This window comes from Vibrio crassostreae 9ZC13 (assembly GCF_000272045.2).
GTDB classification, from domain to species: Bacteria; Pseudomonadota; Gammaproteobacteria; order Enterobacterales; family Vibrionaceae; genus Vibrio; species Vibrio crassostreae_C.
This window is the reverse complement of record NZ_AJYZ02000019.1, coordinates 1215899-1273569: the sequence shown is the minus strand read 5'-3', so window position 1 is coordinate 1273569 and position 57671 is coordinate 1215899. Positions and strand designations below refer to the sequence as shown.

Sequence of the window (57671 nt, the reverse complement as noted above, 5' to 3'; positions counted from 1 at the left end):
TTCGCGAATAAGCCCATTAACAAACAACCAATCGCGGCACCAATACAGGTAGCGACAAATACAGCCCCTGCATCCATACCTGAAGCGGCCATGATTTGTGGGTTAACGAAGATGATATAAGCCATGGTTGCGAAGGTGGTGACACCGCCGACTAACTCATTTTTTACGCTGCTTCCGTGTGCCTTAATCTTAAAGAGTTTCTCTAAAATTCCGTTGTTCGCATCTTGGTTGAGTATTTCTGTTTTACTCTCACTCATGTCTGCAAGTCCTTTTATGTTGTGATCCATTTATTGAATACAGCGAGATTTCAATATTAAGTTTTAAGGTTTTTCCTAGCCGCCATTTCTTTAGCTATCAGTTGATTAGTCATCAACTTCTAACTAATAACGTTGTTAGTATTTTTATATGAGCGTGTTTAATGAGCGCGCATCATTTTAGATGCACGCACGAATCTGTTTATTATTCGATGGTTGGGCCTAGTTCGAAGTTCTAGGACACGGGACTAACTGCCCCGATAGGTTGAGAAACTGTAAGGCGAGACGAGAAGAGGAACGTGATAATGCGCTTCTGGATCATCTAAGCCGAAACGAATAACCACGTCGTCTAGGAAAGGCACGCCATCCAGCTCTACGCCTTTACTTCTGTAGTAATCGGCTACGTAAAACACCAATTGATACTTCCCCGGTCGGAAATCATTCCCTGCCAGAATCGGTGCATCGGTTCGGCCATCGGAGTTGGTGATTACCGTCGCCAGCTTTTCTGTTGAGCCTTCGTTGACCTTATAAAGCTCTACCTTGATCTCTGCACCCGGTAAGCCGTGAGTTGTGTCTAATACGTGTGTTGTTAATCTTCCCATAGTCCTTTAATAGCGCTTTTGGCGCTCCTCTGTTCCGTGGTTTATCTGTCTATTTCGACCTTGCAAAGAATGCAACTGGTCACTTTGTTATCACTAACTATGTACGAACTGTACACAATTAGTAAAGCTAATTGTTATAAAAATGTTGGTTAATCTGTCGTTTTTCTTGACTTTATAGATCTTGATTATCGCTTTTTAATGAACTTGAATTTTGTTAACTTGTTGTTTTTAATTCAAAAAGTTGCGATTATTTAACTTGAATAACAAAATCTTTACATCGAGATAAATAATTGTATACAATAAATGTACAGGGGTAAGGTTACTCGATTTTTGGAAAGTCCATTAACTGATTTATTTTGATGAACCAGTGAAAGAGCGGCCAAGCCAACCACTTATGTTAGGAGTACTTGGATGAATAAGGATTATTCAAGAAATTTGATCGGTTACGGAGCTAACCCTCCAAACCCTCAATGGCCAGGTAATGCGCGCGTCGCGGTTTCTTTTGTATTGAACTATGAAGAGGGCGGTGAGCGTTGTTTGTTACATGGAGACGACGAGTCTGAAGCTTTTCTTTCAGAGATCCCGTCAGCACAGCCGATCAAAGGCGAACGTCACATCAGCATGGAATCCATTTATGAATATGGCAGCCGAGCGGGTGTATGGCGTGTTCTTCGCTTGTTCGATGAATATGAAATCCCACTGACCGTCTTTGCGGTCGCAATGGCGATTGAGCGTCACCCAGACGTAGCCAAAGCCATGGTCGAAGCGGGTCACGAAATTTGTAGCCACGGTTATCGCTGGATCGACTATCAATACATTGATGAGTCAGAAGAGCGCGACCACATGACTAAAGCGATTGAGATCATCCAACAAGTGACGGGTCAGCGCCCGCAAGGTTGGTACACAGGTCGAACGGGTCCAAATACGCGTCGCTTAGTCGCAGAAGAAGGCGGCTTTCTTTACGACTCAGATGCCTATGATGATGACCTGCCTTATTGGCACACCGAAACCGGTGATCCACAACTGGTGATCCCTTACACACTCGATGTAAACGATATGCGCTTTTCAACAGCGCAAGGCTTCAACTCTGGTGAGCAGTTCTTCCAGTATTTAAAAGACACTTTTGACACCCTTTATATGGAAGGCGAAACCGCACCGAAAATGATGTCGGTAGGACTGCATTGTCGTCTTATTGGTCGTCCCGGTCGTATTGCTGCATTAAGACGTTTCTTAGATTACGTAAAACAGCATGACAGCGTGTGGCTATGTCGTCGAATCGATATCGCCAACCACTGGCACCAACATCACCCATACAACGAACAACAAAATTAGAACGAACAGCAAGGAGGCTTAACGTGACTGAATTTCGATCTTGCCAACCAACAACCATGAACCGCGATACCTTTGTCGCGCACTTTGCTGATGTGTACGAACACAGCCCATGGGTTGCTGAAGCGGTTTATGACCAAGGTTTGAATGCCGAAGATGATCATATCGAGAATCTTCATCTAAAAATGGCATCAACCTTGTTAAATGCCGACCAAGGCAAACAGTTGGCTTTGATCAATGCTCACCCAGATTTAGCGGGCAGAGCAGCAGTAAACGGCGAACTCACCGAGTCGTCGACCAAAGAACAAGCGGGGGCGGGCATCGACCAGTGCAGCGCCGAAGAATTTGAAAAATTCACTTCTTACAACAACAGCTACAAAAGTCGCTTCAATTTCCCTTTTATCATGGCGGTGAAGGGAGCCAATCGTTACCAAATTCTTGAGTCGTTCGAGATGCGATTAGGAAATGATAGTGAAACTGAGTTTGCTACGGCGATTCAAGAGATCAACAAGATCGCGATGTTTCGTCTCTGGGATATGTAAGTTAACGGAGTTAACAGCTATCTCAGCCCAGTCTTAGTGCGCTAAGAGCCCGCTTTATAAGCGAATAAGCCACTGAGTTCTCATTTTATTATTACTTGATTAATTGGATAGGATTACACGGACATGACCCAAACATTTGAACAATACATAAACCTTGCAGACGAAAAACTCGGCGCAAAAGCTACCTTCGCAACAGACGATTTTTTCGCAGATAAAAGCCGTCTACTTAGCCACGCAGCGCCAGAGTGGAAAGACGACTTATATGACGACAACGGCAAGTGGATGGACGGTTGGGAAAGCAGACGTAAACGCGGCGAAGGTTACGATTACTGTGTCGTTCGCCTTGGTCTAGCTGGCACCATTGCTGGCGTTGATATTGATACCTCATTCTTCACAGGTAACTTCCCACCTTCGGCATCAATTGACGCGTGTTATTCACCACAAGGTGAGCCAACAGACTCAACAGAGTGGCAAGAAATTCTGCCTTCAATGGCACTACAAGGTGATCATCATCATCTTGAAGAAATCGAAAGTGACCAAGTATTTACGCACCTACGTTTGAACATCTACCCAGACGGCGGTGTCGCACGCTTACGTGTTTATGGCCGACCAAGCGTGGATTGGGACGCAATTGATTCTCAGCAACAAGTCGACCTAGCAGCCGTTGAACACGGTGGCCGAGCTCTCGCATGTAGTGACGAGCACTACGGCAACAAAGCCAACATCTTAGGTCCAGGCCGCGGTGAAAACATGGGGGACGGTTGGGAAACAGCGCGTCGTCGTACACCGGGTAACGACTGGGTTATCGTGGCATTAGGTCACCCAGGTAACATCGAACGTATCGTTGTGGATACGGCACACTTCAAAGGTAACTACCCAGACAGCTGCTCAATCCAAGCGGCTTACGTGAAAGGTGGCACCGACGACCAAGTGGAAACACAAAGCCTATTCTGGCGTGAACTCTTGCCTGCACAAAAGCTGCAAGCGCACGAGATTCACGAATTCATTTCTGAGGTAAACGACCTTGGTGCGATTACCCACGTACGTGCAAACATATTCCCAGATGGTGGTATCAGCCGTTTGCGTCTGTTTGGTACGAAAGCGAAATAGGTAAGGAAATGAGTATGAGTAATGGAATACGTCGTTTATCTATCGAACCGTTAACCAAGCAGGCTTTTGCAGAGTTTGGCGATGTTATCGAGTCCGATAATAGTGATTTCTTCATGATCAATAGTGGATCAACACGTCGCTACCACAAGCTAGCGACAACGGATGTGCAAGACCAAGATGGAGAAGCCATCATCAGCATCTTCCAAGCCACACCGTTGAGCTACCCACTGACCATCAAAATGTTAGAGCGTCATCCACTTGGCTCTCAGGCATTCATTCCATTACTTGGTCAACCCTATTTAATTGTTGTTGCGCCAAAAGGCGACGATCCAACATTAGCCAATAGCCGAGCTTTCTTGAGCAACGGTCGTCAAGGAGTGAACTATCACAAAGGGGTGTGGCATCACCCAGTGCTCGCCCTCACCGATCAAGACCAGTTCTTGATCGTCGATAGAGGCGGAGAAGGACATAACTGTGATGAAGTTTATTTTGAGAACGACCTAGTGGCATTGCATTTGGAAGATATGCCAACGGAAGACAACAAGGAAGAGCAACGCTTAGCTAAAGCGTTGTGATACAGGAGTTTATTATGGATCCGCATATTACAGAATGGTTGAACTTAGCAATACGCTGGGCTCACATGATTGTTGGTGTTGCATGGATAGGCGCATCATTTTACTTTGTTTGGTTAGAGAACAACCTTAACCGAGTAAACCCAAAAACTGGCCTTTCAGGCGACTTATGGGCAATTCACGGCGGTGGTATTTATCACCTAGAGAAGTACAAACTTGCGCCACCAGAGATGCCAGAGCACCTGCACTGGTTCAAATGGGAAGCCTACTTCACGTGGATCACCGGTGTGTGTCTACTGGGTGTGGTTTACTACCTTAACGCTGAAATCTACCTGATTGCACCGGGCTCTGGCCTTGATTCAACAACGGCAATCGCGATTGGTATTGGTTCATTCGTTGCTGGTTGGTTTATCTACGACTTACTGTGTGACTCGCCTTTAGGTAAAACCCCCGTGTTGCTTGGCGTTGTGCTGTTTTTGCTGCTCGTCGCTGCGACCTATGGTCTAACCCAAGTGTTCAGTGGCCGTGGTGCTTACATTCATGTGGGTGCAATCATTGGTACCATCATGGTGGGTAACGTATTCCGCGTTATCATGCCTGCACAACGTAACTTGGTGAAAGCGATTGAAGAGAAGCGCGAACCGGATCCGGCATTGCCAGCGAAAGGTCTACTGCGTTCTCGTCACAACAACTACATGACCCTGCCAGTGCTGTTCATCATGATCAGTAACCACTTCCCAAGCACTTATGGCTCGGAATACAACTGGCTGATCCTTGCTGGGCTAGCGATTTTCAGTATCTTGGTGCGCCACTACTTCAATACCCGTCACGGTAGTCAGAAGTTTGCATGGACAGTGCCAGTCGCGGCATTGGGTATGATCACGCTTGCGTTTGTGACCTCACCTTACGCGAAAAAACAGATGACTCCGGTTGTGCAAGCACCTGTGGTTCAAGAAGTGCAAGTCAGCGCGACTGAATCAGCGACAGAAGAGCTTGCTGGAAACGACACAGCGTCAACGACGACTAGTTCTCAAGCTGTACCTGCAGACCACGCAATGCAAACGGCTAGCGCAGGTGTAAGCTTTGAAACCATTAACAAAGTCATTCAAGAGCGCTGTTCTGTGTGTCATTCATCAACCCCGAGCCACGCCGCTTTTGCTGCTGCGCCAGCCGGTGTGATGTTTGATACCCCTGAAGAGATTAAAGCCAACGTCCCAAGGATTGTTGCTCAAACCGTAACAACCAAGGTGATGCCGCTCGGTAACATGACTCAAATGACCGACGAAGAACGCGCACTCATCGGCACTTGGGTAGAGCAAGGCGCTACGCTTCAATAATGATGTAAATCCTTTACCTAAGAGCATGAGTCTTAGGTGAGGCTTGGGGAGAGTTTGGTTTACGGGCACGCGCCAAACTCATCCCACCCTGTTTCCCCGGTTCCTATAACCGGGGCTTTTTGTTGTTTTTGGACAAAGGCATATTAGAAACTTTATTAGTATGCATCCTTAATAGTTTTATGAACCCACCGACGTGAGTTCGATATTTGCGTTACATGACATATTTAGTTGCATATAAATTGTTGTTGGTCATGAAATTTAGGCTGTATGTTTGGTATGTGTATGTTCTGAAAGGAAAGCTTGTTGAAATTCAAAGCTTTTGATTGCGAATATTCACAAAGAACTAGTTAGATACCCAAGTATAAATTTCATAAAAAATAAGGAAATATAGTAATGAAATCAGTTTTTTCGTTCGACTCAATGTTAACTCCTAAGTTAGTTACTGGCCTATATTGGTTGTTGTTGCTAATCGCTGTAGTTTCAGGACTAGCAACCATGTTTGGAGGATATGGAGGCGTAACATTTGAGAAGTTTATTCTTGGTGCGTTTACGATATTAGGCGGCGCTATAGGTGCGAGAATTTGGTGTGAATTGATGATAGTTATCTTCAAAATTAATGAAAACCTGCAGTCTCTAAAGGACTTAAAAGGCGAGACTGAAGCCTAGTATATTCAGATGCGTGACAGCTAACACTTCGATGTTAGCTGTCTAACATGCCGAAGCTGCAATTCACTATGTTGCGCCTGTTGGTGAGAAAGAAGACTCTGTGAATCATTGCATGTCGATAGTAAGTACTTACGTTTAAACTGATTCATTGCGTGCGCAGTCCTGTATAAGGTTCTTGATATGAATCTCTACCCATGGCATTTTTAGTCCAAATTGACTTTACTTAGGACAAAAAATGGAAGACTTGATAGTCGCGTATTTTAGGGCATTGAGCTCATTCTTTAGGTATCTGTTTCAGTCGATCTTGATTGAGTTCATTGGTTACGGAGCTGGCTGGATAGTCTGTAAAGTATTCACACTAGGGCGCTTTCCCCCATTGATTCCAACCGACAAAGAGCGAACCAGAATCTCTTATATCGGAGCTATTAGTATCGTGTTGCTTCTGTTAGCAATTGGTGTCTTCAATAGTTTGTGATTCGGAGTGAAGATATATGAAATTTTACCCTGCGGAACAATACCAAGCGGCTTGCAACGAGCTGTTTGTCCGATACGAACGTGACATCAAAAAGCTAATCCTTAATGCGAGAGTTGAGCACGTAGGCGCATCTTCTATTCCATCTGCAGTATCTAAAGGCGACTTGGATATATTCGTCGGTATTGAATCGAGTGAACTTGAGTACGCCATTGAACAACTCACAACACTCGGCTTCAATGAGAAACTCGATACCTTAAGAACGCCGGAACTGTGCATGTTGGAGTCTACATCAGGACATGACGTGGCCTTGCAAGTAGTTGCCAATGGTTCTGAGTTCGAATGTTTTCTAAGGTTTCGTGACAAGCTACGTGCGGATCCGGAATTAGTGGAGCAATACAACACCCTCAAAATGTCTTGTGAAGATTGGTCGCAAGAAGAGTACCGTGAAAAGAAGTCGGCTTTTATCGAGCATGTGTTGGCTTTGAAATAACAACAAGTTTCGATTGGATATTATTCATCCAAATCCTAACTTTTTGTGCTGTTTTTACTTTCCTCTTACACTCTTTTCAAATATCGAATTTAGTATCAAATTTCTCTTTGTTATACAGGCAAGCCTCTCATTATGAAGAACTTCTTTGATAGCGAACTCATGCTCTCTAGCTCCTTGAATTTCGTTTTGCTATCGCTTGGGCTAACGCTACTTTTTCATCTTCCTATTTGGTGTGGGTTCAACTTGAGCCGACGCAAATGGAAGCTCATGGATTATTTATGGCCGTTTCTAGCGGGTATCGGGATGCTGGGTGCAGTCTCTGAGATTCGTGCGAAAGTAGCGGGTGATTGGGTTGAAACAGAACAAACCAGAGCGGTGGCGATTTTAGAGTCGGTTCAGCAGTTTTATTTGGATAAGCTGCGAAGTGATACCTGCACAGGTCAACCATCTTTGGATAATCACGCTCAGCACCATGAAGCGTGTTTGTGGTATTTGAATACGGCGATCACGTTCAAAGACGTTGATTTCACCTTGTTACCCAACGCATCGGATTTTACAGTTCCTGCGCCTAGTGTATCGCTGGTGGAAAGTGATGCCGTGTGGGTGGATGGTATGCTGAGTCAGTATGAGATGCAGAAAAACCAATACATAAAAACCAGAGAAGCGCAGGTGAAGCAACCATTAGAAAGCCTCTTCTGGTATGTGAGTCCTTACTTAGTCTGTTTCGCTATTGCGTTGCGTTTGACGAAAGTGACCGCAGAGCTCAAATTAGATAAGTGCGTATAGTTTGAGTTCCTATACCCAGATAGAAAAGGTGAAGTAATGAATGTGAGTGAGTTTTCTCGGTTGGTGGGTTTGTCAGCCCACACGCTTCGCTACTATGAAAAAATCGGCTTGTTGAAAAATGTTCAGCGAAACAGCAGCGGGCATCGAGTCTATACATCGAAAGACGTTACCTGGATTGAGTTCGTGAAGCGCTTAAAAGACACCGCAATGCCACTGGATGAGATTTTAGAATACGCAAAGCTAAGGGAATTAGGGCCAGAATCGACTTCGCAGCGCCAAGTGTTGCTCGAACAACATCAACAGAATTTGAGGTCCCATATCGAAGAGCAGCAAAAGCATCTGGCTGCGCTAGAGCAAAAAATTAGTTTGTATCGAGATGGAAAAGTCCGTTGACTTAGAGTCGACTCTAACTTGTAAGGTGTTCCTGTGAACTATAAATACAGGAACAAACTCATGAATCAATCACGTTTCGACATTGGCTTAGAAAGACTTAATCATATCGACGGAGAAGCAGGGCAACAGGTTATTGAAAGCCTGCAAGACATCTGCCCTGATCTTGCAAAATATACTATCGAGTATCCTTTTGGTGATATCTATTCACGCCCCGGTTTGGATTTGAAATCACGAGAGATCGCGACCGTCGCTGCCCTTACCGCACTCGGTAATTGTGTCCCTCAGCTTAAGGTGCATTTGAATGCGGCACTCAATGTTGGATGCAGCGAGGAAGAGATTAAAGAAGTGATATTGCAGATGTCGGTGTATGCGGGATTCCCAGCGGCGTTAAATGGCATGTTCGCATTTAAAGAGGTGCTTGCGGAGAGAGGCACAGCTTGAGATAAATAGAAAATATAGTCTGAAAAGGGAGCGTCAACTTTGCTAAGTTGCGTTCCCTTTTTATTGATTGGCTAAGTTTTAAAGGTCGTAAACCTGAAGGTTCGCGGTTCTTTAAGATGACATAGACAGCGCGAATGACAGCAAGATAGGCAAGGTAACCACACTTAGGAAGTTGCCGAACAACACCATGGACGCGACTTTAGGCGGCTCGACATTGAACCTTTCTGCAAACAGGTAGTTCATCACGGCGGGTGGCAACATGGTGAACAGCACCATCATTTGTAGGTGCAGCGTAGGCAGCGGGATAAAGAAGTAGATGATGGTAAAGGCGATGGCGCCAGTAAACAGCGATTGAGCCGTGCACAATAAGCCTACCTTTAATCCACTTAGCCTCAAGTTGACCATTTGCGAACCCAGCGACAGCAGCATAATTGGGACAGCAGCTTGTCCAAGCAGTGAAGTGGCTTCGTAGATTGGATTCCAAACCGCAATGCCAGATAGGTTCAACGTCATCGCTAATGCGGCGGCTAAGAATATCGGCATCTTGAGGATCTGTTTGAGCGGATTACCTTCACTCAATAGCGCTAAACCGACACTAATGTGCACGCATGCCGATACCACAAACAGCAATACCGCAGGGGCTAATGCACTCTCACCAAAGGTATACGTGAATAGGGGAATCGCGAGGTTGCCACTGTTGCGGAACATATGTGGTGGCGCCCAAGCTTTGAAGTTGAGCTTAAACAGTTTACAGATCGGAATCATCAACAGTGCTGGCACTAGCACTGCCACCAAAGAGGCAGAGATCAGTGGCAGTTGCTCGGTGTCGAGGGGCATGGTGGTCAGGGATGCAAACACCAAAGCAGGAATACAAACATCCATGTTGATACGATTGATCGGTTTGAAATCGGGTTTGAGCCAACGGCCGACCGCAAAGCCAGCACTGGCTAAAGCAAAAACGGGAAACAGAATGCTGACGACCTGTTCGAACATAGAATTCCTTTCTAGATTGAGTGCTTCCATTTAGCTGAGAAACGAATGTTTTAGAGAGACGCTAAAGTGAAGTATGAAGTCGATATGTATAAACATTAACCTATCAATATAATGACTTGGCGTCACCGAAGATCGTTGTTTGTGAACGGTTAATTTATATTTCTTTGAATGAAGCACAAAAAAGACCAGTGGCATCAGCAACTGGTCTTTCAAGGCTAGATAAATCTGGACGGATTTTTAATGAACGACGGCTGTTGCTGTCTAGCGATTGTTACTCGGTTTTCAGTCTAGCTAACGAGCTTTTGATAATCTTTGAAATTCACATCGTAGGCTTTCTCGCCGTAGATGTAAGTCTCGCTGACGGTTCTGTCGTCACCCAGGCTCATCAATACAAATAGCTTCTCTTCAAGCTTGGTCGCTTGTCCCATTCTAAAGCGCATCAATTGTGTGGCGTGTAAGTCCAACACCACGAAATCGGCTTCTTTTCCTACTTCCAAGTTACCAATCTTGTCTTCTAAATGCAGCGAACGTGCGCCGCCTAGTGTTGCCAAGAACAGCGACTTAGCTGGGTGCAGCTTCTTATGCTGTAACTGCATGATCTTGTACGCTTCACTCATTGTTTGCAGGATTGAGAAGCTGGTGCCTGCGCCTACATCAGTACCCACGCCGACACGAATACCGTGATCTTCCATCTCTGGTAATCGGAACAAACCGGAGCCTAAGAACAAGTTCGAAGTTGGGCAAAAGGCGATGGCAGATTCAGTATCAGCAAGGCGCTTACATTCGCAGTCAGACAAGTGAATACCATGGGCGAATACCGAACGCTTGTGAAGGAGCCCGTAATGGTCATAGACATCTAGGTAACTGTCGCGCTCTGGGAACAGCGATTTCACCCACTCGATCTCTTTCTCGTTTTCAGAAAGGTGAGTGTGCATGTACACGTCTGGATATTCTTCTAGCAGTTTACCTACAGTGGCAAGTTGCTCTGGTGTGCTGGTTGGCGCAAAACGAGGTGTCACCGCGTAAAGTAAACGGCCGCGGTTATGCCATTTCTCAATCAGTTCCTTGGAGTCTGCGTAGCCAGATTCTGGTGTGTCGGTGAGGTAATCAGGCGCATTGCGATCCATCAATACCTTACCTGCGATCATGCGTAGGTTGCGCTTCTCAGCTTCTTCAAAGAACACGTTAACCGACTCTTTGTGCACGGTACCGAACACGAGTGCAGTGGTGGTACCGTTGCTTGCCAATTCGTCTAGGAATAGCTTCGCCACTTTGTGTGCGTAAACTGGGTTTTTAAAGCGTTTTTCTTCTGGGAAGGTGTAGTTCTCTAACCAATCTAGTAGCTGCTCACCGTAAGACGCGATCATCCCTGTTTGAGGGTAGTGGATGTGCGTATCAATAAAGCCAGAGGTGATCAGCTTGTCTTTGTATTCTTTTACTTCGAGTGTTTTAGGTTGGCGAGCTAATACCTCGTCGGCATGCCCTAGGTCGACGACATGGCCGTTCTCAACCACTAAAACACCGTCTTCAAAATAGTCGTAAGACTCATCGATACCGACATCTTTTGGGTCGGCGACGCTGTGTAAAATGCTGGCGCGATAAGCTTTGCGTTGCGTTGTCATGTTTACTTCCTTTTAATGACTTCAGCGACGTTATGGCCACTGAAGCTTTGCGACTTTTATTAGGCGATCTTCTCTTCCAATGGTGGTTCGCCTACGTCGCTTGGTTGACTGTGTTGATCGGTCAAATCCTGATTTCGATATTGTTTGGTTGGGCGCTTTTGTTCAAGTGCTTGCCCTTGATAGTGTGCGATCAGTTCACCCGCAACCGATACCGCAATTTCCGCAGGGTGTTTGCCATTCACGGTGCTAATGCCAATCGGGCAAAGCATAGTTTCTATCTGTTCCTGGCTGTAGCCACGCTGCTCTAAGCGGAAGTCGAATTTCTTACGCTTCGTAAGCGAACCAATCATGCCAAAGTAACGGCTATCTTCACGGTCAATAATCGCTTTGGTCAGGTCGAAATCGAGCTGGTGGTTGTGCGTCATCACAAGGTAATAGCTGTTCGGTGGCATGTGTTTCACTTCGCCAACCGGATCATCTGAGACAAGCTTTTTAACACCGTGTGGCAGCGTTTCAGGGAATACTTCTTCACGCTCATCAATCCAGGTCACGCGAAAGGGCAGGGTTGCGACAATGTGCAGCAGCGCTTTGGCAACATGGCCTGCGCCGAACAGCACAAGGTGGTTCTGCTGAGTGCCAATCGGTTCGAAGCTTAACGTTGCCACTCCGCCACAACATTGGCCTAAACGAGCGCCTAGGTTGAAGCGTTCCACTTTGAGCGATTTTTCGCTGGCAATCAGCATTTCGCGAGCCATTTTAGTGGCCACATGTTCAAGGTGACCACCACCAATCGTAGCGATGATTCGGTCACGAGTGACTAGCATTTTGGTGCCCGCATCGCGTGGAACGGAGCCTCTGTCTTCAAGAACCGTCACCATCACACACGGTTCGTAATTCTCTTCCAGTTTTGCCAGTTCATGAATCCAATTATCCTTAAACATACGTCCTCCTAAATCCCTTTATGCTTCCTCAGCTATTTATTACGCCTTAAGCCGTTTCTGATTGAGCATCGACCGAAGTCGGAGCCGTTTCAGTGACTTCCTGAATCGCCATCAGAATACGTTCTGGCGTTGCAGGTGTGTTGAGCTTAGGAATCGCCCCATCGACGGCTACATAGCTAATGGCGTCTTTCAGTGCGCTCCATACCGACATACCCAACATGAAAGGCGGTTCACCCACGGCTTTCGAGTTGAAGACGGTGTCTTCTGGGTTGCTGCGGTTTTCCAAAAGGTGCGTTCTGAAATCAATTGGCATATCAGCAATCGCAGGGATTTTGTAGCTTGCAGGGCCGTTGGTCATTAAGCGGCCTTGCTGGTTCCATACCAACTCTTCCGTCGTTAACCAACCGACACCTTGCACAAAGCCACCTTCGACTTGGCCGATATCAATTGCTGGGTTCAATGAAGCGCCCACATCATGCAGAATATCGACACGCAGAATCTTGTTTTCGCCGGTTAAGGTATCGATGATAACCTCTGAACAAGAGGCGCCATACGCGTAGTAGTAGAACGGGCGACCGCGTGCTTTCTCGTGATCGTAATAGATCTTCGGCGTGCGGTAGAAGCCAGTGCTCGATAGCGAGATTTGGTTAAACCAAGCCAGTTCAACAAACGAGTTGAAGGTCATGATCTCATCGCGAATCTGCACCATACCGTTCTTAAATACTACTTCTTCAGGCCACACTTTGAAGTGCGAAGAAGCAAAGTCAATCAGGCGCTGCTTAATGGTCATTGCGGCGTTTTGCGCGGCCTTACCGTTGAGGTCGGTGCCCGATGAGGCTGCGGTTGGTGATGTGTTCGGAACTTTGTCTGTGTTTGTAGCGGTGATCTGGATACGTTCGACATCGACTTGGAACTCCTGTGCAACGATTTGTGCCACTTTGATGTTCAAGCCTTGTCCCATTTCCGTACCACCGTGATTCAAATGAATACTGCCATCGGTGTAGATATGGATGAGCGCACCTGCTTGGTTCAAGAAAGTCGCAGTAAACGAGATACCGAATTTCACTGGCGTGATAGCAAGGCCTTTCTTCAAGATAGGGCTTTGCTTGTTGAACTCAGCGATGTCTTTACGACGTGCGTGATAGTCACTGCTACGCTCAAGCTGTTCGGTTATCTCAGGTAAAAAGTTGTCTTCAACGGTTTGGTAGTAATGGGTCACGTTACGGCCTTCTTCGCCGTAGTAGTTCGCCTTACGTACTTCCAAAGGATCTTTTTTCAGGTAACGCGCAATCTCGTCCATGATGTGTTCGATGGTCATCATGCCTTGCGGGCCACCAAAGCCACGGTAAGCGGTATTCGATGCCGTGTTGGTTTTGCATCGATGACCGACCACAGTTGCATCACCTAAGTAATAGGCGTTGTCTGAGTGGAACATTGCTCGGTCGACGATAGAACTTGATAAGTCTGGCGAGTAACCACAGTTACCTGCAACGGTAATGTCGGCACCTTGAATCATACCATTGTCGTCAAAACCGACCGTATATTGGTTGTAGAACGGGTGGCGTTTACCGGTTTGCTGCATGTCTTCATTGCGCAGCAAACGCATTTTGGTTGGTCGGCCTGTAAGGTGGGCAATAACCGCAGCCATACATGCTGGAGAGGCCGCTTGAGTCTCTTTACCACCGAAACCACCACCCATACGACGCATATCAATCACGACTTTGTGCATCGGCACGCCAATCACTTCCGCAACCAACTTTTGAACTTCGGTCGGGTTTTGAGTCGAGGTGTACACGATCATGCCGCCGTCTTCGGTTGGCATCACGCTACTGATTTGAGTTTCTAGGTAGAAGTGCTCTTGGCCGCCGATCTCTAGATCACCTGAGATCACATGTTTCGCTTTTGCCAGCGCGGCTTTCGAGTCACCACGTTGTTGAGTGTGGCTTTCTGTTACGAAGTGCTCTTTCTCTAGCGCTTCTTTTACATCAAGAATGGCGGGTAGCTCTTCGTATTCAATAATGGCTGCGTGTGCGGCTTTGCGTGCCGTCTCTAAATCGTTGGCTGCCACGGCAATCACAGGTTGGCCGTAGTATTCTACTTTGCCATCAGCGAGCAGTGGGTCACCCGGTAGGATGGCACCGATATCCAGTTCACCCGGTACGTCCTTGGCTTGAATGGCAATCGCCACGCCTTCGAATTCGTAACACGGAGATAGGTCTATTTTGGTGATGTTGGCGTGCGCTTGCGTGCTCAGGCGTGCGTAGACGTGCAGCTGATTTGGGAACTCTAGGCGGTCGTCAATGTATACCGCTTCGCCCGTGACTTGCTTGGCTGCACTGTCGTGTTTTACGCTTTTACCTACGCCAGTTTTTAGGTCTTGTTTTGCAATGGTAACCATCTCTTCGTGGGTCATCGCATTGCTCTTGTGAACAGAGGAATTTGATTTAGACATAAGACGTTACCCTTGTTTCGATTTGGTTGTTTTTGTTCTGCTGTTCAATGAAGTAACGACGCAACATATTGGCTGCCGACAATGAACGGTATTCTTGGCTGGCACGGAAATCAGATAGCGGCTCAAAGTCGTTATACAGTTCCTGCATCGCTAACTTAATATTAGCGTCTGTCCACGGTTTGCCTAATAACGTATTTTCACAACGCGCCGCGCGCTTAGGTGTTGCAGCCATACCACCGAAAGCGATACGAGCGTAAGAAACCTTGCCATCTTCGATTTGAATATCAAACGCACCACATACCGCAGAGATATCATCGTCTAAACGTTTAGACAGTTTGTAAGCTCGGAAGCTGTCGTTGCTTGGCTTAGGAATGATGATCTGTTCAATGAACTCACTCTCTTTTTGCGCTGTCACTTTGTAGCTGATGAAGTAATCTTCAATCGGCATGGTGCGTGACTCATCACCACAACGAAGTTTGATCTTCGCGTTCAGGGCAATCAGTAGAGGAGGGGTATCACCGATAGGTGAAGCGTTGGCAACATTGCCACCGATGGTGCCTTGGTTACGAACTTGAAGTGAAGCAAAGCGGTGCAATAGTTCCCCAAAATCTGGGTAGTGTTTTTTCAGTAGTGAGTAAGAATCGCTGATAGGTAGGTTGGCACCAATGATTAAATCGGTGTCGGTCTCTTCGCATACCTTCATGTCTTCAACAAGGTTTACGCTGATCAGTGTTTCAATCTCGCGATGGAATTGTGTCACTTCCAGTGCTAAATCCGTGCCGCCAGCAACCAGCTTCGCGTTCGGATGCGCTTGAAAAAGCTTGGCCAACTCGTCAGTGCTTTTCGGGGAAAAAGCGGTGAGGTGACCAAGGCGTAAGTTGGCCTCAGTGTCTTGAATGCTTTCTAGCTTCTTGATGGTGTTGCGTTCAAGTTCAGCAAATTGGTCGATCAAAGGTTGGTCTGTTGAAAGTGACATCGCAGCATCAACAATTGGTCGGTAGCCTGTACAACGACATAGGTTACCCGCCAGTGATTCCATGACGTCTTCTTTGCTCGCATCGGGTTTGTTCTTGCCTAGCGCAAACATCGACATGATGAAGCCCGGTGTGCAGTAACCACATTGGGAACCGTGAAAATCCACCACCGCTTTCTGTACTGGGTGCAAAGAGCGATCTCGGTTTTGTAGATCTTCTACTGTGATCAGTTGCTTTCCATGCAGCGCTGAAACGAACGTCAGGCAAGAGTTCACCGAGCGGTATTGCAGCTGTCCATCAACCACTTCACCCAGAACTACCGTACATGCACCACAGTCACCCGACCCACAACCTTCTTTTGTACCGGTTTTATTAACCTTGGTACGAAGGTAGTTGAGCACTGTCATATTTGGCGACAGATTATCTTCACGTCTTATTTCCTGATTGAGCAAAAAAGTAATCAAGAGACCTCCTTGTAAATCGACATATTTCCATGTGTATTCTTTTTGACTTCTAGGTCAATAATTATCCATCCTGACCCTGTGGTCAACTATTTATTTACAAAAATGCAACAAATAGTCTTAGTTGTGGATTGTATACAATTTTATTTTAACCGTAGTTGTCTGTTTTATAAGGGTTTGGATTGAGATTGAACAGTTTTATGGTGTGAATGAATGGATAGCTATGTATACAAGATAAAGACAAGATTTATGGCACTGTTGGGAGTGATTCTGTAGAGGCTAAGATCGTTGTTGAGGCTAGAATAGACAGTGTTTTAGATGGATGTGAGCCGATCGTCGTCTTTATTTTTAGGTGAGAGGGCATAAAAAAGAGAAGTAAACACTAAGGCTTACTTCTCTCCTGTATTGTTAATAAAAAGCTGTTAACAAAAAGTTGTTAACAGATGGTTATCAATCGTTTGTTGAATCGTCTATGACTTACTCTTAAGCAGATCTGAGAACACGACATGCAGATCACTAGAAGCTGTGCTGCTGTCTAGGTTGAGCTTCGAACGAATATGGCTTAGGTGTTCTTGCATCAACTCTACGGCTTGTTGTTCATTGCCTGACTCTATCGCATCCAGTAAGCCTGAGTGTTCGTCTAGAGAACAGTTCGAGTGGTTGCCCGTTTCGTACTGAGCGATCAGCAGTGAAGTTTGCGATACCAAGCTGCGTTGGAAAGCCAGCAGTGGCGCGTTCTCTGCCATTTCAGCCAATTTGATGTGGAACTCACCAGACAAACGTAGGCCAGAGCCGTAATCGCCTTGGTCGAAAGCACAGTTCTCTTTCGCGACTAATTTTCTGCATTCTTCTATTTGAGCTTTGGTTGCGTTTTTCACCGCCAGCTCAGTGATAGCAATTTCCATCACTTCACGTGCTTTAAAGATTTGTTTGGCTTCGTCAACCGTTGGCGCAGCAATCACGGCTCCTCGGTTAGGACGGATCACCACAACTTGTTCTAAAGAAAGACGCAGTAAGGCACGGCGGATAATGGTGCGGCTAACGCTAAAGATTTCTGCTAACGCTTCTTCGCTTAATTTGGTGGCTGGTGGCAGTCTTTGTTCTAGTATCGCGTCGAAGATATGGCAGTAAACAACATCGTCTTGAGTCTGGCCTGTTACTTTCGTTTTTACACCTTTGGAGACAGAGTTTTTGAGAACTGTCATAGAGATAAGGGCCCTTGTTTAGTCGAGTTGGGTTGGTCGAGAATAATTCATGAGTGTTACTCTATATTGTATACATTTATCTATACAATGCCACCGGATGAAAGTGCGATGCACGCTTATTTGTTAATGACTTATAACATTTAGTTTGCAGGGAACTGTGTGCAATCTTGAGCTTTAAGTCATTCGCCCTAAAACTAGACGCGATTATCGCCACAGCTGTAGGCGACGATCTGGCTTATTTCGCTCAGGGTACGACCTGATTGCTGCTGCCACTCGTTGAAAGCCTTACTTGCCGCGACTTGTGCTCGTTTGGTGTTACGACCGCTATCAATCACATCTGTGCTGCGCAGGTGCGCTTCAACGTCAGAAGATAAGATAAACGTGTCTTTTCCCATTTGGCGCAGAGTGTAGGCACCAGTGTTACCGCCTAATCGCTTGCCGTGTTTCTTCAGATAATCCCAAAGTTCAGTGATACGTTCTGATGGCCAGTCGGCAACCATTTGTGAGAAGGAATCCGCCTCACGCTTAGCATTGTGGATCATGGTGGCATTGGCAGGGATGGTCATCACCTTAGTGAGGTGGCGAATAATGCGCGGGTCTTGCGCTTTTTGTTCCCACATTTCATTCGGCAGCATCAGCATTTTTTCGATATTGAATTCAAAGAACACTTCTTCAAATTGCGGCCATTTCTTCCTCACTACATTCCATGAAATACCACACTGGAATACTTTTTCAGTAAAGGCGGCTAGCCAACGATCGTCGGTGATTTGTGATAGCTCGGCTTGTGAAAGGGGCGCACGAACAATTTTTTCGAGTTCGGCCGCTCCGCCTTTGCGGTGAGCTGCACGTTGGTAAATAGTATCGAATTTTTCTTGGGTCATGAAGGTTCCAAATTACATCTGTGTATCTTGAGTATGTAGCCAATGCTTAATGATATGGGGTCAAATCTAGTAATTAAAACGAACTAGCAGAGCTTTAATTCCATCTGATACAAGGGCCACGTTTTGCCATTGAACTCTTTGACGCTCGGCTCTTTGTCGACCACCTGAAAGCCGGCTTTGTCGTAGCAACGTTTTGCTCCGATATTCTGCTGAAATACCGCTAAGCTGATGGTGGTGACATCAGGTATTTGTTTCGCGGCGTCTAATGCACTTTCTATCATTGATTGCCCAAGCCCTTTGCCTCGTTGGTTTGGGTGAATCGCAACTCGGCAGAAACGAAGTTCACTGTCTGACATACGTTGAAACTCCATAAACCCGATCAGTTCTGAGTTATTGCCGTTCGAATTCAGTTCAGAGAGAGCACTAGACTCAGAGAAGGTATATAGCTCAACTTGAGGCTCTTGAGAGCGTTCGATGATGGAGGCGGCTTCTAACGGCCAACCAAAGGTTCGTCCGCCCCACAGTACATAGTCTTCGAGTGATGTGAACCAAGTGACGATCTCATTGGCATCGGAGGCTTTAAAGCGATTTATTTCCATATCCTTCTCTCTTCCTTATCGTGTGTCTCTTTTTCTAAGCCGCTAAACTTCCGAGCCCAATTGCTCAAGAAAACCACGCATGTAGTCGGTGCGCTTGTTGGCTTCTAACTTGGCGGATTCTGTATTCATGGTTCCAGCCAGCTTAAACAGTTTCACGTAGAAATGGTCGACGCTGTAATGCTTGTCATCCAAGTCACGATGTTCAGCGAATGGATCTTCGTGGTTATAGAGCTCTGCGTTAAAACTCTGGCCCACATACAGGCAGCGAGCAATGCCAATTGCGCCGAGAGAATCTAGGCGATCGGCATCTTGGACTATCTGAGCTTCTAAGGTTTCAGGTGTGATGTTGGCGCTGTAGCTGTGCGTGACAATGGCATGATGGATCTCATCAAGATAGGACGCGGGATAGTCGATAGATTTGAGGAAAGAGATCGCCTTGTCTGCTGCCATTTGCGAGCTTTTGGCTCTGTCTGGATGGTTCTTAGGAAAGGTGAAACAATCATGAAGGTAAGCGGCGGGTAAAACGACTTCAAGCTTAGCCTGTTCTTGAGCACACAAAGCCTTAGCGGTTTTGACGACACGCTTAATGTGGCTAATGTCGTGTGCTGCATCTTGTGTCATTTCTCGTTGTGCAAAATCAAGCAGTTGGTCTTCAAACTTTTCCTTCACGCGTCTCTTTCTCCATTATCAATATTGCTTCTCGATTTCCATCGTTTCACATCGACTGTAACAGTTTCTAGCGCGATTTTTTATCTTTTATAAAAGGAATACCCACAAAAAAAACCGACTCAGTGAGTCGGCTTAATAGAAAGGTTATTCTGTGTTGATTAAAGCGCTATTAACGGTAATCAGAGCTTATGCAGTGGCTTGTTGAAGCTGCGCCAATACATGATGCAGTGACGGGCTGATCGTGTGACCAAGCGCTTTAACTTCTTCGCAAGGCTCAACCAAATCTGGAATTTGGAAGCTGATCATGTTCGCTGCCATTGATGCACGAATACCGTTGTTTGAGTCTTCAAACGCTAGGCAGGTTTCAGGCGCAACACCTAGGCGTTCAGCCGCCAGCAAGTAAATCTCTGGGTGAGGCTTGCCGTGAGTCACTTCGCAGCCTGTGCTTAATGAAGTGAAGTAAGAATCTAGGCCAGCCAGCTCAAGCTTCTTCTTCGCGATATCAAGCTGAGTGGAGGTCGCCACCGCGATTGGAATGTCATTCGATTTTAGCCATTCAAGCAGTTCAATCACGCCATCTTTTACTGGGATTGCTTGGTTTTTAACAATTGCACTGTAGCGGGTGCGCCATTCATTATTCAGCGCTGGGTAATCTAGCCCTTCACCGTAACCGTTTCGAAAAATCTGTTCGATGGTTTTTGCGTTACAGCCAATGATGCCTAGGTAAACATCCTGCAAAAACGGAACACCTTGCGCGTGACATGCTTCTTCAAATACCTGCATACAAAGTCGCTCGGTGTCGAGCAGCAGTCCATCCATATCAAAAATAGCAGCTTGAAAATTCATATCCGTGGTTCTTTATGTGTTGTCATCGTGAGGGCGGGTATTTTGACATAGTGTCTAAGGATAGGCGAGTCAGCGTTGAGTTAGAATCGGAAGTATTGGGTGTGCAATATGCTTCTGAATGACTTGAAATCTCATTAATTCAAGCTGAAATAATATCGTTCAGTTATGAGCCTAATCTTTTATAGGTCATCGAGATCTAACAGATACAATTATGACTGTTATACATAACAAATCGAGGTCGGGTGTTTGTTTTACTATTACATTTCATAAACTTACAGGCTTGTTAGCGTGACCATAATCTTATAAAAAACAATTTGCGGTAGCCTTTAATGATAGTGTGACCAAGCAATAAGTAAATGGCTGAGCTTAGAGACAAAATATCATTAGTCCATATTTTTAGCAGGGTTGCTTATGTTGTATTTTGAGTTTCTATTTTTATTAGTCGTACTTTATATCGGGTCTCGGTATGGTGGTATTGGCTTAGGTGTTGTTTCTGGTATTGGTTTGGTTATCGAGGTGTTTGTCTTCAAGATGCCACCAACGTCTCCACCTGTCACTGTCATGTTGATCATCCTCGCTGTTGTGACTTGTGCTTCGATTTTAGAAGCGGCGGGAGGCTTGAAATACATGCTGCAAGTTGCGGAAAGGGTACTGAGAAAGAACCCGAAACGCGTCACCTTGATAGCACCGTTCGTGACTTACTCAATGACTTTCTTATTGGGTACTGGCCACGCGGTTTACTCAATCATGCCAATCATCGGCGATGTGGCATTGAAGAACGGTATTCGTCCTGAGCGTCCAATGGCAGCTGCGTCGGTGGCATCTCAGTTGGCGATTACGGCATCACCAATCTCTGCTGCTGTAGTGTATTACCTCGCACAACTTTCTGATATTCAACACTCTATTACTCTGCTTTCTATTTTGATGGTGACGGTTCCTGCAACATTGTTTGGTACGTTCTTGCTTTCTTTGTATAGCTTAAAACGCGGTAAAGAATTGAGCGACGATCCTGAATACCAAGCACGCCTAAAAGATCCTGAGTGGAAAAAGCGCATTGAAAGCACTACCGCGACCTCTTTGGATGAAGTTCTGCCAACTTCGGCTCGTAATGCGGTTTTGATTTTCCTATTGTCGATTGTGGTGATTGTTATCGTGGCGATGGTGCCTGAGATCAGAACCATCGTTGACGGCGACAAGCCAATCAAGATGTCGGTGATCATCCAAATGATGATGCTCTGCTTCGGCGGTATCATTTTGCTGGCGACTAAAACTGACCCGCGAGATGTGCCAAACGGTGTGGTATTCAAATCGGGTATGGTGGCGGCGATTGCGATCTTCGGTATCGCTTGGATGTCGGATACCTACTTCCAATACGCAATGCCTCAGTTCAAGTCTGGCATCGTGGAAATGGTGACCAACTACCCATGGACGTTCGCACTAGCGCTATTCATCGTATCGGTTGTGGTGAACTCTCAAGCCGCTACTGCGCGTATGATGCTACCTGTTGGCCTTGGCTTAGGACTAGACCCAGCCTTGTTGATCGGCTTAATGCCAGCAGTTTACGGCTACTTCTTCATCCCGAACTACCCATCAGATATCGCAACGGTTAACTTCGATGTGTCTGGCACTACCAAGATTGGTAAGTGGTACTTCAACCACTCATTCATGTCGGTTGGTTTGATCGGTGTAGTCGGCGCATGTTGCTTAGGCTACGCACTGGCACAGATTTTTATCGCTTAATTGTCGCTTAATCGACTAGCGAGATAAGAAACGAGAAACAGCGCCTATTGAGGCGCTGTTTTTGTTTCTGACGCTTGAAAAGGTATGTGAATTAAGTAAAAGGCAATTTAGATCAAAATATTAGCTAATATTATTAGTTGTAAGTGGGGTAGTGGTGATATAACGCTATTTTTGTGAGACGAAGAGGCACTAATGATTACTAACTTTGAGCAATTAGAGCAAGATATGGCATCCACTCCATCGTTTGATGGTCAGTTAGCTAAACTGGTCCACCTCAAGAACAGCAATGGAATGAGTGTATCCTTCATGGATATTGGAGCTACTTGGCTGAGTTGTTCTATGCCAGTGAATGAAGTAGCTCGAGAGGTGTTACTTCGCTCACCCAATATGGCTGAACATATGGAGCAGAGCTCTTATTTTGGTGCGATTGTTGGACGTTTTGCAAACCGTATCGCTAAAGGCCAATTCGAACTTGAAGGGAAGCGCTACCAACTCGGGGTTAATAATGGTGAAAACTCATTACATGGTGGAGTAGAGGGCTTTGATAAAAAGCGTTGGAGCATTGTTGAACAAAGTGCACAAAAGGTAGTGTTTACTCTTCATATCAAAGATGGTGATCAAGGGTATCCGGGTAATCTTGGTGTCAAAGTTACCTATTCTCTAACGGATGACAACCAAGTATCTATTTCTTATGAAGCCAATACTGATAAGACTTGCCCCGTTAACTTAACCAATCATGCTTACTTTAATTTGGCTGGTGAGGCTTCTGGTTCGAAAAGCTTGGATCATGTATTGCAGTTGAGTTCAGGCCATTATTTACCAACAGATCAAGGCTTAATACCAACGGGAGAAATAAAGGCGGTTGAGGATACGAGTTTTGATTTTTCAAACGCAAAGCTCATTGGGCGGGATTTTCTGACTGAGTCGGACCAGAAAATGGCTGGTGGTTATGATCATGCTTTTGTGTTTCAGCCTGAAGTGACCGATGGAGAGTCGGTTGCAGCGGTTCTGGTTGCACCTGCAAAAGAAGTCGTGATGAAGGTAAAAACGACGAAGCCTGCTATTCAGTTTTATTCGGGTAACTTTCTAGCAGGGACGCCTGGTAAGAGTAAAAATTATGAGTTGTACGATGGTCTTTGCTTAGAAACCCAATATTTTCCAGATGGTCCTAATAAGCCAGAATGGGGACCTAACCGCGGGCTCCTGAAGTCTGGAGAGCTTTATCAACATCAGACGGTTTATCAGTTTAAGTTTTAGGCCCTAACTATTGGTGGGCTATGTGCCCACCTTATCCGATGGTGTTGAGGATGTACGAATAATCAATTCTCCTTCCACTTTTCGTCTACTGGATAACAAAGGCTGAGCCTCAATTTGCGCCATTAAGGACTCAATCGCTAGCTTGCCCATATCTGAGTAAGGTAATTCAACGGATGTTAACGCAGGAAAACTTTCCGATGCGATTTGTTGGTTATCGTAGCCAACGATCGCGACATCTTGAGGGATCTTAAGCCCTAGTTCAGCCAGTGCTTGATAGCACCCCATCGCCATGTAATCACTGCCACAAAAGATAGCTTCTGGTGGTTGAGCTAACTTAAACAAAGCTAATGTCTGCTGATGTGCTTCTTTTAATGACCAGTTGGCCTCTGCTAAGTAATTGCTGTTCGGGACAATATCGGCATCAATTAGTGCCTGACGGTAGCCTTCACTGCGTTGTTGGCTCGCAAGCATCCAGTTTTCGCCTGTGAGCATAGCAATACGACAATAGCCTTGTTGGATAAGGTGAGAGACCGCTTTGTAAGCACCGATCATATCGGCAGGTAAAATGCTTGGTGCATCGCTATTGCTTTCGTTTGTGCAGTTTAGGAGCACGGTTGGCAGAGGCGTATTGACCCGTTGTTGTTCAAGTTCACGAGTCATGCTCGATGCGTACACCAAGCCTGCATAATCTCCGCTGTTGATTTCCACTTCAATTTTGCTCGCTAGCACTTCATCGTGGCTGTAATTGAAGATCACTAAAATAAAGTCGTTCGCCCAAGCCTCTTCACGCGCTGAGTTTATAGCATCAATAAAAGGGTCATAACTCGATAACCCGTTGACAACCAGTGCTATTTTATTAGGTCGACCCAGCGCATGAGCGACTTTCTTATTTTTGTAGCCAAGTGATTCGGCGGTATCGAGCACTTTACTTTTTGTGGTGTCTGCAATTTTTACAGACGTTGAACCATTAAGTACCAGTGATACCGTTGATTGAGACACACCTGCCGCTGCAGCAATGTCACTCATAGTGATTTTTTTAGCCATCGTAAATTTCAACTCAACTTAGTTAGCTAAAGATATTAGCTAATTATCAGCTTTCGATCACCTGTTAAAGATGGGGATCACAAAAAGTTGTCCGAGCAGTCTGATAGTTGTGATTGCTCACTCGTTTTTAATCTTAGATAGTAGCGATAAAAATGCAGCTCATTATATTAGCTAATATTATTAGTTAATAATTTAGTTTCAAGGTGAGTAAGATGAAAAGATGGTCTGAAGACAAAGCGTGGCAATGGCAACAACAACATGGATGGTTACGTGGATTTAATTACTTACCAAGGACGGCTGTAAACTGGAACGAAATGTGGCAAGCAGACTCATTTTCACCAGAAATAATGGAACAAGAGTTGGCTTGGGCGAGAGAGGTTGGCTACAACACGCTGCGTACCAATTTGCCTTTCATTGTGTGGCAAGTCGACCGCCAAGGACTGCATGAGCGCATTGATCATTTCTTAGATATTTGTGAACGAAACCAGATTAAGGTAATGATGACCCCAATGGATGATTGTGGATTCTCCGGTGACCATCCGTATCTAGGTCAACAAAAAGCCCCCGTCCCTGACCTGCATAATAGCCAAGCTGCGGCCAGCCCAGGTCGTAATGTTGTTATGGATAAGTCACAGTGGGGTGACGTTGAAACTTACATCCGTGACATTATCTCGACTTATAAAAACGACCCGCGTATTGCGATTTGGGATCTGTACAACGAGCCTACCAACCGTATGATTTTTACCACCAATGGTGAGCTAGCTTACGATGAAGAAATGGAGACGTTTAGCCACGAGTTGATGGAAAAAGCGTTTGAGTGGGCGCGCGATGTGAACCCGACTCAGCCCCTAACGGTGGGTGCATGGCATTGCCCTAGTATTCTCGACCGTAGTTTGCCTATTTTTGAGCATCCAACCGATCGCCGAGCGATGGAGCTATCGGACATTATCACTTTCCATGCTTATCTTCCGTTGGATTTGTTCCATGAAGCGCTGAAAGTTGTGCAAGCGCACAATCGCCCGATGATGTGTACCGAGTGGTTAGCACGTCATGCACAATCTTCCTTACATGAACAGCTGCCAATTTTTAAAGATAAGAATATTGGCTGCTATCAATGGGGATTAGTGAAAGGTAAAACACAAACGCACCTTCCTTGGCCTGAAATTAAACGCAATGACGTTAACTATGCCAGTCAGTGGTTCCACGATCTGCTTGATGAGCAAGGACAGCCATATGATGCAAGCGAAGTACAGTTGATTCAAACACTCGCAGAGGTGGAATAACTGTCATTTAGCCGGCCTAGAGAAAAAGGTCGGCTTCTAAACTAGAATTAAATCAATCGAGACGTGAACAATGACTACTATAAAAAATAGATTGAACAATAGAGAGCTGATTTCTTATTTCGGTTATGGCGTGGGCCAATGCTTTAGTTTTGGCTTGGTTGGCTCGTTCATCTTGTACTTCTACACCGATATTCTCGGTATTTCGCCGATTGCTGCGAGTACCATATTTCTTATTGCACGAGTGTGGGATGCTGTTAATGATCCGTTGATTGCTGGCTATATGGATACGTTAGAATCTCGCTTCGGTAAGTTCCGTCCCTACATGTTGTTTACTCCGTTTTTGATTGTATTGGTGACCATCGCTGCCTTCTATAATATCGATGCGGACATGTCGACTAAAGTGATGTATGCGGGTATCACTTATATTCTGTGGGGTACCCTTTACACCATCTCTGACGTGCCATTTTGGTCAATGTCGTCGGTGATGACTGATGAGCCTCAAGAGCGTGCCAAAGCAGCAACGTGTGCCATGTTAGGTGTTAATGCTGGTATTGGCGCAACGCTAGTTATTTTTCCTAAATTAAGCGCATTTTTTGCTGATGGTCGTGCTGATCAAGGTTACTTACCTGCTGTTATCGTATTGATGGTGGCAGGTCTGCTGTTTATGCTGAACGGTTTCTACAATACCAAAGAGCGTATTTCGACGGCGAGCTGTGAAAAAGTAACACTGAAAGATACTTTTCAAGCGGTACGTAAAAACAAGCCATTATTCTTCATCTTGGCTGCATTCTTTATGAATGTGTTCTTCAATCTAGTTAATGGTTTATACATTTTCTTTTTCACCTACAACATGGGCGATGCAGGTTTAGTTTCATTGATTGGTACTATCACTTTAGTCAGTGCTATCGCGTGTTTAGCGACGCCAATCCTAACTAAACGTTTCAAGAAGAGAGATATCTTTATTGCGCTATGTGTGTTGGAAATTATCGCACGTGTTGGTTTTTATCTAACAGGTTATGACAACACAACGGTGGTGATGATGTGGCTGGCAGTAGTAACGGGGCTCTTTATGATGACTAACCCGCTTATTTCAGCGATGATTGCAGATACCGTTGAATACTCATACTACCATAGTGGTAAGCGTACAGCAGCGATAACTTTCTCTGGCCAAACATTTACAGGTAAATTTTCCGTTGCGGTAGCAGGTGGTTTAACAGGTCTGATCCTGACAACTATTGGTTATGTTCCAAATGCGGACCAAACAGAAACAGCATTGAATGGCATGTTCTTTTGTATTGCTTTACTGCCGGCTTTAGGGGCTTTGGTACGTATATTTATTATGTCTCGTTATACCTTTACTGAAGACCAGCATGCAATTTTACGCGAAAAACTTGAGCGTGGTGAGTTTGCTGAAGGGGTTGTTGATAAGTCAGGAATTACGCACAAAGCGACGTCTTAGTTGTTGAGGTTATTACCACTCATTGCATCCTAGAAAACAGCGCCTAAATTGGCGCTGTTTTGTTTTAACAGGTTTCGTTTATTAGCTTTCAGGAGAGCTATTAACGTGGCTCAAAAGCCAGCGACTGAATTGCTTCTTCAATCGTTAGGAAGTGGATCTTCATCAGGCACACTTCAGCTTTTTGAAACTCGTGGTTTCGAATCAGCTTGGTCACGCTTTCTACTGAATATTGCTCAGGCCGTTTCGCTAGAGACAGTTGATTTGATATCGATTGAAGTGCGTAGCTTTTACCCTCTGAATCAATGAGGTAATCATCTTCACCCAGGATCATGTCTGAGCATTCTGCCTGAAAATCGTTCTCGGATGCGACGTAAATAAGCTCATCATCACCGTCGAGTTTTACCAAAGATGGCCAACTGATCATTACTGCCCTTTCTATGTGCTGCTTACTGCTTTTAATAGTGGTGACGACAAGCAATTATATAAAAGTTATCGTCATCTGCTTTATACACTAATCGATTCTTGTCATCGATTCGTCTTGACCAAAAGCTAGACAGGTTGCCGACTAGTGGCTCCGGCTTTCCAATCCCTTCAAAGGGCGTTCTTTTGGCGGCTTCAATCAACTTATTTAGTTTCTTGAGCGTTTTCTTGTCTTGGGTTTGCCAGTATAGGTAATCTTCCCAAGCATTATCTGTAAATACAATCTTTCGATCATTCGTCATTATTCAATTCTCGAACGGTTGTATTTCCGGCTTCGAGTTGAGCAATAGATTCAGCCAATCTTTCAGCGTTTTTAGGCGAGCTCATTAGGTACAAGGTTTCTTGCATTGAATTAAAATGATCAAGAGACATGACCACTGCATCTTCTGAATCTCGTCTGGTTATTACCGTAACATCAGAATCGTCTACCACTCTATCGAGCACAGACTTAAGGCTATTTCTGGCCTCAGTAAAAGAAACAATATTCATCACTTATTTACCCTGTTGTTTTTGGATATGTTTAATCTTTCTATATACACAGAATAGTTAATCATTCATGAATTAACTATTCTACATGTTCCGCTTGTTGTACATGTTATATCAGAGCTTACACATGATCAACTTATGGTACATGTCATTCATTGTAAATATGCAGAGAGTTACTGACTCAAAATGCTATTTACTCAAAGATCGGCCTAATGGTGCGAAGTAACCTTGCAGGGCTTGGTATATCTCTTCTCGATGCGCCATATCCGGATACACGGGGTACATATCAGGCTTGGTTGTGCCATCCACTAGATAAGCGTTCTTGATATCGGAACACGATTCAATCACGGATTCAAAAGCGCGCGCCATCATCTCTGTGGGTAGTGAGAAGTAACGGGCAGACATCGCTTTGTCGGCAATCACACTGCGAGCCACATAATCGTGTTTGTCCAAGTTATTGTCGCTAAGCAGTGTGGCATCAAACAGAGACATCAAACTTTCGTTTAATGGATGAGGTCGCACCGTTCTATCGTGCAACCAACAGTCGCTGGCGAACAGGATCTGCTTGCGAGGGCCAGAGGTATCGCCGATTTCAAACGCTTTCTCAGCGATATAGTGGTCAAATGCATGCCAAAACTCGTGAGCGAGCGCGCCAGCTCCGGCATTCTTCGCGAGGGCTAATTCTCGTTGGTTCGGGGCATAGTGTGCTTGTACGCCTTTTCTGCCGCCACTGCCGAACGCTAAGCCTAATGTGCCGCGAAGGCCAATCGCTTCTGGTGGCAAAGCCAAGATGTAAGCCAAGTCGGCTAGCGAATCGAATATCAGATTTGCGGCCAACTCTTTTTCTTCTTTCGTCACCCAAGCACCCACACGAATGCTGCCCATACCGAAGGTTTGTTTGATGTCCATAAAAGACACCTGGTCGCCGTGCCGGTAGTCTGGGCCTTCGCGCGTTTTGTATTTAAAGTGAGTTAACTTCAAAAGGGTCCTTGGAAACAGACGTAAGAATGAATGGGGTGCTCAGCGAGATGCACTTGTGTGAGATGCATCTCTTGGAATTAAAGGACGTTAGCACTTTTGATAGCAAATTGCCGAACAAAATTAGTTTAGATTGAGTTCGAAAGCTTCCCATGAAGTTGGGTTACCTTCACGAGTGAGTGGAAAGAGTGGCTGTTGTGGTTTTGCATAGCTTAATCGGTGCAGTCTTTGAGTTACGTGGTAGCTATCAAGCCCTGATACCGTGACCAAATCCAACGCTTCTAAATCAAGGTAGCCATCCGGCATCACGGCGCGTTTGGGTGCGTGAATCGTTATAACTTCACCGATCAACATTTGCGTTTGATTGCTTTCGATTGTTATCTGTTCTTTGAACGCTAACCCTATCTTTAAACTGCTCTCCAAGACGAAGGGAGCGGGGAATGTGTCGTCATAATAGGCCGTTAAGCCGACCGCGTTGAATTCTGAGACTGGTTTAGGGTAGCGAGCCGAGGTTTGATGGGCCTTTTTAACAAAGTCAGCACCAATGCTGTTAACGGTGAAGTACTTAGTTTCTAGGATGTTTTCTAGCGTATGACGTCGGCTTTTATCTGGGCGAACAATAAAACCAAGCAGCGCCGGATCAGACCCTAGGTGAATGACAGAGCTCACTATCGCAAGGTTTTCAAGCCCCTGTTTATCACAAGTACCAATTAGGTTGGCGCTTTTAAATCCAGATAGGGAGTTAACCAAACGAATGCGGTGGCGCGGGTCCATTGTTTGGATATCTTGTTTAGAAAGGGTCATGTCCTTCATATCTTCTCTTCTTCTCATTTATTGTTATCTTCGAGCATGCTCACTAACGGACTTATATGTACGAAGAATCCGCTTTTATCGATCAAAGAGCGCTTATTGGCCGTGGGCAGTTTGTCTCTTTTATCTCTGCTACAGCACAATGAACGAGATCCTTTGCATAGATTTACGTACGTTGACGTCCCTTTACATCACAGGAGCTAAAGTAATGATGTCGTCTTTATGAGTGTTAACAAATGAAAACAGTCCGCAATATCATTTGGGCAATGATTGCCACAATGTCAGCCTTTTGGTTTGCGATGGAACCGCAATTATTCGCTTCAAGCGATGTCTTTGAATGGCGCTCAGCCATGATTCAGTACTCAGGTATTTTGTCTCTGGTGTTAATGTCCATCACAATGATCTTGGCGATGCGTTTGCCTATGGTTGAGAATTGGCTGAAAGGTATGGATAAAGCATATCGAGTCCATAAATGGCTCGGTATCGGTGGTGTTGCACTGGGTGTGACACACTGGTTGTGGTACCAAATACCTAAGTCATTGGTGGTGTCTGGTGTGTTAGATAAGCCTGTTCGACACGATGGTTCAGGGCCGCAAGCTGTTTTGACTGGATGGGAGTTATGGGTCAATGAATTACGCGGTATTGCTCAGAGTATTGGCGAGTGGGGCTTCTACTTGTTGCTCATTTTACTGGTGGCGTCATTATGGGCGGCAGTGAAGTACAAACCGTTTAAATTGTCGCACCGTCTGATGTCGGTTGCGTACCTGTTTATCGCTTTCCACTCAGTAATCCTGCTTAAACGAGCGTATTGGGGAGAACCTATTTATTATCTAACTGTGGCATTTGCTTTGGCTGGGTCTATCGCAGCGATTTACAGTTTGTTGGGCTTGGTTGGGCGTCGTAATCGTCACTCAGCGACGATTATCTCGACTCGCTATTTTCCACAAGCTGAAGTGATGGAGCTGGTGTTAAAACCGGAGGCATCTTGGCAAGGTCACAAAGCTGGGCAGTTTGCGTACTTGCGTTTCGGTAATGAAGACCCGCATCCGTTTACCATTGTTTCTGGCAGTGATGATCCAGAGCTGCGCTTTTTGATCAAAGAGCTGGGTGATTTTACTAATGGCCTATATGAACGAGTGAAAGCGGGCGATGCGGTTACGGTTGAAGGACCCTATGGTCGACTTTATTTTGACCTAAGCAAGCCACAAATTTGGATTGCTGGTGGTGTCGGGATAGCGTCGTTTTTTGCAACACTTGAAGCGCTCAAAACAGAACGAGATCATCCTCGTATTCAACTGTTTTATTGTACTCGCGGTGTTGATAAGCAATTAATCGATGAGTTGTGGCACCTAGCACACGCGGTTGGTGTGAAGTTGACCGTGATAGATACCTTGCACTCACCGCGGCTAAACGCCGGAAGAATTGTCAATCAATGTGGCGACCTCAACGAGTACGAGATGTATTTCTGCGGGCCGGAGTTGTTCTCTACATCACTGAAAAAAGAATTAGACACCTATCAATTTGATATTGAAAAGCACTACCACGAAGAGCTGTTTGTGATGCGTTAAAGCCAACTATTGGAGCTGTGATTGTTAAATTAGTCAATCGGCACAGTGTAAAAAGGCGTAAAGTCACTCAATTTGTTATTGCAGCGGTTTGCTATTGAGCGATACCATATAGGGCTGTTTCTTTGGTAAAGATGTAATTATGTCAGATGAAAAACTCGCACTCGAATGGATGCGCCAACAAGCTCATAAAGTTGACCCATACGTTATCGATCCATCGTTTGATGAATGCGTTGAGTTGCTTGATCCTGCCTTCAAGAAAGGCAAGAGTGTTGCTCAACTCAAGTATCTGTTATCAGAAGCAGATCGCCGAGCGGGCGCGGCAGAACGTAAGCATGCGGCTTTAAAATACGCCAAAGAGAAAAGCCCAAATGCTGGTCAAATCTTGCGACTGCAAAGCAAGCTTCAACAAGTTCAGTTGGCTCTCAAGCTTGCCACTGGCGATAACAATATGACCATATCTCAGTTCTGTTCAGAGTATGACGTGACTAAGCGTGACGGCAATACGGCATGGAATGAAAAGTTGGTGGAGCAGGGGAAGAGAAAGTAGCGATCTCTATTTCTATTTTTTGATTTAGTCGTTTTTCTATTGAACTTTAAATCATGCTCGCAGAGCCGTTAACTCGGTATCTTGAACCCCAATCATTGATATGCATTGCCGTGGTTTGAGCGCGGCGTATTGTCTCAACGATGCCCTCATTATTTTGGTGACGCACTCATGAACCTCTCCCAGATTGATCTGAATCTTCTTTTCGTTCTTAAGCATTTACTCGAAGAAAAACACGTCTCTAATACCGCAATGTCTCTGAACATGAGCCAGTCTTCGGTAAGTCGTACGCTACAAAAAATGCGTACCTTCTTTGATGATGAGCTGCTGGTACGTAAGAAGTATGGCTATGAGCTGACCCCAAAAGCAGAGTCGATTAAAGACGATATCAACACCGTTATTACTAACCTGGAAAAGTTGGTTCATAAGCAGTCGTTTGACCCAAGCAAGGTTGATAGTACTGTGAAATTTTATGGCTTACTGCCTCAAATTAATACCTTAATGCCCAAGGTGATCGCTAAGATCCGCAAAGAAGCGCCGAACATGATCGTGAGTTTAGATTCTGCGCCCAAGCGTCATTTCGAAGCCTTGGTCGCAGGTGATGTGCACTTTGCCTTATCTTCGCATCAGCCGCCTTCTGCTGAGCAAAATATCTATCGTATGACAGTGGCGAAACAACACTGCAAGAGAACTCAGACTCGGGCAATTCATATCAAAGCCAAGTGCATCTAGCGGGCCCTCTTATTGATGGCTTGTTGAGTGCTTCTTTCTCTAGTTTATATCAAGAGCGTAAGGAAGATGAGATTCTTTACGGATACGGAGGCAAAACATTAGAGAGTTACCGTGGCGCACTACACTTGACGCCTACGGATGACGATACTTTCTCGTTTGATTACACCTATCACGATCAAGAACGAGTGACGACGGATGGAAAATCGAAAACCACAGATTCTGAGCGTGTGAACAATCGTCAATCATTGGGCCTATCTCACTCAGGCAACTACGACTGGGGCTCGGGCACTTCATACATCAACAATGAAACGGTTGAGAATGAAGGCGGAGAAATGGAAGTGGAAAACCTGACTCTGAACTCACAATGGTCTATGCCTGTGCTTGAGGCGCACTACCTAACTATCGGCTTCAACTATACACGTCAGGAGCTGACAGATTCTGCAGAAGATCATGTCTTCAAAAATAACCAATGGTCACTGTTTGCGGAAGATGAATGGTACATCACCGATTTTTTTGCTCTAACAACTGGCCTCAGATTTGATCAAAATGACGTGTTCGAGTCTCATCTGAGCCCTCGCGTTTATGGTGTGTGGAGTGTCGACTCATATTGGACAGTGAAAGGCGGTGTTTCAACGGGTTATCGAGCACCAGGCTTAACTGAGATGGAAGCGGGTTGGGCGCAAGAAAGTTGTGGTGGCGACTGCTCGGTTTACGGTAATCCTGATCTAAAAGCCGAGACGTCAGTGAACAGTGAAATGGGCGTGTACTTTGTTGGCGATGCCGATTTAAGCTCGAACTTCACCGTGTTCTACAGTGACTTTAAAGACAAGATCGACAAGAAAGAGCTGAGCACTAACTGTGGCCGACGTGGTTGTGATTCTACCTACGTGAACATTGAAGACGCGATTACTTACGGTGCTGAATACACGATAAATAAAGGCATTACCGAGGCGATTTCTGTCGGTTCGACGTATACCTATACACATACTGAGAAGCAGTCCGGTGAAGATGAGGGTAAGCCACTAACGCAAATTCCTGAGCATTTAGCTACCGTAAATGCAGATTGGCAAGTACGTGATGATGTCCAATCTTGGATACGAGTGACATACCGTGGCAAAGAGTCAGAACCGACAACGAGTAGTTCAAAAACACAATACGAAGCGCCATCAATTACTTATGTTGACTTAGGTGCCAACTGGTATGTGCAAAAGAACCTTAAGGTGATGGCTGGTATCTACAACCTATTTGATGAACAAACCGATTACGAAGAGTTTGGCTACGTTGAAGATGGTCGTCGTTACTGGTTAGCAGCAGAAGCGTCATTCTAGATAAGAGGTTCATAATGAAAAAGATAACAAAATTACTGATGCTTTCATTTGTTGGATTATCGGCTGCTAATGCTAATGCTAATGCTAATGCTAATGCTAATGCTAATGCTAATGCTAATGCGGTATACACAGTAGAAAAGGACATCTTGTTTAAGACGGTAGAAGCACGAGAGATCAAGCTTGATCTCTACCTTCCCAAAACAGAAGCAAAGGTTGATGGAAAATATCCGTTGCTCGTTTGGGTACATGGCGGTGCGTGGAAGCGTGGCACTAAAGACGATATTCCGACTAAAAACCCGTTGTTGCTTAATTCTGTTTTGGATGAAGGTTATGCGTTGGCTGCGGTCGATTATCGTTTAAGTGGCGAAGCAACTTTCCCAAAACCAGTCGCGGATATTAATGATGCTATTAACTATCTTCATGACCATGCTAACAAGTACAATCTTGCCGCCGATAACGTGGTTATGCTGGGGCGTTCAGCTGGTGGTCATTTAGCGGGATTGGTCGGCGCAAGTAATACGTACGGTGACATTAGCTTTTACTCAGAACCTAAGTATCGAGTGGCTGGAGTTGTAAGCTTTTTTGGCCCGACGGACCTGCTGGAACTAGGTAATAAAGGGAACAGACCAACCAGTAAAAAGTCGTCGGTGTCACGCTTTTTAGGTGATATCCCGAGTGAAGTACCAGAGCTAGCGGCACAAGCTTCAACGACCAGTTATATAAACAGTGATGCTCCGCCTTACATTCAGTTCCATGGAACACTGGATAAGCGAGTGCCTTTAGCGCAAAGCCAGATCCTCAAACATGCTTTGGACAAGTACGGCATTGAGAATCAGCTGTTTATCGAGGAGGGTGTTGGTCATAGTGCTCCAATTTTTGATACCGATAAGTATGTACCGCATGTGATTGCGTTTTTAAAGCGACATTATCCAATTAAATAATCTCTACTTTTGTGACGTTACAACGCGCTAGAAAGCATTCATTGAGCCATTTAAAGCCAAGTTGATCACTAAGGTTCAACTTGGCTTTTTTATTGGAAGCTTTCATAAGTATCTGGATTCATTTCTAACTTCCCTTTTATGATTCGATCGTCATTTATTAGATCGAACAAAACCGTGTTCACCTTCGATAATCGAGTTATTCATCAGTTAAAGGTTGTGGTTATTGTGTGTTTCATCACGCTTTGTTCGTAACTGACTCTAGCTTATCGACGACCTTGATAAAGGCTTCAATGTGCGCGATACACTATTTTTCGCCCATTAATCAATTTCACTTGTGACAAAGTTATCAGAATTATGCATTTTCGGTAACGTTCCCGAAATTATCGATCTATCATCCACTCAGATACAAAAGTGAAGTAATCAACACGACTGATTTCTATTTCTTCTTCGATATAGAGCTTATACATCAAAAGTATAAGCCGAAATGTGCTTACGAATTATTTTGGGAACGTTTGCAGATAATCCAAAACAATTAACGTGAGAACATCAGAATGAAACGACACATTTTAGCGGTTGCTGTAACAATGGGGCTAATGACTACATCGGTATTAGCAAGTGAAGACGTTGCAGCATTAGAGCAACGTATTAATGAATTAGAACAAAGGGTTGCACAAACAGAGCAGGTCTCTACCGAGGCCAATGAAAAGGCTTCTTCGTTTGAGTTTCACGGCTATGCTCGCTCTGGGTTATTGATCAACGACGACCTAAACGGCGCGACAGGTACTGGTCCTTACATGACAGCGGCGGGTGCCATTGGAGCTCCAATTGGACGTCTTGGTGTTGAAGATGATCATTACGTTGAAGCGAACTTGATTCATAAGCGATTTGCAGACGATGGCTCTAGTGCTTTGTTTCGCATCATGTTGGCCGACAGTACTGAGACAAATAACGAGTGGACTGCCAGCGAAAGCCAGTTGAATGTGCGACAAGTGTATTCAGAACTGAACCGTCTGAGCATGTTCTCTGAATCTGAAGCGTTTTCTGAAGCAACGTTTTGGGCGGGTAAACGATTCGATCGCGACAACTTTGATATTCACTTTTTCGATTCGGATATTGTCTTCTTATCAGGTACTGGTGCGGGCGTTTATGACGTTCAGATGAGCGACAACTGGAAAGCGAATTTCTCTATTTATGGCCGAGATTTTGGTGAGATTGATAGCTCGTCAACAGATGTAGAAAACTACATTGCAACCATGAATAACCGTATTGGCCAATGGCAAGTGATGTTGAGCGGTATGACCTCAGCAGACAACGATAGCCGCCTAAATGGCGCAGCTGAAAGCGGTGTACACGCAATGTTTGCGTACCATGGAGACAACTTCTTTGGTCTGAGCGAAGGCTTCTCTAAAACGGGTATGTTAGTGGGTAGTGGCCTAGGTGCAGAGCTAAAAGGCATCGGTTCAAATGGTGATCTACTGGATGACGCGAAAGCCGTTCGCCTGTTTAGCTACGGTGTCACTCGCATTGGCGACAACTGGCGCTTAGCACCTGCATTAATGGCAGAGCATAGCCAAGACCGTTTGAAGAAGAATGACGAGTTCACATGGGCTTCTTTAAACGTTCGATTAGCTCAAGAGTTCACAGATAACTTTGAGATGGTTTACGAAGGTTCATTGCAATACATGGATTTAGACAACTCGACAGAGCAAGCGAGCGGCGGTTTCTACAAAGCGACAGTTGCACCAACACTCAAGCTTTCAACTAGCACTGGTTTCTTTGACCGACCAGAACTGCGTTTCGCTGTGAGCTATGTGGATTGGAGTGAAGACCTAAATGGTTACTCGATCAGCACTGAAGCAGATGCTGCAACGATGGGAGAGGGCGGCGAGGTTCTGTTTGCACTGCAGATGGAAACTTGGTTCTAATTGCTTGATATATCGTTTAGATAGAGAGTGTTACTCATGATGTGATAGTCGCATCAGCAAATGCCAACCTTATCGTTTCAACTCGAAGGTTGGCATTTTTTATCTTGGGATAACCTGATCTCTGAAATAAATCGCTAGCAAGACTCTCGGTCAATAGTGGTGAAGGTCAACACCATCTTGCTCATTTCAAAGCCTTTTTTCTCAATACGGTCGAGTAGCAGCTTGGCTCCATTTTCTCCCGCTTTATCAAACGCATAGTTAAACGTAGACAGCGTTGGTGTGCATACTGAAGCGAGCTCATCGTCACCTACACCGAGCACCAATATATCCTTTCCTGGAACGAGCCCCGCTTCCTGAATGGCTCTGATCGCACCGATTGCGATACGGTCAGTGGCGCAGAATAGGCCGTCGAGCTTGGTGTGCTCCTTGAGATACTGCTTCGCCAGTTGGTAACCTGATTCTATGGTGAAGTCGCCACGGGCGTGAAATTGCAGTGTGAGGTCGTTAAATTGAAGCGATTGAGCGAAGCCTTCCGATCTCATCTTATCAACCGCAATATCATCACCTTGCACACCGATGAATCCCATATGCTTACAAGCTTTCGCTATGAGGCGATTACCCGCTTCAAACCCTACGCGAGTGTCGTCGTGCACAATGCTTGGGATGTTAAACATTGACCCGTCTTGACCAACCAATACCACGGGTACGGCAGAGCTTTGAATCGCTTTGACTAATTGGTTGTCGAGGTGGGTCGCGTACAGGATGATACCTTCAACACGCCTCTGGTTAAATATCTGAATATATTCAAGTTCTTTATTGTGTGTTTGGTGTGTGCTCGCTAATAATACATGCTTGCCCGCTTGCTCTAATACGGCGGTTAAACCATCGACACCCTGAGAGGTGGCATGGGAAGAAACCCTAGGAACAATCACGCCAACCAGGTTGGTTTTTTGGGACTTTAAGTCTTTAGCGACTTGGTTTGGGAGATAGCCACACTCTTCAACCGCTTTACGCACCTTCACCTTGGTCGCGTCTTTTACGCCATACTCATCATTGATTACTCTTGAAACCGTCGACTTGGAAACTCCAGCGAGACGAGCGACATCATGAAGACTAGCCATTATTCATTATCCAATTGTAATTTTAGTTTTGGGATTGTTTGCAAACAGAGCATCAAATTTACCTGTTATTAGGGGATTTTAACCCTGTCTTCTTATCCTAGGGAGATAATTTGAAGATCATTCTCACACTATTGAGCAGTTATCTTTGATCATTTGTTATTTCTAGGCAAAAATTTGTTTTGCAAACGTTCCCGAAAATTCAAAAGCTCAAATGATAATCCAATGGGGTATGTAATGAATTATCCAAAAATAGCAAAAGAGCTGCTTTCTCTATTAGGTGGTAAAAGTAATATCACCGCACTCGCACACTGCGCGACTCGTCTGCGTCTTGCGGTTGCAGACCAAGATAAAATTGATGAACAGGCGATTGATAACCTAGAAGGGGTTAAGGGCCAGTTTAAAGTGGCAGGTCAATATCAGATCATCTTTGGCTCAGGCATCGTAAACCAAGTTTATGCTGAGTTGGCTAAGCTGACTGAAATGACGGAAATGTCGACCAACGATGTGGCGTCTGCAGGTGCTGACAACCAAAATATCCTGCAACGCGCGGTGAAAGGCCTGTCTGATATTTTTGTACCAATCATTCCGGCGATTGTTGCTGGTGGTTTGTTGATGGGTATCTACAACCTATTGACGGCTCAAGGCTTATTCATTGATGGCAAATCTTTAATCGACGCTAATCCGGGTTTGACCGACTTAGCAAACATGATCAATACATTTGCTAATGCTCCTTTTGTGTACTTACCTATTTTATTAGCATTTTCAGCGAGTAAGAAGTTTGGTGGTAACCCATACCTTGGCGCGGCTTTAGGTATGTTGATGGTTCACCCAGACTTGCTTAACGGCTGGGGCTTCGGTGGCGCATCAGTGTCGGGCAGCATTCCGGTTTGGAACATTTTAGGTTTCGAAATCGAGAAAGTAGGCTATCAAGGTTCAGTACTACCCGTTCTTGTTTCTGCGTTTATTCTAGCGAAAGTTGAGCTTGGGCTGCGTAAAGTTATTCCTTCGGTTCTGGATAACTTGCTAACGCCGCTATTGGCGATTTTCATAACTGGTTTGTTAACATTCACGATTGTTGGTCCATTTACTCGTGATATCGGCTTCCTGCTTGGTGACGGCCTAAATTGGTTATACAACAGTGCTGGCTTCATTGGCGGTGCGGTGTTTGGTTTGATTTATGCGCCGTTTGTTATTACTGGTATGCACCATAGCTTTATTGCTATTGAAACTCAGCTGCTTGCGGATATCGCAACGACTGGCGGTACGTTCATCTTCCCTATCGCGGCGATGTCTAACGTGTCACAAGGTGCAGCGGCACTGGCGGTTGGTTTCATGAGTAAAGATAAGAAAATGAAAGGTATCGCGATTCCTTCTGGTGTGACTGGCTTGCTTGGTATTACTGAACCTGCAATGTTCGGTGTGAACTTGAAGCTTCGCTATCCATTCATTGCTGCGGTTTGTGCCGCTGCGATTTCAAGCGCGTTTATCACGATGTTCAATGTGAAAGCACAAGCACTGGGTGCGGCGGGTATTCCTGGCATCATCTCAATATCACCAGAAAAGATTGGCTACTACGTGGTAGGTATGATTATCGCGTTCGTGACTGCCTTTGCTCTGACCGTTGTTTTAGGTCTGCGCGAGCGCAGCAAGCAAAACATTAAAGCAACAGCTTAACGTTTCTCCCTAGAAGTGAAGCCCCCCTTTTCACTTCATTTCCTAAGCTTTGGGGTGCTAGCTAGGTGATTTGGCTTAGCTAGCCTTTTTATATTTTTACATGACAGCGTGAAGTGTCACCTTGCTTTTGGTTGCTACTGCTTTCGATTGCCATCGCTTTCGGTTGTCATGATTTTCAGTTTTAAGGTAAGAAAGATGAATCAAGTTTGGGTAACTGGAGACGCCGTCGTCGACCTCATTCCGGAGACTGACGCGACATTATTGAAATGTCCGGGCGGTGCGCCTGCTAATGTCGCGGTAGCGATTTCTCGCCTTTTAGGCAAAAGCGCATTTTTTGGCCGAGTGGGTAACGATCCGTTTGGCACTTTTATGGAAGTGACTCTGCAAAAGGAAGGTGTGAATACCGAGCGTTTGGTGAAGGACCCTGAACAACGCACGTCAACCGTGGTGGTCGATCTTGATGACCAAGGCGAGCGTAGCTTTACGTTTATGGTTAAGCCAAGTGCCGACCAGTTTATGTCTGTTGAAGACATTCCCGAATTTAAGAAAAACGAGTGGCTGCACGTCTGCTCAATCTCTTTGGCTAATGAACCAAGCCGAAGCAGTACCTTCGAAGCGATCCGACGTATGAAAGCCGCGGGCGGTTACATCAGCTTCGATCCAAACCTTCGTGATGAAGTGTGGCAAAACCCATCTGAAATTAAGTCTGTGGTCATGAAAGCGGTTGAATTGGCGGATGTGGTTAAATTCTCAGAAGAAGAACTGGATTTCTTAACCGATTCAACTTCGATGAAACAAGGTTTGGCTAACATTGCAGATCTTAACAACACGCTTGTTCTGGTTACGCAGGGCGCGAAAGGCGTTTGGCGAGTATTTGAAAACCAAGGTGTGTTGATTTCAGGTCGCTCAGTGACGCCAGTGGATACCACGGGTGCAGGCGATGCTTTTGTTGGCGGTTTGCTTGCAAAGCTTTCTCAAGATGATGAGTGGAACAATCAACAAGTCGTCGATTCTGCAATTCAGTGGGCGAATGGGTGTGGTGCACTGGCGACCACGCAAAAAGGCGCAATGACCGCACTTCCAACGCAAGAAGCTCTTACTCAGTTTATTCAAAAAGACTCTTCAAATACGAATGCCGTAGAGGAGAGTGTATGAGTTTGAACTCGAACTGGACAGTAGAGCAAAGATATCGCCGTATAGAAGATATTTCTCTAGAGAGTATTGATGCGATGGTAGAGCTTCGCAAACAAGACTCTGGCTATCCAAGCTACCATATTGCGCCTAAGTTTGGTCTGCTTAATGATCCGAATGGTCTGTGTTTCTTTAATGGTGAACACCACCTATTTTACCAATGGACGCCAGTTGGCCCCGTCCATGGTATGAAGTACTGGTACCACCTTTCTACCAAAGACTTCGTTCATTTCGAAGACCACGGCATTGGCTTGCACCCAGACCAAGATTACGACTCTCACGGTGTTTACTCTGGTGGTGCATTGGTTGAAAACGACAATGCATTGTTGTTTTTTACAGGTAACAAGCGCGATGGAAATTGGTTGCGAGTGCCAACTCAATGTTTTGCCAAGATGTCTGCTGACGGCAAAATAGAAAAGCACGGCGTGGTTATCGAAAACGATCACTACACCGAACATTTCCGAGACCCAAAAGTGTGGAAACAGGGCGGCGATTATCTGATGGTTGTGGGTGCTCAAACGCCTCAAAATACTGGCTCTATGGCGCTATATTGCAGCCGAGACCTGATGAATTGGCAGCACAAAGGTCCAATTCAAACTCGTTACAACAACCTTGGCTATATGTGGGAATGCCCAGATTTCTTTGAAATAGAGAATCAGTCGGTGATGCTGTTTTCTCCACAAGGTGTGTCTAGCGAAAATCCATACGATTTCAAAAATATCTACTCGGTGGCTTATATCGTCGGTGACCGCCTAAATCTCGATTCGGTAGAACTGGAAAACCACCAAGATATTGCGCAGCCAGATTATGGCTTCGATTTCTATGCACCACAGACTTATTTAGATGATACAGGCCGCCGTATTCTGATTGCTTGGATTGGTCTGCCTGAGATTAATACACCATCTAATGAGTATCAGTGGGCGGGCATGTTGTCGTTACCACGCGAACTTCAAATCCAAGATGGCTATCTTGTTCAGTCTGCTTTACCTGAATTGAAAGCGCTACAGGGTGAAGCTGTGGTGGTTGAAAATGCTCTTGAATTGGATACAACCAGCTTCATGGTTGAGCTCGAAACGGATACTGACGAGTTTGAGTTTACACTTACTAACGTTGCGGGTGATAACATCGTATTCAGTGCTACAGAAAAGGAGTTCATGCTTGATCGCAGTAAGATGTCTCAGCTCTACGCGGAAGAGTTTGGCTCAGTGAGAAAAGCACCGAGGTTGAGCACCAAGCAAATCATCGAGGTTTATGTTGATAAGTCAGTGATCGAAATCTTTATCAATGGCGGTAAGCACACAATGACCAGCCGTTTCTTCATTGATGACTTGAGTTCATTGTCGATGACTGGTGACGTGAACACCGTTTATCACTCGATGAACCCAATTAAAGGGTTGGACAACTAACCTCCGCTTATCTCCATCAAGAAAGCCGCTGATCAACAGCGGCTTTTGTTTGGTCTGCGACATCACTATTGTGCTAACTCTTTGACCTTGTCCATTCCCCGTAGCCCTGAATCTCAAGTCCATTTAGAACAAACAACCAACGCTAAGGTCGAATGTTATTGAAACTGACCTTCTGCGTTCCGTCATCTTTATTCAATAGCTCCACCACATCGCCTTGATAGTAATACGGTTCCATTGGCATCTCGCTGTTGGTCGGCCTTGCGTAATGCAATACTGCTGGCTTCGCGTCAACTTGCTGTGCGTATAGATAGCCAATCAGCGCATGTTCAAACTGGTGATAACCGTTGCCCCAATGGAAAGCTTTGGTGCGTTTTGGCTCAAGCCCGACACCGCCGTATTTATGGTCGACCCATACATCATGAAAAGTGGGTAGGGTGTATTGCAGGACGTCTTTCATTGAATCATCGACAAGTGAAACCGTCATTGCTGCTTGATCAAGCTCCGCCCATTCCCATGATGAAGCCCAATTTGTGTTTGGTCTGCTTTGCCAGACAGTTATCTCTTGTCCTTTCCACGCTTTCTGAAGTTCTTCGCCATAATATTGGGATACACTCACGAAATTTTTCTGATATTGCGCATGAACGAGAGTGTGTTTCATCCCTTTGATGCCAAACTCTTTCCATTCAGAGTTATTCAATGTTTGGCCTGTAAGGTAAGTCATCCAATACGCTTTGATGGTGTGCCCAAAATCGTTGTGATTAGCATTCGGCATCTTGGCGGCTTTGCTGTGAATGGCCCCGTAGAAGCGTTGTTCATCTTCAGAGTGGTAGTGCTCGACCATGGTTAGTGTCAGCCAACTTAGATCATCAAGCCATCTTGTCTTGGTGGGCTCTGTTAGCAGGGGAGCGACTAACAGCATATAACCGTTAATCTGATCAAGTTGCGCGACCAGTTCACGCTGTGTGGCTTTGCCATCTTCACCATCCGCAAGTACCCAAGCAAGACCGCTGTTGTCGCTAAGTCGATATTTATCAAAGATAAAAGCTTGTTGTGCGATGAGTGCTTCTTCTACCTTTTTGTCTTGAGTCAGGTAGTAGTACATGGCAAGGCCAACTAATGCATACGCTTGATCTTGAGAAGTACGCTGCTGCCAATTTTGGCCTACTTTTCCCTCTTTTGTGTAGCCGATAAAGCCGCCGTTTTGCTTATCTTCTAGCTGATCAATGATGTAGTAGGCTCCTTGCTTGGCAAGCGCTAAAGCCTGCTTATCGCCACTAAGGTGGTAGAGCACGCCATAGGCATAAGTTTGACGTGACTTCATCCGCGTAAACTCTTTGCCAAAGTGTGGCGTGATCCAGCCTTTGTTTAGTTCATGGCACACATCAGAAACATCGAGCAAGGTACCGTCATCACAGCGGAAAGTAGGGAAGTTTCCTACCGGTTCTCCTTGAGCGCTAGGCATTAACCAATAAGGTGCAAGCCCTTCAGTCGCATGGTTGAGCCACTCTTCTCCAGAAGGAAGATGGGCGTTGGCAGATACGGCGAAGCTAGTAATACTGAGTAATGCGATCGTTGCTCGTAACATGATGTTTATCTTAACTATTTGAATTTCTTTGAATATAAACAATCACATCTGCACATTGTGATTAGGCGATCACAATCGACCAAATTAATAAGGTTTAGATAAAAGCTCACAGACTAGTGAGCTTTGGAAGGGTGTCTTGTATTTTATACTGGCTTGCCCGCCTCATCTTCTTCAACCACATCGGTTTCTAAGCTTGCCTCTGCCAGCCATTTTTGTATTGATGGACTGTTCAGCACACGTTGTTGATACTGCGATGCCTTTTCGGAAAGTTGTATTCCATAGGTTTCTACGCGCAATGCGACGGGTGCAAACATCGCATCGGCAATCGACCATTCACCAAATAACCATCCCTCTGGGTATTGTTCCATTTGTGCAGACCATATTGCATCAATACGAGCGATGTCTTTCAGTGCGTCTTCACTCAGTGTGAGCTTTCGTTGTGCGCGGCAGTTCATCGGCATTTCATTTCTGACGGCAAAGAACCCAGAGTGCATCTCGGCGGAAATTGCTCGGGCATGGGCGCGTTCTTTCACTGAGCTAGGCCACGCTGCACCGTCCAAATAGGCATCGTTAACGTATTCGAGAATCGCCAGTGAATCCCACACCGCAACGTCACCATCAACCAGAGTTGGAACTTTGGCTGTTGGTGTCACTGAAGCTAGTGTGTCGTAAAAGTCAGACGTGAATAGCTTGAGCTTGATGATTTCTGCATTCAGGTTGTAGTTGTCGAATATTAGCCATGCGCGCAATGACCAAGTTGAGTAGTTCTGGTTTCCAATATAAAGCTGCATAGTTGCTTCCTTGCGTTTAGTGGGTATGTATTTAGGGGTATGCATTTGAGCTTAGGGGATTGTATTGCGGAGCACTAACGGATAATTTTGATGCAATACATTAATAAAAACGATGGGTGGGTATTTCAATATGGATATTGATGCTTTGCGAGGCTTTCTCGCGTTTGTGGAAACCAGTAGTTTCACTCGTGCAGCGAAACAGATAAATCGTACCCAATCGGCATTCAGTGCTCAGATGCGTAAGTTGGAAGAAGAACTCAACGTCACTCTTTTCCAGAAAGAAGGACGTAATTTAATACTGACTGAAGCTGGCTTAGCGCTGCGTTCTCATGCCGAACAGTTGGTCGCCCTCCACAACACCGCCCTCAAGCAAGTAAAGCGTTATGAAGACAAACAACCTCTGCGACTCGGCTGCCCTGAAGACTACAACGACACCATTCTTCCAAAAGTGATTCGCCTGTTACAGCAAGCAGAACCTACCTGTTCCATTCAAATATTTAGCCTACCAAGTATTAACCTCAGAGAGTGGTTAGATGATGGCCGTTTAGATGCGGCGATTGTCACCAGAGCGCCTGATAGTGAAGAGGGTTACTGGCTTACACATGATGTGGGTGTTTGGATAAGCAGCCCTGACTATGCATTCGATGAGTCTAAACCAGTCCCACTAGCCTTGTTTCAGACCGATTGTAAGTACCACGCAGCGGCAGTGAATGGCTTAACCAAGCAGGGCACGCCTTATCAGTTATTGGCGTGTAGCAATACCGCTTCAGCGCAGCGTGCAATCGTGAAAGCAGGATTAGCGATTGGTGCGATGGGTAAGCTAAGCGTGACTTCAGATTTGAAAATTCTTGATGATATGCCGCCGTTGCCTTCGGTCGATATTGTGCTGATCCTAGCGAGTAAGCATCACCCGGTATTGGATAAAGAAGTGCTCAATCAACTTGTGGAGCTGGGTTCTGAGTAGCTTAGGTTCATCTTCCTATTGGAGGATTCCCAAGCTTTTCAATTTTCGATAAATGGTATTGCGGCTGATACCGAGTATTCTCGAAGTCTTACTTATGTTGCCTTGGTTGGCTTGATAGGTTTGCAGCAAGGTTTCTTCAACGGTACTTCTTAAATCGTTATTAGCTGTACCTTTGGTGGTATTAGGAGGCGTGAGTTGATGCTGATTATCGTGTGCTAATGACGTGAGATGTTGAGCAAGGTGGCTGGGCACATGCTCGAGTGTGAGTTGGGGTTCATCACTTGCTAATAGAGCAGCAACCTTAAGTAAGTTGTCTAATTCGCGGATATTGCCCGGCCAAGAATAGGCGCACAGTAAGCTCATTAAGTGCGGGCAGATTGTCTGTTCGTCTTCGGCGTATTTACGATGAATGTGCTCGATTAATGCGTGTTTGTCTTGTCGGTGTTGTAGGCTCGGCAAGGTGAAGGCTAATCCGTTCAGTCTGTAATAGAGATCTTGCCTAAATTCTCCTGTCGCAACTAACTGTTCTAGGTTTTTATGTGTGGCAGCGATGATCTGACAATCGACTTGATAGCTTTGATTAGAACCAACTGGCACCACGGATTTGTCTTGCAGAACATGCAGTAGTCGGCACTGAGCTTCTAAAGGCATGTCGGCGATCTCATCTAGAAATAGAATCCCTTTATCTGCTTGACGGATCTTACCTTGGAAGCCCTTGTGGCTTGCTCCCGTAAAGGCGCCCGGCGCGTAACCAAACAGTTCAGATTCGATAAGGTCTTTAGGCAGCGCGCCACAATTTACCGCTACCAAGGGCGAAGACTTACGCTGGCTTTGCTTGTGCAGCGCTTTAACAAACTCGCCTTTGCCAACTCCTGTTTCTCCTAAGATCAACAAACTGATCCCTTTATCGATTACCTTGTTGGCTTGCTGCCAAGCGTGTTCGATTTGTTGCTCGCCATGGTGCAAATCACACGATGCTGAAATGGAGCGCGTGCGTTTGGTGGTTGGTTGTTTGAGGTGTTGTTTCTCAAATACAAAAGGCGTGTCTAATGAGGTTCGGTTGAAGAGGGTATCGATACTCTCACCGACGATCGAGGTTTGATCCAATAGTTGAGAGGCGACCTGATTGTGTGCCACCACCTCCCCAGCTTCATTGGCTATTACAATCCCTTGCCAACCACTGTGTAATAACGATTTCTCATATGCGAGGTCGATGCGAGTGGTGCCTTGTGGGATGTGGCTCAGTAGCTGGTTTTCAACAAGCTGAACCATATTTTGAACCAGTAGCTGCACCGAACTGTCGTGCTGTTGCTGCTCACTGGTAATGTCCAATACGCCAACCATGTTCCCTTGGTGATCAAACACAGGGCTTGCTGAACAGCTGATAAATCGATGCTGGTGGATGAAGTGCTGCTCACCAATGATGGTCACGGGTTTAGCTTCAACAATCGCGGTGCCAATCGCGTTGGTGCCCTTAAGTTGTTCCTGCCAACACGCTCCTGAGCTGAGTGCAATTGATGTCAGCTTCTCCTTAAACCGCTCCTGTCCCCAACTCGCCAGAATCACCCCTTCAATATCGGTCAGAATCAAACGACTGTCGGTACGAGCAAACATCTGGTTGAACAAAGGCAGCGCATTGCGTTCGACGATGTGGATCAAGTCAGCCGATTGATGACGTCGCTGCTTAAGAATCGATTGTGGTAGGCGAATGTCTTCAGGAAGTCGTCTCTGTTTTAGACCCGCTTCTGTGCTGCGGTGCCAAGAGGACGAAAGCCAATCTGAGGTGTTTGCTTGTTGAAGGTGCATGACTGTTCCATGTCGTAACAGTGAGGGTGTACCAATTTGGAACAGTTGAACACTGGAGTGGTTTCCATACGTCCGTTCAATGCCAACTCACTTTGGGTTGTAAACGTTTGGTAATCATAGTTTTACAATTTATTAACAACAAGTTTTGAAGTTCTCGCGTGTGATTTGCGTTGTTACTGTTGTGAAGAAAACACGAAGTATCAGTGTTTTAAACAGAAAGCATAAACATGGGCGTCTCGCCATGAGTTCTTTTCTCAAGGGGAGCCGCCACAAAAATAAGACAGCTCTAGCTCAATAACGAATATCAAATCGAAGAAGGATCTAACTATGATTTACGCACAGCCGGGTAGTGACAACGCAGTGGTGAACTTTAAAGCTCAATACGATAACTTTATCGGTGGCGAGTGGGTGAAGCCTGTCAGCGGCGAGTATTTTGATAACACTTCCCCAGTGAATGGTCAGGTGTATTGCCAAGTGGCACGTTCAACAGAGGCAGACATTAGCTTGGCACTCGATGCGGCGCATGCGGCTCGTGCTCGTTGGGCTGCGACCAGTGTGACAGAACGTTCCAATATCCTACTTAAAATTTCCGATCGCATTGAAGCGCACCTAGAAGAAATCGCGGTGGCGGAGACGTGGGAAAACGGCAAGCCTGTGCGTGAAACTCTAGCGGCAGACATCCCGTTAGTTGTTGACCACTTCCGTTACTTTGCAGGCTGTATTCGGGCGCAAGAAGGCAGCGCAGCCGAGCTAGATTCAAACACCGCGAGCTACCACTTCCCAGAACCCATCGGTGTGGTGGGGCAGATCATTCCTTGGAACTTCCCGATTTTAATGGCGGCTTGGAAATTGGCGCCAGCACTGGCTGCGGGTTGCTGTGTTGTGATGAAGCCAGCGGAGCAAACACCGACATCGATCTTAGTGATGATGGAGAAGATCGCTGATCTTCTACCTGCAGGCGTAGTCAACATCGTCAATGGTTTTGGTAGTGAAGCGGGTCAAGCGTTAGCAACCAGCGATCGTTTGGCGAAATTGGCATTTACCGGTTCGACAGAAGTCGGCCACCACATCCTGAAATGTGCCGCTGAAAGCTTGATTCCATCAACGGTTGAGCTTGGCGGTAAGTCTCCAAACATCTACTTCCCAGACATCTTTAACCATGAAGACGAATACCTTGATAAGTGTGTCGAAGGCATGTTGCTGGCGTTCTTCAACCAAGGTGAAGTGTGTACCTGTCCATCACGTGTGCTGATCCATGAATCGGTGTACGACAAGTTCATCGCCAAGGTGGTCGAGCGTGCTCAAACTATTAAACAAGGTAACCCGCTAGATACTGATACTCAGGTTGGCGCACAAGCTTCAAAAGAGCAGTTCGATAAGATTCTGAGCTACCTAGAAATCGGTCGCCAAGAAGGCGCTAAAGTGCTGACAGGTGGCGAAGTTGCGCAGCAATCTGATGATCTCGGTAATGGTTATTACATCCAGCCAACTATGTTGGAAGGGCACAACAAGATGCGTGTATTCCAAGAAGAGATCTTTGGCCCTGTTATCGCGGTGACGACGTTTAAAGACGAAGCAGAAGCGTTAGAGATCGCCAACGATACCGAATATGGCTTGGGTGCAGGCGTGTGGACACGTGATGCAAACCTCGCGTATCGCATGGGACGCAGCATTGAAGCCGGCCGTATCTGGGTGAACTGTTACCACGCTTATCCAGCACATGCCGCATTTGGTGGTTACAAGAAATCGGGCATCGGACGTGAGACACACAAGATGATGCTCGATCACTACCAAAACACCAAGAACCTGCTGATCAGCTACGATACGAATCCTTTAGGCTTTTTCTAAAATAGATAGGCTCTAGAGCAGTGTATTAGGAAGTCACTAACAGCGAGTTGGTTTAAATAAAAACATAAACGAAAAGCAAAACGCCAAGTTCTTATGAGCTTGGCGTTTTTATGTTTGAAGTGATCTAGTTATTCGAAAAGAAGACCTCTGGCTTGTGGACTGGACCATAGTTGCCTTCTAGTTGGGTAAGTTCTAATCCTTGTTTGCCTATCAAAGAGCCGACCAATTGGCGGTTAAACGGGTAGCTGTCGGGGTTGTTAATATATTCTTCAACATCTATCCATTTAGCTTCTGCAATTTCATCAGTGTCTTGAATCGCAATTTCTTGAGTTTGAGCGATAAGGTGACAAATAAAGTAGAGGTTTGATTTACCGAATTGATACGGGTGTCTTGTCGCCATGCCAACCACAGAAACGAACGTTGCCTTGATACCGGTTTCTTCCAAGGTTTCTCGAACCACCGATTCTTCAATGCCTTCACCCAACTCAATATGACCGCCCGGTAACTTGTAGCCCGTCATGCCGTGTTCTTTAATCATCAGCACTTGGTTGTGTTCGTTAGTGATCAAGGCGCCTGCGCCCAAGGTGTGGGTCGGAATGAAAGGCACAAACTCTACAATCTCGGATTTGTGGATCAGCGTAATCTCGTCTTCTAAGCAGTTGTGAAACACAAAGCCAAGCTCAGTCGCTACAGGGATAAGGTGCGAGAGTGAAATAGGCAAGCTAATCCAAATAATGCCTTTGCTATTCTGCTTTGAAAATTCGGTGATCTCGCTGAGTTCGGCATTGAATGAGTCAACATCGTGAGGGGCTGTTGCTGGGTCGATGATGATGCCGTTAAATTTGTCGAGCGTAAATTCCACGGGTGATCCTTTATTATTTTGATTTATTGGGCGTCGAGCATAGTCTGAGCTTATAACATCTTAAGGGCTTATAACACCTGCATGGCTTGTGGGATCTTCTTTGCTTGTAAAGCGGGAGGTTAGAAACAAAAACTGCGCTTGGAAGCCAAAGCGCAGTTTTGAAATGAGGTCTATTTAGATTCGACTCTAACGAATATAGTTCGCGTTAATACTCACGTACCAGTGTTGAAGCTTGCCATCAGATTTCTTGATCCACAAATCGTTGGTGTAGCTATCAATCTTACCGTTAACCGTCAGGTTGAATGTGTTCTCGTCGAATTCGCCAAGCTTCACGAACTGGTCCGTGGTAATCAGGAATGGGTCCATGTCGTCTACACCAACCACATCTGAAATCACATAGTAGTGGTAAGTCAGCGGCTTGCTCGCATCATTCGGGTTGCTGCGATACGCAACAAGCTTGAATGGTTCCGTTAATGGAACGTCGAGCGTTTGCTTGTCCATGGTCGCTGGAATTGGAATAAACAGCCAAGCGGTAAACAGACCGCTCAATAAAACCATCAGGAAGAAAAGAGTCTTAATTGCTTTCATAGCAACCTTCAAAATATGGGGGATGTTAATGGGGCTATGGTAACTAGGGAGAGTAAAGATGCAAGCTCTGTTATTACCCTATCTTATCTCAGCTTAATCTAGCGCAAAGAAAGCGGTTCGGTTAACTCGAAATGTAAACACGAGTGCTTAACTCTTGATTATGGCTTAAGAGAATTCGTTATTTGAACCAATCTTGGTTTTTAACCAGTCTCTCGAAACAAGGCGAAGAACTGTCGCGAAATGACCTATATAGATAAAATTCAGTACGATAAGAATAGCGCATGAATATTTTTTGAGCGTTTTCTTATGCATTTAAATCCACGGTTAAGTGGCGAATACCATTCTTATGTCGATCACTCATTTCGTATCGATTGTTCACTTGGCTCCAATCCATTTGGCGCACCAGAAATTCCTGAACATGTGATCAAAGATATTATCTACGGTATTGATAAGTACTATTGCCACAGGGAGCTTTCGGAGCTGACTTATCTGACTCGCCAGTTTATTGGGATTGAAGATTGTCGTATTACGTACACCACGGGCTCTCTTGGGGCGCTAGAACTTATCTTCAATAAACTTATCGATCACAACAATCGCACCATGATAGGCATTGGCCCTCAGTTTGTTGAAGCAGTATCAGAGTTCACTTTGGTGGGCGGGAAGTACCAGTCCATCAACATGTTTGATTATCAAAACGAGTCGGATCTGTTCGGTGTGTTGGCATCAAAAATAAGCAGTCAAAATCCTGCCTTGGTGTATATCGATAATCCCAACAACCCAACGGGTCGAATCTACGACAGAGCTTATCTGGTCGAGATAGCGAGAGTATGTGAGCGTTCTGGCGCTATTTTGATTGTCGACGAGGCATATGGTGAATACCTGACCCCTGAGCAGTCTATGCTCGATCAGACCTTAGTCTTGGACAACTTAATAGTTTTACGAACCTTTTCTAAAGGTTTAGGGCTCGCTGGGATTCGACTCGGTTACTTAGCCAGCAGTGAAAACCTGACTTCTGCAATCGAAGCTGCGGTGAGTGTGTTTACGCCGACTTACCCCTCAATAAAAATCGCATCGGCGACCTTACCCAATGCAAAACACTTCTTAGAAATGAACCGCAGCAAAACTGAATACTTTAAGCAGCAAATGATCGGCTTGTTGTCTGAGAACAATATTGAGGTGGTTGGCACGTCAATATCGACGCCCATTATGTTGTTGAAAAAGAGAGGAACTCACCTTTCAAAGCTATTTGAGAGTATCGGTATCAAGACATGTTCGGGTGTCAATTTTGCTATTACGTGCGACGCGATGACTGAAGAGTATGTTCGATTACGAATTGTTGGCAATGATATAGATTTAGAAGCGTTAAAGCAGCGTATTAAGCAGTTATAAAAGCAACCGTTATAAAATCAGTAGGCATAAAAAAGCCCGCACCTTGCGTTTACAAAGTGCGGGCTAAATTCATCTGGCTACTTGTTTAAGTAAGCAGCGTGGAACTCAATGTGTTCATCAATAAAGCTAGAGATGAAGTAGTAGCTGTGGTCGTAACCAGGCTGCATACGTAGATCTAAATCGGCATTGGTTACCTTAGCGGCTTCGACTAATTGCTCAGGTTTAAGCTGTTCAATCAGGAAGTTATCGGCTTCACCTTGGTCGACCAACATTGGCAGTTTAGTGCCTTTGGTTTTTAGAAGCTCAGAGGCATCGTAGTGTTTCCACTCTTCAATATCCAAGCCTAGGTATTGGTTGAAGGCTTTTTGTCCCCAAGGGCATTGCATTGGGTTGGTGATTGGGCTGAATGCAGAGATAGAACGGTAGCTATCTTCGTTTTTAATGCCAATCGTTAGGGCACCATGTCCGCCCATGCTGTGACCAGAAATCGATTTTACGGATGTAACAGGGAAGAACGACTCAATTAATGCAGGGAGCTCTGTTACCACGTAATCGTACATGTGGTAATGGCTGTCCCATGGCGCTTGAGTGGCATTCACATAGAAGCCTGCACCTTGGCCGAGATCGTAATTTTCATCGTCGGCAACACCTTCGCCACGTGGGCTAGTGTCTGGTGCAACAATCGCGATGCCTTGCTCAGCCGAGGCTTTGAAAGCGCCGGCTTTTTGCATGAAGTTTTCATCGGTACAGGTTAAGCCTGACAACCAATACAAAACAGGAACTGGGTTTTCTTTGCTTGCGTTAGGTGGCAAGAAAATCGCAAAACGCATGTTGCAGTCAAGCGTTGCAGAAAAGTGGGTGTATTGTTTGTGCCAACCACCAGCAACCTTTGCTTGGCTAATGTTTTCGATTGTCATCTATTGTGCTCCGTTAGGTTGATGGTTTGGGAGTAAATTTGTCTATATTACATAAAGTTTCACCACCCACCGGGCAGGAGGTGGTGAAGACAGTTTGTTGCTATTCATTTGTAGCTGTGGCCTCGATGCTCGAAAGAATCGAGGCCAAGATGTGTTACTTATCCATGTGTAGAACAGTACGGATAGATTCACCTTTATGCATTAGGTCGAATGCTTCGTTTACGTCTTGCAGACCCATTGTATGAGTGATGAACTCTTGAAGACCAAACTCACCCGCCATGTAACGGTTTACGATTTCTGGAAGCTCAGAGCGGCCTTTAACACCACCGAAAGCAGAACCACGCCATACACGACCAGTCACTAGTTGGAATGGACGAGTTGCGATCTCTTGGCCAGCACCTGCAACACCAATGATGACTGATTCGCCCCAACCTTTGTGACAGCACTCAAGCGCTTGACGCATCACGTTTACGTTACCGATACACTCGAAAGAGTACTCAACACCACCGTCTGTCATCTCAACGATAACGTCTTGGATTGGCTTGTCGAATTTAGTTGGGTTGATGCAGTCAGTCGCGCCAAGCTGTTTTGCTAGCTCGAATTTGCTCTCGTTGATATCAACACCGATGATGCGGTCAGCACCAGCCATGCGAGCACCAATGATTGCAGAAAGACCGATACCACCTAGGCCGAATACAGCAACGTTGTCGCCTTTTTCAACTTTAGCTGTGTTAAGTACCGCGCCCATACCCGTAGTTACACCACAACCTAGAAGACAAACTTCTTCAAGTGGTGCTTCTTTGCTTACTTTCGCTAGAGATATTTCTGGAAGTACTGTGTACTCAGAGAAAGTAGAGCAACCCATGTAATGGAAAATTGTTTCGCCATTGATAGAGAAGCGGCTTGTACCGTCTGGCATTAGGCCTTTACCTTGCGTTTCACGAACCGCTTGGCATAGGTTAGTTTTACCAGATTTACAGAACTTACATTCGCCACATTCAGCTGTGTAAAGTGGGATAACGTGGTCGCCAATCTCAACACTTGTAACGCCTTCGCCGATCATCTCAACGATACCACCACCTTCGTGACCAAGAATTGAAGGGAAGATACCTTCTGGATCGTCACCTGATAATGTGAATGCGTCAGTGTGACAAACACCAGTAGCAACGATGCGAACTAGAACCTCACCAGCTTTAGGAAGTTGTACATCAACTTCTTCCATTTTTAGTGGCTCGCCAGCTGCCCATGCAACCATTGCTTTTGATTTGATATGCGTTTGACCAGGTTTAATTTCGATTGTCATTGGATGTTTCCTATATGTCAGTACAGCGGATAACTGTGCAATTAAATTCAACCCGTTAAGCGTAGTTGAGCTTAATTGTTTCCGCTCTCTCGTTTTGTTGGAGCTAGTATAGGTGTGAGTGCGAGTTTTGATAATCCCCTTAAATAGAAAATGATTATTACGTATTTGTAATAATTGGTATTAGGGGTCTGCCCGACTTAGTGGTCGTAAACCTTGAGACCAACAAGCCACTTTTAGGAAAGGACTGACATTCTTGAACCGCTTGAATGCATTGCTACCATTGATGTTCGGTTGCTCGATGTGTGATGGTTTGTATACTTTCATCTGATTTGTATTATCAAATCATTGACGCTTGTGATGCTGGCTAATCAATTGAATTTTAAGGATTGAAGCAAGGTCGCATAAGCACTCTGCATACGACGTTTTGTAAGATATCAGAAACAATAGTGTCATTTTTCTCACTTAATCTCCTCGCCAAATTTTGAGTTCTAACTTTTTGGGAAGAGAAAATGAAAAAGAGTACATTGACCGTACTGTCAGGCTTGATAGCTGCCACATTAGCGGGTTGTAATTCAAGTTCGCCAAGTGACGACAGCGGTAATCTAGAGAGTGCAGTGCAAGTCGCATTCATGCCTGATATCCATTTTCATGACGTTTACGGTGATTTTAAAGACGGTTCGTTTGCTGGGCTCTACAACTCAGATAGTGGTGAGTATGCGACAATTCGAACGATGGAGTCGCAGATGAACTCTACTCGTCTGTTCAATGAAAACTACTTTGCGATGATCGCAGCGCTTGATGATGTGGTTGAGCGTGGCGTGAAATACGTAGCCCTGCCGGGTGACTTCAGTGACGACGGCCAGCCGATTCATATGCGTGGCTTAGTTAGCATTTTTGATCACTATCGCGACACGTACGGCCTTGAGTTTTTCGCCGCCCCAGGCAACCACGATCCAGTGAGGCCATTTACTATCCCTGCGGGTAAGTCCGACTTTTTAGGTGAAGGGGGCAAGAACCAACGTATTTATAGTCGCGGTAAAGAAGAGTGTGTTGGCTATGAAGATGAGTGGACAACTATTCCCGGTGACGGCGATAACCTAGCAACCATCTGTACTGAAGAAGTGCGTGAGTGGGGCTATGAAGAGATCATGAGTATCCTTGGTACTCACGGCTTCTACCCTCAGCAAGATTATCTCTACTTTGAAACCCCTTATAGCAGTGCGCAAGCTCGTACCAATTACAGCTATGAATTAGCGAAAGAAGAAGCAGCTTTTGATAAGCGCATGTACGAGATCTGTTATGAAGGAACAGGTGGTAGTTATAAAGAGAATGGCTACTCAAGTTGTTCTGAAGTGCCGGATACCAGTTACTTAGTCGAGCCAGTCAAAGGCTTGTGGCTGTTGGCCATTGACGCAAATGTTTATCGCCCGAAAGAAAACTCGTCTGATAGCTCTGTCGATGGAAACACGTTCGATGGTTCAAGCAGTGCTGGCTACAACATGATGCTGACCCACAAAGAACACGTGATCGATTGGATCTCTGATGTAGTAAAAGCAGCGAAAGAACAGAATAAGACGCTTGTTTCCTTCTCGCACTTCCCAATGACAGATTTCTACAACGGTGCCTCTGAAGAGATTGAGGATCTGTTTGGTGAAGGAAGCCATCAACTGGCTCGTGAGCCGGATGACAATACTAGCCGAGCATTAGCTGCTACTGGCCTAAATATCCACGTTGGTGGCCACATGCACTTTAACGATACGGGTAAGAAGAGCTTCAATATCGATGGTGTACAGCACACACTCTTTAATATTCAAGCACCATCGCTAGCGGGTTATATTCCGGCCTACAAGCTATTGAACATTCGCCCTGATAACCAAATCGAAGTCGAAACCGTAGTGATTGACCAAGTGGCACGTTATAACGAGTTGTTTAGTCACTATGAAGAAGAGCATGCGTACTTAACTGCAAGCGCGGGCGATGACGAAGAAGCACAAGCGAAAATCTGGAACAAAGATATTCTGAATTCAGAGAGCTACTACGAACTGACCGATTGGCACATCCGCGAACTAACACGTCTACGCTTCCTGCCGGGTGACTGGCCGTTAGAGATGCGCGCTATGATCATGGAAATGAATGGCGAAGAGATGATGATCATGTCTCAACTAGAAACGCAGTTCACGGTTTGTCAATTAGCCGACAAGTTGGGTTATCCAGTTGAAGGCTGTACTGCAAATGGTGTCGTTAATGAGGAACAGTTCCAGAAAGATTGGCAGGCAGCCAAAGTAGAAGCTGAGTTTTTGGCATCTACTGAGGGGTTAAGCTTAGCTGACTTTGCAGAGTGGAGCGGTGAGCTACTAGCGACAGATTTCTACCGACTACGTAACGCAGACGAACTGGCGTTCCGTGATATCGGTGAAACACAACTGCGCCAATACGAACTGCTAAGCCGTGAGCTTGCTGAGTTTGACGGCACCGTGGATTCAGAACTGGGCGATCTTGGCCAATATACAGTCGGAGAGGTGTTCCGCTCTCGTTTCGGTAGCTTGTTCGTGATTCTTGAAAAATTCGCAACAGGTCAAGCGAGTGACCACTTCTTGATTGATATCGACCAACAAACCCTGACTGATCTGAAAGGTGAAGTTAAGCGCGATATTTTAAGAGACTCTACATCAGTAAACTAAGCGTTACGGCTTTGTTTTTAAAAGACTAAACACCTTAGTTGCTCGATTGCAAAAGAGCCTGTTAGCCATGAGTTAGCGGGCTCTTTTATTTTATATAAGGATGAGTTATCTAAGATATATTCATTGAGTTTTTTGGTTAAGAGTTTTTAGGGTACGTCATAATAATTGCTTACTGAAAATCGCATGAATTGGAAATAAAACTACAATATTCTGAGCACCGTATTTTATTGTTGTGGACTCGAACATGCTTCTATCTCTCCCACCACCAGTGATGCTGTCACTTGCCATTGTGCTTGAAGTTGTCGCGACTTCTCTATTACCTAAAACGCA

At 45.4% G+C, this 57671-nt stretch carries 53 protein-coding genes and 2 pseudogenes (1 of these 55 cut by a window edge); 29 read left to right on the top strand and 26 right to left on the bottom strand.

What is annotated here, in order from left to right:
- Together A136_RS06850 and uraH are read right to left on the bottom strand one after the other, a co-directional pair.
- A protein-coding gene (locus A136_RS06850) for an NCS2 family permease (RefSeq protein ID WP_017065002.1) crosses the window boundary here: on the bottom strand, positions 1 to 257 show its 5' portion. The gene continues 1087 nt to the left of window position 1, outside the view; the window shows 257 of its 1344 coding nt (coding positions 1-257); it begins with the start codon at positions 255 to 257; the stop codon falls past the left edge of the window.
- A 245-nt stretch (positions 258 to 502) separates the two neighbouring features.
- Positions 503 to 856, bottom strand: coding sequence for a hydroxyisourate hydrolase (gene uraH / locus A136_RS06845; protein WP_017065001.1), 354 nt, complete (start codon positions 854 to 856; stop codon positions 503 to 505).
- Between the two features lie 411 nt (positions 857 to 1267).
- On the opposite strand from uraH, the gene puuE reads away from it, so the two are divergent.
- The 12 genes and pseudogenes from puuE to A136_RS06790 all read left to right on the top strand — a co-directional run bounded on the left by puuE (position 1268) and on the right by A136_RS06790 (position 8997).
- Positions 1268 to 2188 (top strand): allantoinase PuuE, encoded by a 921-nt coding sequence (puuE, locus tag A136_RS06840; RefSeq protein WP_017061595.1) that lies wholly within the window; start codon positions 1268 to 1270, stop codon positions 2186 to 2188.
- A gap of 23 nt (positions 2189 to 2211) precedes the next feature.
- Positions 2212 to 2727 (top strand): 2-oxo-4-hydroxy-4-carboxy-5-ureidoimidazoline decarboxylase, encoded by a 516-nt coding sequence (gene uraD / locus A136_RS06835; RefSeq protein ID WP_017061596.1) that lies wholly within the window; start codon positions 2212 to 2214, stop codon positions 2725 to 2727.
- A gap of 123 nt (positions 2728 to 2850) precedes the next feature.
- Positions 2851 to 3837, top strand: a complete 987-nt coding sequence (alc, locus tag A136_RS06830; protein ID WP_017065000.1) for an allantoicase — start codon at positions 2851 to 2853, stop codon at positions 3835 to 3837.
- 14 nt (positions 3838 to 3851) lie between these two features.
- The gene (locus A136_RS06825; RefSeq protein WP_017061598.1) at positions 3852 to 4412 is read left to right on the top strand and encodes an ureidoglycolate lyase; all 561 of its coding nucleotides are present in this window, start codon (positions 3852 to 3854) and stop codon (positions 4410 to 4412) included.
- A 14-nt stretch (positions 4413 to 4426) separates the two neighbouring features.
- Entirely contained in the window at positions 4427 to 5746 is a 1320-nt protein-coding gene (locus tag A136_RS06820) for a urate hydroxylase PuuD (RefSeq protein WP_017061599.1), read from the top strand.
- A gap of 393 nt (positions 5747 to 6139) precedes the next feature.
- Complete coding sequence (locus A136_RS06815) at positions 6140 to 6412, top strand: DUF4282 domain-containing protein (protein ID WP_017064999.1); 273 nt, start codon at positions 6140 to 6142, stop codon at positions 6410 to 6412.
- Between the two features lie 49 nt (positions 6413 to 6461).
- A pseudogene (locus tag A136_RS23165) lies at positions 6462 to 6551 on the top strand (AraC family transcriptional regulator); the annotation flags it as partial.
- Between the two features lie 96 nt (positions 6552 to 6647).
- Complete coding sequence (locus tag A136_RS06810; RefSeq protein WP_017064998.1) at positions 6648 to 6887, top strand: hypothetical protein; 240 nt, start codon at positions 6648 to 6650, stop codon at positions 6885 to 6887.
- Between the two features lie 16 nt (positions 6888 to 6903).
- Positions 6904 to 7377, top strand: a complete 474-nt coding sequence (locus tag A136_RS06805) for a GrpB family protein (protein ID WP_017064997.1) — start codon at positions 6904 to 6906, stop codon at positions 7375 to 7377.
- A 267-nt stretch (positions 7378 to 7644) separates the two neighbouring features.
- Complete coding sequence (locus A136_RS06800) at positions 7645 to 8163, top strand: hypothetical protein (RefSeq protein WP_017064996.1); 519 nt, start codon at positions 7645 to 7647, stop codon at positions 8161 to 8163.
- A 36-nt stretch (positions 8164 to 8199) separates the two neighbouring features.
- Positions 8200 to 8556 carry a MerR family transcriptional regulator gene (locus tag A136_RS06795; RefSeq protein WP_017061603.1) on the top strand — a complete coding sequence of 119 codons (357 nt, stop codon included), beginning with the start codon at positions 8200 to 8202 and terminating at the stop codon, positions 8554 to 8556.
- 60 nt (positions 8557 to 8616) lie between these two features.
- Positions 8617 to 8997 carry a carboxymuconolactone decarboxylase family protein gene (locus A136_RS06790; protein ID WP_017061604.1) on the top strand — a complete coding sequence of 127 codons (381 nt, stop codon included), beginning with the start codon at positions 8617 to 8619 and terminating at the stop codon, positions 8995 to 8997.
- 111 nt (positions 8998 to 9108) lie between these two features.
- On the opposite strand, the gene A136_RS06785 is transcribed toward A136_RS06790, so the two are convergent.
- From A136_RS06785 to A136_RS06740, 10 genes are all read right to left on the bottom strand, one after another.
- On the bottom strand, positions 9109 to 9990 hold the full coding sequence (locus A136_RS06785) for an AEC family transporter (RefSeq protein WP_017064995.1): 882 nt from the start codon (positions 9988 to 9990) through the stop codon (positions 9109 to 9111).
- Positions 9991 to 10277: 287 nt separating this feature from the next.
- On the bottom strand, positions 10278 to 11612 hold the full coding sequence (gene guaD, locus A136_RS06780; RefSeq protein ID WP_017064994.1) for a guanine deaminase: 1335 nt from the start codon (positions 11610 to 11612) through the stop codon (positions 10278 to 10280).
- A gap of 59 nt (positions 11613 to 11671) precedes the next feature.
- Positions 11672 to 12553: a xanthine dehydrogenase accessory protein XdhC gene (gene xdhC, locus A136_RS06775; protein ID WP_017064993.1), complete on the bottom strand. Its 882-nt coding sequence runs from the start codon at positions 12551 to 12553 to the stop codon at positions 11672 to 11674.
- A gap of 46 nt (positions 12554 to 12599) precedes the next feature.
- Positions 12600 to 15005 carry a xanthine dehydrogenase molybdopterin binding subunit gene (xdhB, locus tag A136_RS06770; RefSeq protein WP_017064992.1) on the bottom strand — a complete coding sequence of 802 codons (2406 nt, stop codon included), beginning with the start codon at positions 15003 to 15005 and terminating at the stop codon, positions 12600 to 12602.
- Positions 14998 to 16443 (bottom strand): xanthine dehydrogenase small subunit, encoded by a 1446-nt coding sequence (gene xdhA, locus A136_RS06765; RefSeq protein ID WP_032546886.1) that lies wholly within the window; start codon positions 16441 to 16443, stop codon positions 14998 to 15000. Before xdhA ends, xdhB begins: the two co-directional genes overlap by 8 nt.
- 467 nt (positions 16444 to 16910) lie before the next feature.
- Positions 16911 to 17645 (bottom strand): GntR family transcriptional regulator, encoded by a 735-nt coding sequence (locus tag A136_RS06760; protein ID WP_017061609.1) that lies wholly within the window; start codon positions 17643 to 17645, stop codon positions 16911 to 16913.
- Positions 17646 to 17839: 194 nt separating this feature from the next.
- Complete coding sequence (locus tag A136_RS06755) at positions 17840 to 18526, bottom strand: DNA-3-methyladenine glycosylase I (protein WP_017064990.1); 687 nt, start codon at positions 18524 to 18526, stop codon at positions 17840 to 17842.
- Positions 18527 to 18609: 83 nt separating this feature from the next.
- Positions 18610 to 19125 carry a GNAT family N-acetyltransferase gene (locus A136_RS06750; protein WP_017064989.1) on the bottom strand — a complete coding sequence of 172 codons (516 nt, stop codon included), beginning with the start codon at positions 19123 to 19125 and terminating at the stop codon, positions 18610 to 18612.
- A 42-nt stretch (positions 19126 to 19167) separates the two neighbouring features.
- On the bottom strand, positions 19168 to 19794 hold the full coding sequence (locus tag A136_RS06745; RefSeq protein WP_017064988.1) for an HD domain-containing protein: 627 nt from the start codon (positions 19792 to 19794) through the stop codon (positions 19168 to 19170).
- 186 nt (positions 19795 to 19980) lie between these two features.
- The gene (locus A136_RS06740; protein ID WP_017064987.1) at positions 19981 to 20640 is read right to left on the bottom strand and encodes an HAD family hydrolase; all 660 of its coding nucleotides are present in this window, start codon (positions 20638 to 20640) and stop codon (positions 19981 to 19983) included.
- 411 nt (positions 20641 to 21051) lie between these two features.
- Between A136_RS06740 and A136_RS06735 the strand changes: the two genes are divergently transcribed.
- Both A136_RS06735 and galM read left to right on the top strand, forming a co-directional pair.
- Positions 21052 to 22380 carry an anaerobic C4-dicarboxylate transporter gene (locus A136_RS06735; protein WP_016766967.1) on the top strand — a complete coding sequence of 443 codons (1329 nt, stop codon included), beginning with the start codon at positions 21052 to 21054 and terminating at the stop codon, positions 22378 to 22380.
- 192 nt (positions 22381 to 22572) lie between these two features.
- Positions 22573 to 23637, top strand: coding sequence for a galactose-1-epimerase (galM, locus tag A136_RS06730; protein ID WP_017064986.1), 1065 nt, complete (start codon positions 22573 to 22575; stop codon positions 23635 to 23637).
- 18 nt (positions 23638 to 23655) lie between these two features.
- On the opposite strand, the gene A136_RS06725 is transcribed toward galM, so the two are convergent.
- Positions 23656 to 24681: a LacI family DNA-binding transcriptional regulator gene (locus tag A136_RS06725; protein ID WP_017064985.1), complete on the bottom strand. Its 1026-nt coding sequence runs from the start codon at positions 24679 to 24681 to the stop codon at positions 23656 to 23658.
- A 212-nt stretch (positions 24682 to 24893) separates the two neighbouring features.
- Here A136_RS06725 and A136_RS06720 point away from each other — a divergent pair, with 212 nt between their 5' ends.
- Both A136_RS06720 and A136_RS06715 read left to right on the top strand, forming a co-directional pair.
- Positions 24894 to 25964: a cellulase family glycosylhydrolase gene (locus A136_RS06720; protein WP_017064984.1), complete on the top strand. Its 1071-nt coding sequence runs from the start codon at positions 24894 to 24896 to the stop codon at positions 25962 to 25964.
- A gap of 70 nt (positions 25965 to 26034) precedes the next feature.
- Positions 26035 to 27423, top strand: a complete 1389-nt coding sequence (locus tag A136_RS06715) for an MFS transporter (protein WP_017064983.1) — start codon at positions 26035 to 26037, stop codon at positions 27421 to 27423.
- A gap of 100 nt (positions 27424 to 27523) precedes the next feature.
- On the opposite strand, the gene A136_RS06710 is transcribed toward A136_RS06715, so the two are convergent.
- The 5 genes from A136_RS06710 to A136_RS06690 all read right to left on the bottom strand — a co-directional run bounded on the left by A136_RS06710 (position 27524) and on the right by A136_RS06690 (position 30180).
- Positions 27524 to 27847, bottom strand: a complete 324-nt coding sequence (locus A136_RS06710) for a DUF4144 domain-containing protein (protein ID WP_017064982.1) — start codon at positions 27845 to 27847, stop codon at positions 27524 to 27526.
- A 31-nt stretch (positions 27848 to 27878) separates the two neighbouring features.
- Positions 27879 to 28145, bottom strand: coding sequence for a Txe/YoeB family addiction module toxin (locus A136_RS06705; protein ID WP_017061615.1), 267 nt, complete (start codon positions 28143 to 28145; stop codon positions 27879 to 27881).
- Positions 28135 to 28392: a type II toxin-antitoxin system Phd/YefM family antitoxin gene (locus A136_RS06700; RefSeq protein ID WP_017061616.1), complete on the bottom strand. Its 258-nt coding sequence runs from the start codon at positions 28390 to 28392 to the stop codon at positions 28135 to 28137. Before A136_RS06700 ends, A136_RS06705 begins: the two co-directional genes overlap by 11 nt.
- Before the next feature lie 186 nt (positions 28393 to 28578).
- Entirely contained in the window at positions 28579 to 29370 is a 792-nt protein-coding gene (locus A136_RS06695; protein WP_032546884.1) for a CLCA_X family protein, read from the bottom strand.
- Between the two features lie 120 nt (positions 29371 to 29490).
- Positions 29491 to 30180 carry a flavin reductase family protein gene (locus tag A136_RS06690; protein WP_017061618.1) on the bottom strand — a complete coding sequence of 230 codons (690 nt, stop codon included), beginning with the start codon at positions 30178 to 30180 and terminating at the stop codon, positions 29491 to 29493.
- 233 nt (positions 30181 to 30413) lie between these two features.
- Between A136_RS06690 and A136_RS06685 the strand changes: the two genes are divergently transcribed.
- From A136_RS06685 to A136_RS06660, 6 genes and pseudogenes are all read left to right on the top strand, one after another.
- Positions 30414 to 31745: a ferredoxin reductase family protein gene (locus A136_RS06685; protein WP_017064979.1), complete on the top strand. Its 1332-nt coding sequence runs from the start codon at positions 30414 to 30416 to the stop codon at positions 31743 to 31745.
- A gap of 139 nt (positions 31746 to 31884) precedes the next feature.
- Positions 31885 to 32292: a hypothetical protein gene (locus tag A136_RS06680; protein WP_017061620.1), complete on the top strand. Its 408-nt coding sequence runs from the start codon at positions 31885 to 31887 to the stop codon at positions 32290 to 32292.
- 168 nt (positions 32293 to 32460) lie between these two features.
- Positions 32461 to 32991 (top strand): annotated as a pseudogene (locus A136_RS06675) (LysR family transcriptional regulator); the annotation flags it as partial.
- Positions 32992 to 33011: 20 nt separating this feature from the next.
- Positions 33012 to 34349 (top strand): TonB-dependent receptor domain-containing protein, encoded by a 1338-nt coding sequence (locus A136_RS06670; RefSeq protein ID WP_017064977.1) that lies wholly within the window; start codon positions 33012 to 33014, stop codon positions 34347 to 34349.
- Positions 34350 to 34363: 14 nt separating this feature from the next.
- On the top strand, positions 34364 to 35290 hold the full coding sequence (locus A136_RS06665) for an alpha/beta hydrolase (protein ID WP_017064976.1): 927 nt from the start codon (positions 34364 to 34366) through the stop codon (positions 35288 to 35290).
- A gap of 551 nt (positions 35291 to 35841) precedes the next feature.
- Complete coding sequence (locus A136_RS06660; protein WP_017064974.1) at positions 35842 to 37215, top strand: carbohydrate porin; 1374 nt, start codon at positions 35842 to 35844, stop codon at positions 37213 to 37215.
- Positions 37216 to 37349: 134 nt separating this feature from the next.
- On the opposite strand, the gene A136_RS06655 is transcribed toward A136_RS06660, so the two are convergent.
- Positions 37350 to 38336: a LacI family DNA-binding transcriptional regulator gene (locus tag A136_RS06655; protein ID WP_017064973.1), complete on the bottom strand. Its 987-nt coding sequence runs from the start codon at positions 38334 to 38336 to the stop codon at positions 37350 to 37352.
- A gap of 234 nt (positions 38337 to 38570) precedes the next feature.
- On the opposite strand from A136_RS06655, the gene A136_RS06650 reads away from it, so the two are divergent.
- The 3 genes from A136_RS06650 to A136_RS06640 all read left to right on the top strand — a co-directional run bounded on the left by A136_RS06650 (position 38571) and on the right by A136_RS06640 (position 42607).
- Positions 38571 to 40010 carry a sucrose-specific PTS transporter subunit IIBC gene (locus A136_RS06650; protein WP_017064972.1) on the top strand — a complete coding sequence of 480 codons (1440 nt, stop codon included), beginning with the start codon at positions 38571 to 38573 and terminating at the stop codon, positions 40008 to 40010.
- 195 nt (positions 40011 to 40205) lie between these two features.
- Positions 40206 to 41165: an aminoimidazole riboside kinase gene (locus tag A136_RS06645; protein WP_017064971.1), complete on the top strand. Its 960-nt coding sequence runs from the start codon at positions 40206 to 40208 to the stop codon at positions 41163 to 41165.
- Entirely contained in the window at positions 41162 to 42607 is a 1446-nt protein-coding gene (locus tag A136_RS06640; protein ID WP_017064970.1) for a sucrose-6-phosphate hydrolase, read from the top strand. The genes A136_RS06645 and A136_RS06640 overlap by 4 nt, the downstream gene beginning before the upstream one ends.
- A 142-nt stretch (positions 42608 to 42749) precedes the next feature.
- Here the strand turns inward: A136_RS06640 and A136_RS06635 are convergent, their stop codons facing one another.
- Together A136_RS06635 and A136_RS06630 are read right to left on the bottom strand one after the other, a co-directional pair.
- Positions 42750 to 44192 carry an N-acylglucosamine 2-epimerase gene (locus A136_RS06635; RefSeq protein ID WP_017064969.1) on the bottom strand — a complete coding sequence of 481 codons (1443 nt, stop codon included), beginning with the start codon at positions 44190 to 44192 and terminating at the stop codon, positions 42750 to 42752.
- A 143-nt stretch (positions 44193 to 44335) separates the two neighbouring features.
- Positions 44336 to 44983 (bottom strand): glutathione S-transferase family protein, encoded by a 648-nt coding sequence (locus A136_RS06630; protein ID WP_017064968.1) that lies wholly within the window; start codon positions 44981 to 44983, stop codon positions 44336 to 44338.
- A gap of 112 nt (positions 44984 to 45095) precedes the next feature.
- Here A136_RS06630 and A136_RS06625 point away from each other — a divergent pair, with 112 nt between their 5' ends.
- Complete coding sequence (locus A136_RS06625) at positions 45096 to 45947, top strand: LysR family transcriptional regulator (protein ID WP_029235270.1); 852 nt, start codon at positions 45096 to 45098, stop codon at positions 45945 to 45947.
- A 15-nt stretch (positions 45948 to 45962) separates the two neighbouring features.
- Here A136_RS06625 and A136_RS06620 read toward each other — a convergent pair whose 3' ends face one another.
- Positions 45963 to 47753: a sigma-54-dependent Fis family transcriptional regulator gene (locus tag A136_RS06620; RefSeq protein ID WP_017064966.1), complete on the bottom strand. Its 1791-nt coding sequence runs from the start codon at positions 47751 to 47753 to the stop codon at positions 45963 to 45965.
- 327 nt (positions 47754 to 48080) lie between these two features.
- Between A136_RS06620 and exaC the strand changes: the two genes are divergently transcribed.
- A complete protein-coding gene (exaC, locus tag A136_RS06615) occupies positions 48081 to 49601 on the top strand; it encodes an acetaldehyde dehydrogenase ExaC (protein WP_017064965.1) in 1521 nt (506 codons plus the stop codon).
- Positions 49602 to 49725: 124 nt separating this feature from the next.
- On the opposite strand, the gene A136_RS06610 is transcribed toward exaC, so the two are convergent.
- Together A136_RS06610 and A136_RS06605 are read right to left on the bottom strand one after the other, a co-directional pair.
- Positions 49726 to 50463 carry an NUDIX hydrolase gene (locus tag A136_RS06610; RefSeq protein ID WP_017064964.1) on the bottom strand — a complete coding sequence of 246 codons (738 nt, stop codon included), beginning with the start codon at positions 50461 to 50463 and terminating at the stop codon, positions 49726 to 49728.
- Positions 50464 to 50649: 186 nt separating this feature from the next.
- On the bottom strand, positions 50650 to 51051 hold the full coding sequence (locus A136_RS06605; protein ID WP_017061631.1) for a hypothetical protein: 402 nt from the start codon (positions 51049 to 51051) through the stop codon (positions 50650 to 50652).
- A gap of 306 nt (positions 51052 to 51357) precedes the next feature.
- Between A136_RS06605 and A136_RS06600 the strand changes: the two genes are divergently transcribed.
- Complete coding sequence (locus A136_RS06600; RefSeq protein WP_017064963.1) at positions 51358 to 52440, top strand: pyridoxal phosphate-dependent aminotransferase; 1083 nt, start codon at positions 51358 to 51360, stop codon at positions 52438 to 52440.
- A gap of 77 nt (positions 52441 to 52517) precedes the next feature.
- Here A136_RS06600 and fghA read toward each other — a convergent pair whose 3' ends face one another.
- The gene (fghA, locus tag A136_RS06595) at positions 52518 to 53357 is read right to left on the bottom strand and encodes an S-formylglutathione hydrolase (protein WP_017064962.1); all 840 of its coding nucleotides are present in this window, start codon (positions 53355 to 53357) and stop codon (positions 52518 to 52520) included.
- 154 nt (positions 53358 to 53511) lie between these two features.
- Positions 53512 to 54660, bottom strand: a complete 1149-nt coding sequence (locus tag A136_RS06590; RefSeq protein ID WP_017064961.1) for an S-(hydroxymethyl)glutathione dehydrogenase/class III alcohol dehydrogenase — start codon at positions 54658 to 54660, stop codon at positions 53512 to 53514.
- Between the two features lie 509 nt (positions 54661 to 55169).
- Between A136_RS06590 and A136_RS06585 the strand changes: the two genes are divergently transcribed.
- A complete protein-coding gene (locus A136_RS06585) occupies positions 55170 to 57341 on the top strand; it encodes a metallophosphoesterase (protein WP_017064960.1) in 2172 nt (723 codons plus the stop codon).
- Positions 57342 to 57671: the final 330 nt, after the last annotated feature.

What these genes read in the sequence shown, in the direction of transcription:
- uraH (WP_017065001.1), bottom strand. Translation starts at nt 856, where the DNA reads ATGGGAAGATTAACAACACACGTATTAGACACAACTCACGGCTTACCG.
- puuE (WP_017061595.1), top strand. Translation starts at nt 1,268, where the DNA reads ATGAATAAGGATTATTCAAGAAATTTGATCGGTTACGGAGCTAACCCT.
- alc (WP_017065000.1), top strand. Translation starts at nt 2,851, where the DNA reads ATGACCCAAACATTTGAACAATACATAAACCTTGCAGACGAAAAACTC.
- A136_RS06825 (WP_017061598.1), top strand. Translation starts at nt 3,852, where the DNA reads ATGAGTAATGGAATACGTCGTTTATCTATCGAACCGTTAACCAAGCAG.
- A136_RS06820 (WP_017061599.1), top strand. Translation starts at nt 4,427, where the DNA reads ATGGATCCGCATATTACAGAATGGTTGAACTTAGCAATACGCTGGGCT.
- A136_RS06815 (WP_017064999.1), top strand. Translation starts at nt 6,140, where the DNA reads ATGAAATCAGTTTTTTCGTTCGACTCAATGTTAACTCCTAAGTTAGTT.
- A136_RS06810 (WP_017064998.1), top strand. Translation starts at nt 6,648, where the DNA reads ATGGAAGACTTGATAGTCGCGTATTTTAGGGCATTGAGCTCATTCTTT.
- A136_RS06805 (WP_017064997.1), top strand. Translation starts at nt 6,904, where the DNA reads ATGAAATTTTACCCTGCGGAACAATACCAAGCGGCTTGCAACGAGCTG.
- A136_RS06800 (WP_017064996.1), top strand. Translation starts at nt 7,645, where the DNA reads ATGGATTATTTATGGCCGTTTCTAGCGGGTATCGGGATGCTGGGTGCA.
- A136_RS06795 (WP_017061603.1), top strand. Translation starts at nt 8,200, where the DNA reads ATGAATGTGAGTGAGTTTTCTCGGTTGGTGGGTTTGTCAGCCCACACG.
- A136_RS06790 (WP_017061604.1), top strand. Translation starts at nt 8,617, where the DNA reads ATGAATCAATCACGTTTCGACATTGGCTTAGAAAGACTTAATCATATC.
- A136_RS06785 (WP_017064995.1), bottom strand. Translation starts at nt 9,990, where the DNA reads ATGTTCGAACAGGTCGTCAGCATTCTGTTTCCCGTTTTTGCTTTAGCC.
- guaD (WP_017064994.1), bottom strand. Translation starts at nt 11,612, where the DNA reads ATGACAACGCAACGCAAAGCTTATCGCGCCAGCATTTTACACAGCGTC.
- xdhC (WP_017064993.1), bottom strand. Translation starts at nt 12,553, where the DNA reads ATGTTTAAGGATAATTGGATTCATGAACTGGCAAAACTGGAAGAGAAT.
- xdhB (WP_017064992.1), bottom strand. Translation starts at nt 15,005, where the DNA reads ATGTCTAAATCAAATTCCTCTGTTCACAAGAGCAATGCGATGACCCAC.
- A136_RS06760 (WP_017061609.1), bottom strand. Translation starts at nt 17,645, where the DNA reads ATGACAGTTCTCAAAAACTCTGTCTCCAAAGGTGTAAAAACGAAAGTA.
- A136_RS06755 (WP_017064990.1), bottom strand. Translation starts at nt 18,526, where the DNA reads ATGACCCAAGAAAAATTCGATACTATTTACCAACGTGCAGCTCACCGC.
- A136_RS06750 (WP_017064989.1), bottom strand. Translation starts at nt 19,125, where the DNA reads ATGGAAATAAATCGCTTTAAAGCCTCCGATGCCAATGAGATCGTCACT.
- A136_RS06740 (WP_017064987.1), bottom strand. Translation starts at nt 20,640, where the DNA reads ATGAATTTTCAAGCTGCTATTTTTGATATGGATGGACTGCTGCTCGAC.
- A136_RS06735 (WP_016766967.1), top strand. Translation starts at nt 21,052, where the DNA reads ATGTTGTATTTTGAGTTTCTATTTTTATTAGTCGTACTTTATATCGGG.
- galM (WP_017064986.1), top strand. Translation starts at nt 22,573, where the DNA reads ATGATTACTAACTTTGAGCAATTAGAGCAAGATATGGCATCCACTCCA.
- A136_RS06725 (WP_017064985.1), bottom strand. Translation starts at nt 24,681, where the DNA reads ATGGCTAAAAAAATCACTATGAGTGACATTGCTGCAGCGGCAGGTGTG.
- A136_RS06720 (WP_017064984.1), top strand. Translation starts at nt 24,894, where the DNA reads ATGAAAAGATGGTCTGAAGACAAAGCGTGGCAATGGCAACAACAACAT.
- A136_RS06715 (WP_017064983.1), top strand. Translation starts at nt 26,035, where the DNA reads ATGACTACTATAAAAAATAGATTGAACAATAGAGAGCTGATTTCTTAT.
- A136_RS06710 (WP_017064982.1), bottom strand. Translation starts at nt 27,847, where the DNA reads ATGATCAGTTGGCCATCTTTGGTAAAACTCGACGGTGATGATGAGCTT.
- A136_RS06705 (WP_017061615.1), bottom strand. Translation starts at nt 28,145, where the DNA reads ATGACGAATGATCGAAAGATTGTATTTACAGATAATGCTTGGGAAGAT.
- A136_RS06700 (WP_017061616.1), bottom strand. Translation starts at nt 28,392, where the DNA reads ATGAATATTGTTTCTTTTACTGAGGCCAGAAATAGCCTTAAGTCTGTG.
- A136_RS06690 (WP_017061618.1), bottom strand. Translation starts at nt 30,180, where the DNA reads ATGAAGGACATGACCCTTTCTAAACAAGATATCCAAACAATGGACCCG.
- A136_RS06685 (WP_017064979.1), top strand. Translation starts at nt 30,414, where the DNA reads ATGAAAACAGTCCGCAATATCATTTGGGCAATGATTGCCACAATGTCA.
- A136_RS06680 (WP_017061620.1), top strand. Translation starts at nt 31,885, where the DNA reads ATGTCAGATGAAAAACTCGCACTCGAATGGATGCGCCAACAAGCTCAT.
- A136_RS06665 (WP_017064976.1), top strand. Translation starts at nt 34,364, where the DNA reads ATGAAAAAGATAACAAAATTACTGATGCTTTCATTTGTTGGATTATCG.
- A136_RS06660 (WP_017064974.1), top strand. Translation starts at nt 35,842, where the DNA reads ATGAAACGACACATTTTAGCGGTTGCTGTAACAATGGGGCTAATGACT.
- A136_RS06655 (WP_017064973.1), bottom strand. Translation starts at nt 38,336, where the DNA reads ATGGCTAGTCTTCATGATGTCGCTCGTCTCGCTGGAGTTTCCAAGTCG.
- A136_RS06650 (WP_017064972.1), top strand. Translation starts at nt 38,571, where the DNA reads ATGAATTATCCAAAAATAGCAAAAGAGCTGCTTTCTCTATTAGGTGGT.
- A136_RS06645 (WP_017064971.1), top strand. Translation starts at nt 40,206, where the DNA reads ATGAATCAAGTTTGGGTAACTGGAGACGCCGTCGTCGACCTCATTCCG.
- A136_RS06640 (WP_017064970.1), top strand. Translation starts at nt 41,162, where the DNA reads ATGAGTTTGAACTCGAACTGGACAGTAGAGCAAAGATATCGCCGTATA.
- A136_RS06635 (WP_017064969.1), bottom strand. Translation starts at nt 44,192, where the DNA reads ATGTTACGAGCAACGATCGCATTACTCAGTATTACTAGCTTCGCCGTA.
- A136_RS06630 (WP_017064968.1), bottom strand. Translation starts at nt 44,983, where the DNA reads ATGCAGCTTTATATTGGAAACCAGAACTACTCAACTTGGTCATTGCGC.
- A136_RS06625 (WP_029235270.1), top strand. Translation starts at nt 45,096, where the DNA reads ATGGGTGGGTATTTCAATATGGATATTGATGCTTTGCGAGGCTTTCTC.
- A136_RS06620 (WP_017064966.1), bottom strand. Translation starts at nt 47,753, where the DNA reads ATGCACCTTCAACAAGCAAACACCTCAGATTGGCTTTCGTCCTCTTGG.
- exaC (WP_017064965.1), top strand. Translation starts at nt 48,081, where the DNA reads ATGATTTACGCACAGCCGGGTAGTGACAACGCAGTGGTGAACTTTAAA.
- A136_RS06605 (WP_017061631.1), bottom strand. Translation starts at nt 51,051, where the DNA reads ATGAAAGCAATTAAGACTCTTTTCTTCCTGATGGTTTTATTGAGCGGT.
- A136_RS06600 (WP_017064963.1), top strand. Translation starts at nt 51,358, where the DNA reads ATGCATTTAAATCCACGGTTAAGTGGCGAATACCATTCTTATGTCGAT.
- fghA (WP_017064962.1), bottom strand. Translation starts at nt 53,357, where the DNA reads ATGACAATCGAAAACATTAGCCAAGCAAAGGTTGCTGGTGGTTGGCAC.
- A136_RS06590 (WP_017064961.1), bottom strand. Translation starts at nt 54,660, where the DNA reads ATGACAATCGAAATTAAACCTGGTCAAACGCATATCAAATCAAAAGCA.
- A136_RS06585 (WP_017064960.1), top strand. Translation starts at nt 55,170, where the DNA reads ATGAAAAAGAGTACATTGACCGTACTGTCAGGCTTGATAGCTGCCACA.